This window comes from Bacteroides sp. B1-V-101, from assembly GCF_023656585.1.
GTDB classification, from domain to species: Bacteria; Bacteroidota; Bacteroidia; order Bacteroidales; family Bacteroidaceae; genus Bacteroides; species Bacteroides thetaiotaomicron.
In genome coordinates this window covers 1-57,671 of record NZ_JAMOKH010000001.1, presented here as the reverse complement: position 1 = coordinate 57,671, position 57,671 = coordinate 1, and the positions used below count along the sequence as shown (strand labels likewise).

Annotated in this window: 48 protein-coding genes (1 of these 48 running past the window's edge); 12 read left to right on the top strand and 36 right to left on the bottom strand. The window is 42.1% G+C overall.

Going from position 1 to position 57,671, the window contains the following annotated elements:
- A protein-coding gene (locus tag NBH01_RS00240; protein ID WP_032813712.1) for a TolC family protein crosses the window boundary here: on the top strand, positions 1-1,161 show its 3' portion. The gene continues 111 nt to the left of window position 1, outside the view; the window shows 1,161 of its 1,272 coding nt (coding positions 112-1,272); the start codon falls outside the window, past its left edge; it ends in the stop codon at positions 1,159-1,161.
- 115 nt (positions 1,162-1,276) lie between these two features.
- Here NBH01_RS00240 and NBH01_RS00235 read toward each other — a convergent pair whose 3' ends face one another.
- From NBH01_RS00235 to NBH01_RS00220, 4 genes are all read right to left on the bottom strand, one after another.
- On the bottom strand, positions 1,277-2,512 hold the full coding sequence (locus NBH01_RS00235) for a sodium ion-translocating decarboxylase subunit beta (RefSeq protein ID WP_008763355.1): 1,236 nt from the start codon (positions 2,510-2,512) through the stop codon (positions 1,277-1,279).
- Entirely contained in the window at positions 2,512-4,341 is a 1,830-nt protein-coding gene (locus NBH01_RS00230) for a biotin/lipoyl-containing protein (protein WP_008767838.1), read from the bottom strand. Before NBH01_RS00230 ends, NBH01_RS00235 begins: the two co-directional genes overlap by 1 nt.
- A 28-nt stretch (positions 4,342-4,369) precedes the next feature.
- A complete protein-coding gene (locus NBH01_RS00225) occupies positions 4,370-4,630 on the bottom strand; it encodes an OadG family protein (RefSeq protein WP_008767837.1) in 261 nt (86 codons plus the stop codon).
- Positions 4,631-4,863: 233 nt separating this feature from the next.
- On the bottom strand, positions 4,864-5,013 hold the full coding sequence (locus NBH01_RS00220) for a hypothetical protein (protein WP_008763350.1): 150 nt from the start codon (positions 5,011-5,013) through the stop codon (positions 4,864-4,866).
- Positions 5,014-5,166: 153 nt separating this feature from the next.
- Here NBH01_RS00220 and NBH01_RS00215 point away from each other — a divergent pair, with 153 nt between their 5' ends.
- Positions 5,167-5,793, top strand: a complete 627-nt coding sequence (locus NBH01_RS00215) for a BT4734/BF3469 family protein (RefSeq protein WP_072066643.1) — start codon at positions 5,167-5,169, stop codon at positions 5,791-5,793.
- Between the two features lie 66 nt (positions 5,794-5,859).
- Positions 5,860-7,698 (top strand): DUF3987 domain-containing protein, encoded by a 1,839-nt coding sequence (locus NBH01_RS00210; protein WP_225679822.1) that lies wholly within the window; start codon positions 5,860-5,862, stop codon positions 7,696-7,698.
- A gap of 219 nt (positions 7,699-7,917) precedes the next feature.
- Here NBH01_RS00210 and NBH01_RS00205 read toward each other — a convergent pair whose 3' ends face one another.
- Entirely contained in the window at positions 7,918-8,136 is a 219-nt protein-coding gene (locus NBH01_RS00205; RefSeq protein ID WP_008763347.1) for a DUF4248 domain-containing protein, read from the bottom strand.
- Positions 8,137-8,355: 219 nt separating this feature from the next.
- Here NBH01_RS00205 and NBH01_RS00200 point away from each other — a divergent pair, with 219 nt between their 5' ends.
- The 3 genes from NBH01_RS00200 (at position 8,356) to NBH01_RS00190 (ending at position 9,468) form a co-directional block, all read left to right on the top strand.
- Entirely contained in the window at positions 8,356-8,856 is a 501-nt protein-coding gene (locus NBH01_RS00200) for an HU family DNA-binding protein (RefSeq protein WP_234141667.1), read from the top strand.
- An 89-nt stretch (positions 8,857-8,945) separates the two neighbouring features.
- Positions 8,946-9,050: a smalltalk protein gene (locus NBH01_RS00195; RefSeq protein WP_008767884.1), complete on the top strand. Its 105-nt coding sequence runs from the start codon at positions 8,946-8,948 to the stop codon at positions 9,048-9,050.
- Between the two features lie 4 nt (positions 9,051-9,054).
- Positions 9,055-9,468: an N-acetylmuramoyl-L-alanine amidase gene (locus NBH01_RS00190; RefSeq protein ID WP_118337338.1), complete on the top strand. Its 414-nt coding sequence runs from the start codon at positions 9,055-9,057 to the stop codon at positions 9,466-9,468.
- A gap of 74 nt (positions 9,469-9,542) precedes the next feature.
- Here NBH01_RS00190 and NBH01_RS00185 read toward each other — a convergent pair whose 3' ends face one another.
- From NBH01_RS00185 to NBH01_RS00065, 25 genes are all read right to left on the bottom strand, one after another.
- On the bottom strand, positions 9,543-10,169 hold the full coding sequence (locus NBH01_RS00185) for a sugar transferase (RefSeq protein WP_234141666.1): 627 nt from the start codon (positions 10,167-10,169) through the stop codon (positions 9,543-9,545).
- Positions 10,170-10,197: 28 nt separating this feature from the next.
- A complete protein-coding gene (locus NBH01_RS00180; RefSeq protein WP_011107948.1) occupies positions 10,198-11,019 on the bottom strand; it encodes a glycosyltransferase family 2 protein in 822 nt (273 codons plus the stop codon).
- Between the two features lie 138 nt (positions 11,020-11,157).
- Positions 11,158-12,270, bottom strand: coding sequence for an EpsG family protein (locus NBH01_RS00175; protein WP_011107949.1), 1,113 nt, complete (start codon positions 12,268-12,270; stop codon positions 11,158-11,160).
- Between the two features lie 2 nt (positions 12,271-12,272).
- Positions 12,273-13,256, bottom strand: a complete 984-nt coding sequence (locus NBH01_RS00170; protein WP_229084347.1) for a polysialyltransferase family glycosyltransferase — start codon at positions 13,254-13,256, stop codon at positions 12,273-12,275.
- A 38-nt stretch (positions 13,257-13,294) separates the two neighbouring features.
- Positions 13,295-14,473: a glycosyltransferase family 4 protein gene (locus NBH01_RS00165; RefSeq protein ID WP_008767823.1), complete on the bottom strand. Its 1,179-nt coding sequence runs from the start codon at positions 14,471-14,473 to the stop codon at positions 13,295-13,297.
- 12 nt (positions 14,474-14,485) lie between these two features.
- The gene (locus NBH01_RS00160) at positions 14,486-14,980 is read right to left on the bottom strand and encodes a 3-deoxy-D-glycero-D-galacto-nonulopyranosonate 9-phosphatase (RefSeq protein WP_008767822.1); all 495 of its coding nucleotides are present in this window, start codon (positions 14,978-14,980) and stop codon (positions 14,486-14,488) included.
- A gap of 92 nt (positions 14,981-15,072) precedes the next feature.
- Positions 15,073-16,113, bottom strand: a complete 1,041-nt coding sequence (locus NBH01_RS00155; protein WP_008767821.1) for an N-acetylneuraminate synthase family protein — start codon at positions 16,111-16,113, stop codon at positions 15,073-15,075.
- Positions 16,113-16,862, bottom strand: a complete 750-nt coding sequence (locus tag NBH01_RS00150) for a glycosyltransferase family protein (RefSeq protein WP_008767820.1) — start codon at positions 16,860-16,862, stop codon at positions 16,113-16,115. The genes NBH01_RS00155 and NBH01_RS00150 overlap by 1 nt, the downstream gene beginning before the upstream one ends.
- A gap of 8 nt (positions 16,863-16,870) precedes the next feature.
- Positions 16,871-18,130, bottom strand: a complete 1,260-nt coding sequence (locus NBH01_RS00145) for a CDP-glycerol glycerophosphotransferase family protein (protein WP_008767819.1) — start codon at positions 18,128-18,130, stop codon at positions 16,871-16,873.
- A complete protein-coding gene (locus NBH01_RS00140) occupies positions 18,084-19,568 on the bottom strand; it encodes a lipopolysaccharide biosynthesis protein (protein ID WP_008767818.1) in 1,485 nt (494 codons plus the stop codon). The genes NBH01_RS00145 and NBH01_RS00140 overlap by 47 nt, the downstream gene beginning before the upstream one ends.
- A 342-nt stretch (positions 19,569-19,910) precedes the next feature.
- The gene (locus NBH01_RS00135) at positions 19,911-21,032 is read right to left on the bottom strand and encodes a 2-aminoethylphosphonate aminotransferase (RefSeq protein WP_008767816.1); all 1,122 of its coding nucleotides are present in this window, start codon (positions 21,030-21,032) and stop codon (positions 19,911-19,913) included.
- 9 nt (positions 21,033-21,041) lie between these two features.
- Positions 21,042-22,166, bottom strand: coding sequence for a phosphonopyruvate decarboxylase (gene aepY / locus NBH01_RS00130; RefSeq protein WP_008767815.1), 1,125 nt, complete (start codon positions 22,164-22,166; stop codon positions 21,042-21,044).
- A 16-nt stretch (positions 22,167-22,182) separates the two neighbouring features.
- The gene (aepX, locus tag NBH01_RS00125; RefSeq protein WP_008767814.1) at positions 22,183-23,484 is read right to left on the bottom strand and encodes a phosphoenolpyruvate mutase; all 1,302 of its coding nucleotides are present in this window, start codon (positions 23,482-23,484) and stop codon (positions 22,183-22,185) included.
- Between the two features lie 20 nt (positions 23,485-23,504).
- A complete protein-coding gene (locus tag NBH01_RS00120) occupies positions 23,505-24,224 on the bottom strand; it encodes a phosphocholine cytidylyltransferase family protein (RefSeq protein ID WP_008767813.1) in 720 nt (239 codons plus the stop codon).
- A gap of 63 nt (positions 24,225-24,287) precedes the next feature.
- Positions 24,288-25,436: a chain-length determining protein gene (locus NBH01_RS00115; protein WP_118307796.1), complete on the bottom strand. Its 1,149-nt coding sequence runs from the start codon at positions 25,434-25,436 to the stop codon at positions 24,288-24,290.
- A 14-nt stretch (positions 25,437-25,450) separates the two neighbouring features.
- Entirely contained in the window at positions 25,451-27,862 is a 2,412-nt protein-coding gene (locus tag NBH01_RS00110; protein ID WP_250699926.1) for an SLBB domain-containing protein, read from the bottom strand.
- A gap of 15 nt (positions 27,863-27,877) precedes the next feature.
- Positions 27,878-28,246, bottom strand: a complete 369-nt coding sequence (locus tag NBH01_RS00105) for a UpxZ family transcription anti-terminator antagonist (RefSeq protein WP_016267018.1) — start codon at positions 28,244-28,246, stop codon at positions 27,878-27,880.
- A gap of 10 nt (positions 28,247-28,256) precedes the next feature.
- A complete protein-coding gene (locus tag NBH01_RS00100) occupies positions 28,257-28,835 on the bottom strand; it encodes a UpxY family transcription antiterminator (RefSeq protein ID WP_072067381.1) in 579 nt (192 codons plus the stop codon).
- A 336-nt stretch (positions 28,836-29,171) separates the two neighbouring features.
- Positions 29,172-30,122: a tyrosine-type DNA invertase cluster 3b gene (locus NBH01_RS00095; RefSeq protein WP_008763389.1), complete on the bottom strand. Its 951-nt coding sequence runs from the start codon at positions 30,120-30,122 to the stop codon at positions 29,172-29,174.
- 568 nt (positions 30,123-30,690) lie between these two features.
- Complete coding sequence (locus NBH01_RS00090) at positions 30,691-31,542, bottom strand: FecR family protein (RefSeq protein WP_011107954.1); 852 nt, start codon at positions 31,540-31,542, stop codon at positions 30,691-30,693.
- A gap of 9 nt (positions 31,543-31,551) precedes the next feature.
- The gene (locus NBH01_RS00085; protein ID WP_225679234.1) at positions 31,552-32,142 is read right to left on the bottom strand and encodes an RNA polymerase sigma factor; all 591 of its coding nucleotides are present in this window, start codon (positions 32,140-32,142) and stop codon (positions 31,552-31,554) included.
- 76 nt (positions 32,143-32,218) lie between these two features.
- The gene (locus NBH01_RS00080) at positions 32,219-33,793 is read right to left on the bottom strand and encodes a peptide chain release factor 3 (RefSeq protein WP_008763318.1); all 1,575 of its coding nucleotides are present in this window, start codon (positions 33,791-33,793) and stop codon (positions 32,219-32,221) included.
- A 5-nt stretch (positions 33,794-33,798) separates the two neighbouring features.
- The gene (gene rfbD, locus NBH01_RS00075; protein WP_008767804.1) at positions 33,799-34,647 is read right to left on the bottom strand and encodes a dTDP-4-dehydrorhamnose reductase; all 849 of its coding nucleotides are present in this window, start codon (positions 34,645-34,647) and stop codon (positions 33,799-33,801) included.
- A complete protein-coding gene (locus tag NBH01_RS00070; protein WP_008767803.1) occupies positions 34,648-35,193 on the bottom strand; it encodes a DUF4924 family protein in 546 nt (181 codons plus the stop codon).
- Positions 35,194-35,204: 11 nt separating this feature from the next.
- Entirely contained in the window at positions 35,205-35,858 is a 654-nt protein-coding gene (locus tag NBH01_RS00065; RefSeq protein WP_008767802.1) for a LysE family translocator, read from the bottom strand.
- A 129-nt stretch (positions 35,859-35,987) separates the two neighbouring features.
- Between NBH01_RS00065 and purL the strand changes: the two genes are divergently transcribed.
- The 4 genes from purL to NBH01_RS00045 all read left to right on the top strand — a co-directional run bounded on the left by purL (position 35,988) and on the right by NBH01_RS00045 (position 45,138).
- Complete coding sequence (gene purL / locus NBH01_RS00060; protein ID WP_008767801.1) at positions 35,988-39,692, top strand: phosphoribosylformylglycinamidine synthase; 3,705 nt, start codon at positions 35,988-35,990, stop codon at positions 39,690-39,692.
- Positions 39,693-39,963: 271 nt separating this feature from the next.
- Positions 39,964-44,004, top strand: coding sequence for a hybrid sensor histidine kinase/response regulator transcription factor (locus tag NBH01_RS00055; protein ID WP_250699925.1), 4,041 nt, complete (start codon positions 39,964-39,966; stop codon positions 44,002-44,004).
- A complete protein-coding gene (locus NBH01_RS00050; protein ID WP_008763312.1) occupies positions 44,001-44,558 on the top strand; it encodes a chromate transporter in 558 nt (185 codons plus the stop codon). Before NBH01_RS00055 ends, NBH01_RS00050 begins: the two co-directional genes overlap by 4 nt.
- A gap of 31 nt (positions 44,559-44,589) precedes the next feature.
- Positions 44,590-45,138, top strand: coding sequence for a chromate transporter (locus NBH01_RS00045; RefSeq protein WP_008763311.1), 549 nt, complete (start codon positions 44,590-44,592; stop codon positions 45,136-45,138).
- 106 nt (positions 45,139-45,244) lie between these two features.
- On the opposite strand, the gene NBH01_RS00040 is transcribed toward NBH01_RS00045, so the two are convergent.
- Together NBH01_RS00040 and NBH01_RS00035 are read right to left on the bottom strand one after the other, a co-directional pair.
- Positions 45,245-46,753, bottom strand: a complete 1,509-nt coding sequence (locus NBH01_RS00040; RefSeq protein WP_008763310.1) for a glycoside hydrolase family 10-like protein — start codon at positions 46,751-46,753, stop codon at positions 45,245-45,247.
- A gap of 64 nt (positions 46,754-46,817) precedes the next feature.
- Entirely contained in the window at positions 46,818-48,737 is a 1,920-nt protein-coding gene (locus tag NBH01_RS00035) for a sensor histidine kinase (protein ID WP_250699924.1), read from the bottom strand.
- Between the two features lie 196 nt (positions 48,738-48,933).
- Between NBH01_RS00035 and uvrA the strand changes: the two genes are divergently transcribed.
- Positions 48,934-51,705, top strand: a complete 2,772-nt coding sequence (uvrA, locus tag NBH01_RS00030) for an excinuclease ABC subunit UvrA (RefSeq protein WP_211479067.1) — start codon at positions 48,934-48,936, stop codon at positions 51,703-51,705.
- Between the two features lie 86 nt (positions 51,706-51,791).
- Here uvrA and NBH01_RS00025 read toward each other — a convergent pair whose 3' ends face one another.
- The 4 genes from NBH01_RS00025 to NBH01_RS00010 all read right to left on the bottom strand — a co-directional run bounded on the left by NBH01_RS00025 (position 51,792) and on the right by NBH01_RS00010 (position 55,694).
- The gene (locus NBH01_RS00025) at positions 51,792-52,277 is read right to left on the bottom strand and encodes an outer membrane beta-barrel protein (RefSeq protein ID WP_008763307.1); all 486 of its coding nucleotides are present in this window, start codon (positions 52,275-52,277) and stop codon (positions 51,792-51,794) included.
- A 4-nt stretch (positions 52,278-52,281) separates the two neighbouring features.
- Complete coding sequence (locus tag NBH01_RS00020) at positions 52,282-52,512, bottom strand: hypothetical protein (RefSeq protein WP_008763306.1); 231 nt, start codon at positions 52,510-52,512, stop codon at positions 52,282-52,284.
- The gene (locus NBH01_RS00015) at positions 52,509-53,939 is read right to left on the bottom strand and encodes a carbon starvation CstA family protein (protein ID WP_008767795.1); all 1,431 of its coding nucleotides are present in this window, start codon (positions 53,937-53,939) and stop codon (positions 52,509-52,511) included. Before NBH01_RS00015 ends, NBH01_RS00020 begins: the two co-directional genes overlap by 4 nt.
- Before the next feature lie 231 nt (positions 53,940-54,170).
- The gene (locus NBH01_RS00010; RefSeq protein ID WP_195591800.1) at positions 54,171-55,694 is read right to left on the bottom strand and encodes a GDSL-type esterase/lipase family protein; all 1,524 of its coding nucleotides are present in this window, start codon (positions 55,692-55,694) and stop codon (positions 54,171-54,173) included.
- Positions 55,695-55,879: 185 nt separating this feature from the next.
- Here NBH01_RS00010 and NBH01_RS00005 point away from each other — a divergent pair, with 185 nt between their 5' ends.
- Entirely contained in the window at positions 55,880-57,337 is a 1,458-nt protein-coding gene (locus NBH01_RS00005; RefSeq protein ID WP_011107959.1) for a glycoside hydrolase family 10-like protein, read from the top strand.
- The last annotated feature ends 334 nt before the right edge of the window (positions 57,338-57,671 follow it).

Genomic DNA, 57,671 nt, shown 5'->3' with positions numbered 1-57,671 from the left:
CAGATATTGAAACAACAAAAACTAAAGACATTGGCCAGTTCGGAGGCGCGAAAGATAGCCCATACAGGTTTCCTGCCGAAAATCGACGTAAATGCAGACGGTACCCTGAACATGAGCGACCTTAGCGCATGGAACGAACCGGTGGGCGAATACCGCAACCATACCTACCAGGGAGTATTTGTCGTATCACAGCCACTCTACACAGGCGGTGCGCTCAATGCCCAACATCAGATAGCGAAGGCAGACGAAAAGCTGAACCAACTGAACGAGGAACTCACGTTAGACCAGATTCACTATCAAAGTGATGCTGTCTACTGGAATGCCTCCGCTTCAAAAGCCATGCTACAAGCGGCCGACAAATACCAGAGCATTGTCAAACAGCAATATGACATTATTCAGGACCGTTTCGATGACGGAATGATCAGCCGTACAGATCTTCTGATGATTTCCACCCGGCTGAAAGAAGCGGAACTGCAGTATATCAAAGCCCGCCAGAATTATACATTAGCGCTGCAACAACTGAATATTCTGATGGGAGAAGCACCGAATACTCCTGTAGACAGCCTGTACAACATCGGAATGATCTCCGCTCCTGTCCGGATACTGCCTCTGGAAGATGTTTTGCAACGACGTGCCGATTATGCCAGTACGGAAGTAAACATCATGAAGAGCCAGGCACAACGTAAAGCGGCTCTCAGCCAGTTCAATCCCCAATTAAACATGTATTTCAGCGGTGGCTGGGCAACGGCCACACCCAACTTGGGATACGACGTATCTTTTAATCCCATCGTAGGAGTCAATCTGAATATTCCCATTTTCCGCTGGGGAGCCCGTTTCAAGACGAACCGACAGCAGAAGGCATATATCGGAATACAAAAGTTGCAACAGAGTTATATGACGGACAATATCAACGAAGAACTGTCGGCAGCTCTCACCAAACTGACGGAAACAGAATCTCAGGTGAAAACAGCGAAAGAAAACATGAGTCTGGCAAATGAGAATCTGGATCTGGCCACTTTCTCCTACAATGAAGGAAAAGCGAGCATGGTAGATGTACTTTCCGCCCAGTTGTCATGGACGCAAGCACACACCAATCTGATCAATGCTTATCTGGCAGAGAAGATGGCTGTGGCTGAATACAAGAAGGTGACCAGCGAATAGATAAAAACAAAATTAGGCACGGATGACACGGATTTCACGGTTTTAAGAGTTGAGTAACTAAAAACCGTGTTTATCCGCGTAATCCGTGCCTAATCTTTATTGGTTGTTCTTTTTATTATGCAAGGAAGGAGATCAGTACACCTGCAGCTACTGCCGAGCCGATTACCCCTGAGATGTTACTTGCCATACAATACTGCAATACATGATTCTTCGGATCGTATTTCAACGCAATCTCATTCGCCACACGGCTTGCCATCGGAACGGCACTCAGTCCGGTCGCTCCGATCAGCGGATTAATCTTCTTCTTGGAGAATAGATTCACTAACTTCACAAAGAAGATACCACCGGTAATAGAAAGAGCAAATGCAAGGAAACCACCGATGACAATACCGATTGTCGTCCAGTTCAAGAAGGCTTCAGCCGTCATGGTTGCACCTACCGAAAGTCCGAGGAAGATAGTAGCAGCATTCATGATACTGTTGGAAGCAGCGTCGAACAGACGGAAAGTATTGCTTCCGATTTCTTTCACCAGATTACCGAACATCAGCATACCGATCAAAGGTACTGCACTTGGGACGAAGAGAGCTACAATCGTAGTCACTACAATCGGGAAAATAATCTTCAGTACACGCAGATTCTTGATTTCCGTCTTCGAAGGATATTTCTTTTCCTGTTCCTTCATGTTGATGCTCAGTTCTTTCTTAGTACAGAACAGCTTCACTACCAACGGAATGATCACAGGCACCAGTGCCATATAAGAATAAGCGGCAATAGCGATCGGACCCAGCAAATGCGGAGCCAGCTTGATCGTTGTAAAGATGGCTGTCGGTCCGTCCGCACCACCGATAATACCCAGTGAAGCAGCTTCTTGCGGAGTGAATCCCATCAGGATGGCTACCAACAGAACAGTAAAGATACCTAACTGTGCAGCAGCTCCAAAGATGGAAAGATGCAGATTACGCAACATCGGTCCGAAGTCCGTCAACGCACCGACCCCCATAAAGATGATCGGAGGCAGGAAACCGGTCTTGATCAGCATATAATAGATGAAGTTCATAATTCCCAGTTCATGCGCAATGTCATGCAAAGGCATTTCCCAGATATTCTTCATCACACCGTTTATCATCACCATACCATTCTCGTCTGCCTGTATCACTCCCATATCTCCTCCGGGGAAGTTGGCAAGCAACACACCGAAAGCAATCGGAACAAGCAGCAACGGTTCGTACTGTTTCTTGATACCCAGATAAAGCAGGACGAACGCGATGGCATACATTATCAGAAACTGCGGTTCGGCAATGATATTGCTGAACGCAGTCATGTCATATAAGTTCTCAAATATCTCGTTCATTATCCTATCTTCATTAATACATCATCTTCTGAAACAGTGTCTCCCGGATTAGCGCAGATAGCAGTTATCGTACCGCTAAATTCGGCACGGATAGCGTTGTAAGTCTTCATTGCTTCCACATAACAAAGCACATCGCCCTCTTTCACCGCATCGCCAACTTTCAAGGCAGATTCCTGCGCATTCTTCACCAGGAAGAATTTACCTTCCAGCGGAGAAAGAACATCTTTGCCCTCTCCTGCCGGAGCTGCAGCTACAGGTGCAGCAAGCAGTTCGGCATCTCCGTATGCTACCGTCACACGATAAGCCTGTCCGTCCACCTGTACAGTCAGTGTTTTTGGTTTTGCATCTTCTTCCGGCGATTTATCTTTCTCTGCACGACGTTTTGCCACGTCTGCCAGGAAGTCTTCCTTCGCTTTTCCACTCTTGTAAGCCTCATACTGAGCCGGATGCATGGCATATTCGAAGAGTTCTTCGTCGTCCTCTCCCACTTCCCATTTGTTTTCCTTCATCAGCTTGCGATACTTGTCGAGTGAGTCGGGGTAATTGTCCTGCGGATTACCTTCGAAGAATTTACGTCCTTCACGTTCGGCTTTCTCGATGATTTCGGGAGCCAGTGTACCCGGCAGGCGTCCTGCTTTACCTAGCAGCATATCCCAGATATCGTCGGCAATCATTCCCCAGCGTTCCTTGCCTTTCTCCATTGCCATCACATTCATCATGGCAAGGTTCTTCACGTACTGGCTGAACGGAGTTACCAATGGAGGATAACCGACGCGGGGCCATACATACGCCACTTCGTTGAATAGCTTGATCAGCAGCTGATCCTGTGTCATAAACGGCAGGTTATGTTTGGCTTTATACTTGTTGATAGATTCCAGATTCGATTCGAGGTCAGCCATCAGACTACCCATCATACCGCCAGGAAGTCCCGGACCGATCAGCAGCGAGTTCATCAGACGGTTCTTCGGGCTGATATACAAGCCGAGGAAGTCATCCATAAATTCCTGAATCAGCGCACGCACTTTCATGTAGGCTTCCATATTGATTTCCGGTACCTGATATCCGGCATCTTTCAGCATAGCCTGTACGCTGAGAAGATCGGCGTGTCCCGTACCCCATGAAAGCGGTTCCATACCTACGTCAATGTAGTCGCAACCGGCTTCGCATACTTCGAGGATGCTTGCCATGTTGAAACCGGGACCGGCATGACTATGATACTGAATAGGAATTTCAGGATGTGCCGCTTTGATATTGGCCACGATCTTGCCCAATGAAACGGGGCGACCGATACCTGCCATGTCTTTGATGCAAATCTCGTCCGCCCCCAGCTTGATAAGTTCTAACGCCATATTGGTGTAGTACTCTACCGTGTGGATCGGCGAATGGGTGATACAGAGTGAACACTGTGAGATCATGCCTGCCTCTTTGGCATACGTGATGGAAGGAGCGATATTGCGTACGTCGTTCAATCCGCAGAATGTACGGGTGATATCTGTGCCTTGTGCTTTCTTTACTTTGTAGAACAACTTGCGGACGTCTGCCGGAACGGGGCTCATACGGAGTCCGTTCAATGCACGGTCGAGCATGTGTGTCTGTATGCCGGCTTCGTGGAACGGCTTCGTCCATTCGCGCACGGCTCTATTCGGGTTTTCACCAAACAATAAATTCACTTGTTCAAAACCTCCGCCATTTGTTTCTACACGGGCGAAACAGCCCATTTCAATGATGGCAGGAGCTACCTTTACGAGTTGGTCTACACGAGGTACATATTTTCCGGCAGATTGCCACATATCTCGGAAAACCAGACTAAACTTAACTTCTCTTTTCATGTTTTTCTATGATATACTTTTGATAGGTTTATAACTTTTCTACTTTTGTAATCTTTCCTTTTCCTAATGTCACCACATTCACAGCTGCTGTGATAGCCGCCATTATATTACCCGGAATAGGCGCAGGACCTTGTAGCGCTTCCTTCTTCGCAGGAATCACTTCTTCGGGAGCATACTTGTTGACAAGAGTAATCAGTAACTTACCTAAATAAATCACAATCAGCAGAATAACAAATACGGTAGCCATGCCGACCACCATCAGCAGGATCGCTGTTTCGATATTTTCCATATAATAAACTATTAGTAATTCAAGTCGTTTGTCCAAAAAGCGTCCGAAAATACCAAATATTTGTGATAAAACAAATTAAGAGAGGAATAAAAAAGTATAAATCGTAAGATATCAAATATCATCCTGCCCCTTCTTGCACCGAATATAAAGTTTTGCCCACTCATTCACTTTCTCCAAGAACTCTTCTTCGGTGCGAGTCCTATAATAATATTCAAGAATACGCTCATAATGAATCAGATCTTTTTCTTCCCCTTTTTTACCTTTTGGTAAGTAGCAGGCCCCATATGTATCTCTTGACACATTTTTGAAAGATTCACATGTGCTACTTTAAGCACCTTTTCAATAAACTCACCGAGTTTAGGATGCACAATTTTATTTTCCATTTTTCTTATTATTAGTTAAAAACACGTCTTATATATTAAACATTTTCACACTACTTCAGACATATCTGAACTCGACTTATTTTATTTGTCTTACTTTCGCACCATGCTTTGAAAGTCAAAGTCATTTACTAAACGTCCTAATAGAAGTATTCTATGCAAAACTTTTTCAGAATGTCTTATTTCATGCCCCCGATTGCTCCCATCAGGAACGAACAAGGACAAACCGTTACACCCGCCACTCTCACTCCCTTCTGCGAAGTCTCAGTAGAGCAAGTATATCAGATGATCACCTGCAATGAAAATCTCAAAGCACTGACCGAACAGGTGCGCAGCGCCGAAGATATACGAATGGCGAAAACATCCTTGCTGCCATACGTGACTCCGTGCGGCACATTCATCCGCCGGAACAGTAAATTCTTCGCATCTCCTTCCGGACTCGTAGTGGTAGATATAGATAACCTCGACTCCTATCAGAAAGCCGTAGAAATGCGTCGTACACTGTTCGACGATCCTTTCCTCCACCCTGTACTCTCATTTATCAGTCCCAGCAACCGGGGTGTGAAAACATTCGTACCTTACAGCAACCTGTACACAGACGATCAGAGCCGTAATGTAAGAGAGAGTATGAGCTGGGCAATGGAATACGTAGAAATGACCTACGGATCAGAAATGAACAACTCCATCGAATCAGTTCAAAAAGCCGTAGACACCTCCGGCAAAGACATCGTAAGAGCCTGCTTCCTCAGCCATGACCCACAAGCACTATTCAGAGAATATTAAATTATAATCACGAATGATCAAACTTCAATTGTCAATTATCATTTGTCAATTGTCAATTATCAAAAAATGACCGATATTGAATCTTTACGCCTCCTCACCGAAGCAGTCGAAACAGCAGGTGCCGACATTGCACCCACTTACGCTGAGTATGTACAATTAGCATTCGCCATCGCAACGGACTGTGGTGAAGCAGGACGGGAGTTTTTCCATCGCCTGTGCCGGATTTCCGCCAAGTATCAATCCGCCCATGCCGAACGAATGTTTTCCAATGCACTCACGAAACAGCAGGGAGCAATACATCTCGGAACGGCATTTCACCTCGCTGAATCGACAGGAGTAAAAATCTGCAGGGAAGACCGGAAGGAAGTTATGAACAACCGGACGGGTACAGTAGGTACAGAAAGTTCACCGCACAATTTTTCCACACACGCGCATGTATATAATAAAGTAGAAGAAGAAAAGAGTGAATCAGAAGAGCTGCTGGAAGGCAGCGACCCGCATCACCCATTACCCACTTTCACCTTAGAAGACTGGCCGAAGCTACTGCTGCGCATCATAAGCTATGGCACTACCGTCACTCAAAAAGACGTACTCTTGCTCGGAGCATTGACTGCCCTGGGTGCCACCATGGAACGATACGTGAGATGTCATTATGCCGGCAAATACCAATCGCCCTGTATGCAATCCTTCATTGTAGCTCCGGCAGCCTCGGGCAAGGGAGTACTATCACTCATCCGCCTGCTCGTTATGCCTATCCACGATGATATCCGCCAACAAGTTGAAAAAGAGATGAATGTCTACAAAAAGGCAAAAGTCGCCTACGAAATGATGGGCAAAGAGCGTGCCAAAGCGGAAATCCCCGAAATACCTTTAAACAGAATGTTCCTCATCTCCGGCAACAATACCGGTACCGGTATCCTTCAAAATATTATGGATAACAACGGAACAGGCCTCATCTGCGAAACCGAGGCGGATACGATCTCTACCGCCATCGGTTCGGAATACGGTCACTGGAGTGAGACGCTTCGCAGAGCATTCGACCATGACTGGTTAGCATACAACCGACGTACCAATCAGGAGTACCGGGAAAACAAGAAAAGTTACCTCTCTCTCTTGCTTTCGGGGACACCCGCACAGGTGAAACCACTCATTCCTTCAGTAGAGAACGGACTTTTTTCACGCCAGCTGTTCTATTATATGCACGGTATCTATCAATGGATCAATCAGTTTGACGAGAACGAAACGGACTTGGAAGCCATCTTCACCTCCATTGGTCTGGAATGGAAAAAGCTCTTGAACTTACTCAAGGAACATGGTCTCCACACACTCCGGCTCACGGATGAACAGAAACAGGAGTTCAATGATCTCTTTTCCGAACTGTTCACCCGGTCAACGATTGCCAATGGCAGAGAAATGAACAGTTCCATCGCCCGAATGGCTGTCAACATCTGCCGTATCATGTCAGTAGTGGCCATGCTTCGTGCTTTTGAAAATCCTCAGCCGTATCAATACCAGGCATCTTCTCATCCCCTGCTTACACCGGACAAGGAAATCGCCACTGATAATATCAAAGACGGTATCATTACCCGTTGGGATATGACGATCACTCCCGAAGATTTTAAGGCTGTGTTGAACCTTGTGAAACCACTCTATCAGCATGCCACGCATATCTTGTCTTTCCTTCCTCCTTCAGAAGTCAGCCATAGGGCCAATGCCGACCGTGACGCATTCTTTGAGGCACTGGGTATCCAATTTACCCGTGCACAGTTGTTGGAGCAGGCTACGACTATGGGAATCAAGCCCAACACTGCCCTCACCTGGCTGAAACGACTGGTAAAACAGGGACTGATTGTCAATCTTGACGGTAAAGGTACTTACGCGCACGCACGCGTGTGCGTGTGTTAGGGAAGGGCCGGAAAAGTGTACCTACTGTACCTGTTGATAACATCGTCTTTTATCGTTTCTTTATGAAAATCAGAGTATAGCGTTTTGTATTGGCTAAAGCTATGCTTTACGACTTCTAAAGCGGTGCTTTATGGCCTCTAAAGCTTAGCTTTAGCTAATACAAAACGCCCCTCGCAGTCTACAACACTTATTACCTGTTACCTAATACTTATTACCTGCTCATGGTTCTCCCAATGCATCCACAATCACCCTTACCTCCAGCGGAGTGTAAGAACGGTGCTGCGGCTGATAACCTAAATCGGACAGGCGTTCCTGAAGACCGGGACAGCGGACAATCCATTTATTCATTTTGCGGTAAGCGGCAATGCCAGTAAGTTCGGGAGAATAAAGCTGTGCCAGTTCCATACGACCATAAGCACGTATTTTGAATTCTATCATGACAAATAAGTTTCTGTTTTACTGTCACAAAAGTAACAAAATATATTCACATTACCTACGTTTTATCAGGGAATAACAGACTATAACTGACAACAATTGCACATTACCGACTCTCACTGTACACAACCGATTCTTCCGAGTTACAGCATACTATCTTTGTGTCATCGAAAGGGAGAAATCCTCACGAAAGTATGTTTAACTCTTTAAAATTATTATTTTATGATTCGTTACAAAATTTATCAGAACCAACAGAAAAAAGGCTTGAATGCCGGCAAATGGTTCGCCCGGGCGGTAAGCGACGAGACATTCGACCTTGCCAAACTTGCCGAACACATGTCGAAACACAATTCACCGTATTCCAGTGGGGTGATCAAAGGCGTGCTCACTGATATGGTGGACTGCATCAAGGAACTGCTGCTCGACGGCAAAAGTGTGAAAATTGATGATCTAGCCATCTTCGGTGTAGGAATCCGAAGCAAGGCTGCCGAAACGCTGGAAGAGTTCTCGCTGGAGAAGAACATCACAGGTATGCGGCTCAAAGCACGTGCCACTGGAAACTTATCAACGACCAATCTGAAGCTCGACAGCCAATTGAAGCAGCAGGCGGAGTATCAGAAACCGACAACGCCCGGAGGAGGAGGTTCCGGTTCAGACAACACTCCCGATCCAAAACCTAATCCGGACGAAGGAGACGAAGAAGCACCGGACCCGACTGTTTAAGTCATAACCTGAACCCCGCAAAGTCTTTAGCTTATCACGGCTAAAGACTCATTAAAAATCAATATTTTTTTCATTTAAAATCAAAACCTATGAGTAATTCATCATCACGATCCGTATGGAGTTTCATTATCAAAGTAATCATCACTGTCGCTACTGCTGTAGGTGGTTTGATAGGAGTACAAAGCTGTATGTAAACTTATGCGGACCATCACACTGATTATCATTCATTGCAGTGCCACGCCAGAGGGAAAATCCCTCTCGGCGGAGGCTTGCCGACAGGATCATATCCGACATCGGGGATTCCGTGATATTGGTTACCATTTCTACATCACACGTGATGGGGAAATACATCCGGGACGATCACTAGAGAAGGTCGGAGCACATTGCCGGAATCATAACACACATTCCATAGGAATCTGTTACGAAGGAGGACTGGATGCGGAAGGACAAGCGAAAGATACACGTACGCTGGCGCAACGAGGGGCGCTGTTAGCTCTGCTCCGTGAGCTAAAGAAAAAATTTCCAGAAGCGTTGATTATAGGACATCATGATTTAAATCCGATAAAGAAATGTCCGTGTTACCCTTGCGTAGAAGAATACAGGGAATTGTAGGTTAGTATCTATAAGCACTCATTGCATAGCGATGAGTGTTTTTGATTTTTACAAATACATTGCAATTTTCCCTGCTAGAATTTCTTGCCAAAACAAATATTTATAAATGTCTTCACCAAGATCTTAAAATCAAACCACCATGAGCGATGCTGCAAATAAAACAAATCATAGCGAAGACGACGCAACATTTTATCCATCGTATCTGTGTACCCATTATATAACGTAGCATACGAAGTAACACCCGGTCGTATCTGATACAAAAATACGTAACGAGGATCGTGTTCCATTATCTGATCAATGAAATATTTCCGTTCGGGACGAGGACCAATAAAAGCCATCTGCCCGCAGAAGACATTCCAAAGTTGCGGCAATTCATCCAAATGATGTTCACGCAAAAACTTACCCACTTTAGTCAATCGTTTATCTTTCCCACCCTTATATAACGCAGGTCCCATTTTTTCCGCATCCAAACGCATACTGCGGAACTTATAAATATAAAACGGACGGCCGAAACGACCGATACGTTCCTGTTTGAAAATAGCCGGACCACCATCTTCACGTTTCACAGCTATATAACAGATTAAAAATAAAGGAGAAAAAATAATCAGTAATATGCCCGCAATAATGCAATCCCCAATTCGCTTTACATTGCGCTCAAAAGCATTCATTCCGTCGGGAATAAAAGTTGTTTGTTGTTCCATAAATTATTAATTATAGTTTGGTTAAAGACTATTTTCTCAGAGCTTTTTTATACAAGATAGCTCGTAAAGTGTTGGGCATCATCCTAGTAATCACCCGTATAAAGACATTATAGAGATATTCAGAGGAAGTTATGAATCCTAAATTTCTTAGTTGATTTTGAAAACGTAGTTCCGTTGTCACATATTTTAAACCGCCTCTCCGTTTAAACATAGCCGGTGAAAAGCGAAAATATAATAAGCTCTCTTGGATATTGTAAAATTTAGCACCGTTCTGTAGCATACGTATCCACAGATAGTAATCCTCAAAAAGAGGGAAATGCTGATATCCACCTGCTGCTAATACAGCTTGCTTACGAAACATAATTACCGGATGATTTTCCGGATTACGCTTCTTTGCAAATTGACAAATATCATCATGAACCTCAGGTAACTTTCTTGTAGAAATAATATTTGAAGTAGTTTCTTCAAACTCATCGATCCATGCTCCTACTACATCTAATTCCGGATGCTCTTGAAAAACCCTTATTTGTTTCTCAAAACGATCAGGTTTGGCAATATCATCTGTATCCATTCGGGCAACTAGATCGTAGGAGCAATGCTTTAAGCCTTCATTCAGTGCTTTACCAAGTCCTTGATTAACAGGCAAAGAAATCACTTTCAAAATAGGATATTTTTGAGAATACTCTTTGACAATACAATTTAAATCATCTGTCAAAATCCCATCTTTGACTAAAACAACCTCTGCAGGTAAAAGAGTCTGATATAAAATACTATCTAAGCTCTTTTTAAAATAAGAAATACTTTCATTATAATATACAGAAATAAGTACTGAAAATATTAATTTTGACATTTTGATAAATTTACATATGGATACAATATCCAAAGAAACAGATATTGATAAAATTAGGATATATTACTCTCAGAACATCCAATTAGATCACAGAAAAGACAAATTGAATTACACTCATCTACCAAACGTTATAATCCCTTAAATAACAAATGAATACTGGTAAGGAATAAACTGATATTCATACTTTCCACCTAACGGAACTGGTGTATAAAGCGTCTTAGTAAACATCAACATCGCATATACAACAATGCAAGCAAATGCTATTGTTTTATTAACTTTTCCAATAAAGATTTTATGCAAAACGTAAGGTAATATAAATAGTAAAGTCATATTAGTAACGCTCACTAACCGTTCTACAAAAACCGCATATGCATTAAAAAAACAACTCAATATAAAACTATAAAGTAATAAGTTTACAAAAATCTTCAAATGATTAGATATATCATTATAGACGGAACGCATTCCAAAATAAAGAAACAAAAAAAGGAACAAATTAACAATCATCCCTACAGAAAAACCATAAGAAGCATCAACATTCCGTCCATAAAAATCTAGAATATAATAGTTTACAAATTCCCCAAAAACAGGTATTTTAGTACCCAATAACAGTATTTTTTGTGATACTCCCAACATTACAAAAATCAATGATATAAAAATAAGAGTAACAACACTCTTCTGCATATAACATCTATTCAACAAGAAATAAAATGGGAAAAAGGCCAACGCAGCAAGTTGAAAGCCTGCAGCTATCAAAAGAAAAAAAACAAACTTCTTCAAAGAACATTCCTTTATATATGAAAAAGCTAGCCACACAAATGAAGCCATAATCCCGTGGCGAACTATATTTAGCTGGAACTGACAGAAAAACAAACAAAAATATAAAAGAATTGGCAAATAAATATATCCACATCCAATTCGTCTAATAACTATAAATAATACGACAAACGATATCAATGACAATATTATAAAAAAACACGCATAACTTAAACCTAGAGTTTTACATAAACTCCCTAAAATCCAAAAAAGAGGTTCCATGAGAATTCTATATTCTGGATCTAGAAGCGACGGAATCTGCCTGTTGTAAATAATTACATATGTCTCCCAATCAGCCCCTATATTATAACGAAATCCCACCATACATGCTATAAATAGAATCACGCATCTTAATAATACCAAGGACTGTCTAGCGGAAATAAGTTCTACATAACTAAAAAGAAAAAGAATAAAGAAAACAACCCAATAAATCAACATCTTTAAATTTGAATATAACTATTTACAACTAAGGACTCACTATTTTGAGCATATTTTCTAAAAATAATATCATTAAAAGCCAAATTATTACGATTGGAAATAATCTTATTGTTATTACCAAGCAGTGTCGCATAAAACATCAAACTAGACTCTGTCCCAAACACACAAAGATTCTCAACAGATAAAAGGATCTGTTCAAAAGGTTCATCATTTGGAATAAGAGTCCAAGTTTTTCCATGTTGTTCTAACAGACCAACCAAAGTATTCACAACACTAGAAGCCTGATAAGGATGTGCTTTAATAAACACATGCGAATCCGAAATATAATTAAACAACAGATTCATGCTTGCATAGAATTTCTCAGGAGTTGCCAAACGATATTCTACAATTGGACTTAAAACCAAAACAGAAGCACCTGAAGGAATAGATGTGAAAAAAGTCTCTTCCTTAATCCAAGAAACCAAAGAAACATTCTCTCTTAATACATTATATTTATTATTAAGTAAATAATATTTAGGTTGAAACCGACTCTTTTTATAAGGTTTCAAAAACGGATAATTTAATTGTACACGACGACAAAAAATATTATATACCTTAAATAATAATTCTACTAGTAACGGAAATTTATTAGGAGATGCCTTGTAAAGTTGGTCTTTATAATAAGCAAGGCCCTCCTCCATAAAATGATATCCTACACATGAATGATGTGTGATGAGTAATTGAAATATAGGAGTAGTTAATTGGGGAATATATACAGTAAAACTATCAGCAATCAAGCAGGATATATAGCAATCAAAACTTTTAATAATCCTCCTCAAATTTAATATAGTTTTAATTTTCATCGGATAAAACTTATTCATCCAAAATGAAATATCTTCAATTTCTATATCAATATTATTATGATATTTATTAGCATAGTTCCGATCAATCAAATAAACAACATTATGGCAATCTAAATTTTCTTTTGCTATAATAGCTTTTGCCATATAATACGAAGTACTACTATGTATCCAAAAGACATATTTCATATAGCGTTCAAAATATTAGCATAAGATTCAATCATTGAATCAAGCGTAAATTTCTGTTGATATAGTTCATAAGAGAGTTTACCCATTGCACTCCAATTATAAGATTCAATATGACACAAGATATCATATATATCTTCAAGACATGGCGAAATTACAATTCCATTGATCCCGGAAAAAACCATTTCCGGAATACCTGCAATATTAGTAGATATAATAGGAAGTCCTGCTCGCATAGCCTCCAAAATAGAAATAGGGAATCCTTCATCTCTACTAGGTAACATAAAAATATCACTCCTCAACAAATAATTTTCTACTTGATTCGAAACACCTATAAAATCTATATATTTAGAGATTCCTTTCTCAAAACACAACTTTTCTAATTCCCCCCTTAATGTACCATCACCTACAATGGTAAAATGCACTTTCTCTCTTTGAACAGGAGACATCTTCACAAGAGCTTCAACAATCATATCTTGCCCTTTACGTTTTGAAACAGATCCCACACAGCAGATTTCAAGTGGCCCTAGATGTTTTTCCGGACATATATGCATTTCTTTGCTCAAAATGCCATTATAAACAAATCCTACTTTTTCAATAGGAATATCTGGATGTAATTGTACAAAAGTATCTTTAGGATTCTCAGCAACAAACAACACCTTATCCACTTCAGATAAAACCTTCCTTTCAATGTATAATAATATACTATAAAGCCTTGATTTATTAAGCACAGGATAATATTGTCTAAGCATATTAAAAGTATCACCATTATTGTGTAATACCAACACGGTTTTTTGTCTTCTAGATCGATACTTCAAATAGTAATAACATGTAAAAATATCATGTATAAACAAGATTCTCGATTCCTCAAGCCCTTGATCAAAATAATATTTAACAATCTTACGAGCATGCCGCAAATATATTGCATAAATAGAAATGAATGCTAGTATAGAATTTGCATTAGCATTCTTTTTAATAAAGTACCGTAATCCTTTCCGTTGATTTATAGCTGCTATATTTTCAAATGACTTTAACACAATCAAATCCATTGAATAAACCGAAAGCTGAATACCGTATTCTTCAAATTTTGAAGTAGATTCAGCTAAAGTCCTAAGAACAGAACTAGCCCCATTAGGAGCCTTAAGCCATCCACCATGAATTATATCTACCTTTTTCATCTTTTACAACAACTATTGAATCACAGCAATAAAATCTTCCAAATTTATACCAAGAACTTTTTCAACAAATTCTCTAAAAACACCTTCACCACCTCTTTTTTCTAAGAATATAGTAGACAATCTACGAATATAAAATGGAGCACTTGCAGGTACTCCAGCTATACCTACACGCTTAAGTAATTTAGCATCGTTCAAATCATCCCCTATATAGGCCACCTGCTCCAAATTAATCCCTAATTCATTGCATAATTCTTCTGCAGCAGACAATTTATCCACTACTCCTTGAAATAAATAATCAACTTTTAACTTCTCTGCTCTTCGTCGCACTATCTCAGTTTTTTCACCTGTTAAAATACCCACAGGAATACCTTTATTATGTGCCCAAAAAATACCAGCACTATCAGATGTATTGAATTTTTTCCATTCATTACCTGTTTGATCATAAAACATTCCGCCATCAGTCCAAACGCCATCAATATCTGTAAGTATAAGCTTTATCTCTTTCATTTTTTTAGTATTTTACCCTTATTTATTAATCACTACTTAGCTTATAGCAGGCAGTACTCTATACCGTAATACAAGTTGCAGTAGGAATATATCTATTCAATAAAATCAGGATATATTATTTCATTCGCCGATATATCTTGTTTAGCAAAATGACCAATTACATTTTTTTTATCTATCCATTTATAACCATCACCAGGACTCAGTAAATGAATGTCCGACTCTTGAATAATACTACCTGCTGGAATATATTTTCGAGTGGCAATAGAACGTTCAAGTTTTATCTTAGACTTCTCCACCCCTTTTTCTATATAAAGATCTTCAGTACCAAGCCAACACTCTGCTATGCGAATATCTCGAATCATACGATTAACCCCATCTGGACCTAAAGAGCCAAGCTGGTCTGTTCCTTTCATATGCCGATCAATTGTTACATGCTTTTCTATAATTTCCGCTCCCATCGCTACAGCAGCTGTAGCAGCAGAAATACCTATTGTATGATCAGAAAAACCTATCTCAAACTTATTGTAATGCTTCTTCAAATATGTTATTGTACGTAGATTCAAATTATTTGGATGAGTTGGATACTGAGATACACAATGTAGAATAGCTATATTACTATGATATCTCGTTATCACATCTAATGCATTGTCAAGTTCTCTTTGACCAGCCATTCCTGTCGATAATATAATAGGAATATGAGTTTCTGCTAATGCTTCAAGCAATGGTAAGTTAGTCAAATCACGACTAGCAACTTTTAGCCTATCCGGTGTGAACAGTTTAAGCAAAGACAGACATCCTTTGGCACATAACGTCTCGATAAAATCTAATCCTAATGACTTAGCATATTTATAAATCTCAAAATGCGCTTGATCATCAAGCTCAAGAAAAGCACGATGTTCACCATAAGTACGCCCAAAAGAATTAGGATTGTCATATATTTGATTCATTTGAGAAACAGCCAATTCTTCTGATAAATCTCTTTTAGTCATTTTAACAGCATTCATTGGCATGAAATCCATACCAAAAACATCCTCATGTACAGGTCGTGAGATTAATTCAATAATCAACTTAGCCAAGTCAACAGAACCATTATGATTCTGCCCTATTTCACCAATAATATAAGTATTCTTCATTATTTAGAATTTTTTTTTATTTGTTGTTTCATCAGTTGAATGTATTCTGCATGTCTTCGAACATAGTCTACAATCACTTCTATCGATATTTCCACTCTTTTTTCTTGTAAATCCCTATATATTCTCTGTGCTACAGAAAAATCTTCTAACGTATCAATCGTGAGTCGAATATTATGATGTTTTGACACGACTGGAGATCCTGAAATCCATTGAATATTAAAAAGTTCAGGATGACTATATATATAATTAGTAACATGTTCACGATACAATAAATCATCAGTAAATCCTATAACTCGCTTCAGCGCATCAAGCGTTACAAATTCTCCCCAAAAACCGAAATGAGTTTTAATTGATGGAGTACCATCAATATCAAAACTTATATAATCGTTACAAGATTTCATTGCTATTTCGACCAATTGCCTTGCCGCATGTACATCTAAAAATGGATTATCAGAACATATTCGGAATATACCCTGTATATCAAAATATTCAGCAACATCAATGAATCGTTTTAAAACATCATTCTCCTCACCTCTGAAGCACTTTACCCCTAATGCAAGTGCCTTCTTTTCAATAGGTTCATTGATAACAGAATTTGTTGTAGCAATAATTACTGGAATATTCGATATAGCAGAAAGCTTATGAACCATTAAGTCAAGAATCGATTGATTACCATAGAAAGGTTTCAATATTTTTCCAGGCAAACGTGTAGAACCTAAACGTGCCTGCACCACAAATGCATAATTCATTTTATTTATTATATTTCATTTAAAAATATGTCACATATTCTCTTTGTTGAATTATCATCTTGAAATTGATTCATCAATAAAGAAATATGACGTCGATGTTCAGCATGAATATCTTTCCCAGCCAGAAGTCCCATCACAGCATCTATCAATTCATTATAATTGTAAACAATATCACCTGCACAAAAAAATTCTATTGGCTCAAATGAGAAACCTCTTACTCTACGATATTCTTCAATATCGTAGAAATTAAATATGACTGGCTTATTTACCAATAAAAAATCAAAATAGGTAGAAGTATAATCAGTAATCATTCCATCTGAAAATGACAAAAGATCATACAATCCATATTTATATGTTTGTTCAAAAACAAGTATACCTTTGGGTAAATCTTTTTTTAAGACTGTTTTATTCTGCAAAGGATGTAATTTAAGAATTAAAGCCGCATTAAACTTCAATAGTATTTTCGATAACTTCAACAAATCACAATCAACATATCCGAGTATTGAACGCAAATTACCTTCAGTAACAGTCTCATAATCACGAAAAGTTGGAGTATAAACTATATATTTAGTTACATCATATCCCGCAAATTTCGAAATTTCTCTTTTAATAACATTGCAATTATTTTTCGATATCAACAAATCATTTCTGGGAAATCCTAAGACTTTGAATTTATCATATGAGATTCCACAATCTATTGAAATTATTCTAGCACTTAAACAAGAAGTAGCAATAGAGTAATCAAATGAGTTACATGTTGTATTACGAAATTTATCATAAGAATGATCTCCCATATGATAATCATCTTTGAATGGAGTATAATACCCCAAACAAATAATCTGTTGAGAGCGTTTTTTAAATGAAAAATCATAATAAAAAGTAGCTGTAAAACATTTACTTGCTCTACAAAAACAAAAAAAGGCATACAACATATCCTTAAAAGATACTTTATTAAAGAAAAAACGTCCAACACATGCACATAAAAAAGTACACCTAATATTAGGATTTATGCCATAAATATATTCTTGATATTCTGAAATACGAGAAGAATCATAAATTTCAACATATATTTTATAATATTCAGCACTATCTTTTTTTAGCAAATAATTTAACAGAACGAGAACATTATCTGACGAATAATTTATAATATCATATTTATCTGTTCTACAATTAGGATGAGGAATAAAATACAATGATCTACTATCAACTGGCACACAATGGTTAATTATCTTTACTATTACTTGAAAAATCTTTTTTAATATTTTCATCTATGTTTTTAGTTTTAATGATCAATGTTAAAATACAAAAAAAAGAATCTAGCTTAAAAAGAAAAGAAAGTAAAATATAGAAGGACATCCCAGTAATACATCCAATCACAATTTTTACTATATCAGTTTCAAAGAAAGAAATACATATAAAAACGATCCCCCCCATTATGAAAGAGAGTATTAAACTTGGAAATACATCTTTAACTTGCAACTTTAAGGTCAAATCAATAAGAGAATTAGTATAATATGTATTCAAATATGTCGCTATCAGAGAGTAAATAACTCTACCCCAACACATCACCTCAAGCCCAAATGGAATTGACACAAAAAGAATGAATATAGCAATCGTCTTTTTTATTATTTCAAGACGTAACGACAGATCAGATCTTCCTTTAACCCATAATAAATTCAAATTAATTTGGCTCAAATGATCAAACATCCAATCCAAACATAATATCTGTAAAAGAATAACAACCCCAGACCATTTATCTGTTAACAATAGACTAATAATAGGATTAGCCAAAACAAGTAAACCTACCATTAAAGGAAAAATTATATATGAGGATAATCTGATATAATTTCGATATGCGTTTGTTAAACATTTATCATCATCTTGAATGGAACTTAAAATAGGATACGCTACTCTAGAAACTAAAGCATTTAAATTATTGGAAGGAAAAATAGCAAATTGTTCTGCTCTTGTATAGTAACCAAGCTCTACAACAGAAAACTTTTTTCCTATTACAATGGTATACAGATTACGATATACTGTATTGATAAGACTTGAGATCAATAATTTAGATCCGAAATTGAATAATCTTTCAAAAGAACTTTTGGAGAAAGTATGTAAAGGTTTCCAATGAACTAAACAGTAAAACAAAATTGTCAAAATTATACTATTTAAGAGAGTTTGCCAAACTAAAGCCCAAACCCCGCAACCGACATAAGCCATCCATATTCCAATCACGCCTGATATAAAAGCTGCACCTAATGAAATTTTAGATTGAGTTTTAAAGTTTACAGAAATAATTAATTTCGTTCTGTGAATAGCCGATAAAGCATTTATTATCAACGACAATGCTATAAAACGAATTACAAGAACTAAAGTCGGCATATTATAAAAGTCTGCAATCAAAGAAGCCGAAAAAAACAATATACCATAGAATAATACTGCGACAAGAATATTAAAATAAAAGACAGTGGCAAAATCCTCTTCAGTTCTATCTTTTTTCTGGATTAAAGCATTTGTAAAACCGCTATCTATAAATACTTGAGCGACTTGAAGAAAAATAGCTAACATCCCGATCATACCATAATCCGATGGTAGTAACAAACGAGCTAATATTATTTGAATTATAAACTGTACTCCTTGTAAAGAGAAACGTTCTATAGCGCTCCACATTATTCCTGATACAGTTTTCTGCTTTAGATTTTCCATTACTTAAATACAGTATAAAAACAACTACATTTACCGATATCAATTATATTTTTCCAATATTCTCACTAATTGGTTATTATCTTCTTCGCCCCTTACCGCAATTCTAATATGGTCTCTCCCACTAAAAGCAAATTACCCTACACAAACATTATCTCCTATAACTACCGATGCCTTTTTATAAGAATAAAGAACTCCTAATGCATCACCTCAAATTAATATTGCCATATTTGCCTACTAAGCGAAAGCTACGAATAGGCACTCCAGAAATAACACTTTCCGGATGGAAGTGTATACCACGAAGGGAAAAATAAAAATGACGAATCTTCAATAATATTTCTGCAATCATGACATCGGTAATGTGACGTTATAATGATTTAATGCAGCTTTTAGTACTTTAAAGAAGTTCTCAATATCATCTACTTCTATCTCTCCTAAAGCACAGATTCTAAAAGTATCCTCAGTTGATATCTTACCTGGATAAATCGTAAATCCACGCTCATAACAATAATCATGTATTTTCTCAAAATCCCAGTTGGGATCTTCTGGGTATTGAACTGAGACAACCAGTCCTGACTGCCATTCACGCTTTATTACACTTTTAAGACCAATTTCATTTATACCTGAATGAATAGCCTCAAAAACTCTTTTGTGACGGGCAAACTTAGCTTCTTCACCCACTTCAAAATATTCATTTAATGCCTGACGAGTGGCGTAAATAGTTTGTACCGGTGGAGTAAAATGCATTTCACCTGTTCTCTCAAAATTCTCATACTGCAAATAAAGATTACAATAGTAAGAACGCTTGGGATATTTTTTTGAAAACTTAATCTGTTCCTCATTGCCTATAATAAAAGAAAGACCTGTCATCGCTTGAAGTCCTTTTTGAGCAGATGCCATACAAAAATCCACATTATCTTTCTCTATATCAAAAGGAATCATGCCCAAAGAAGAAGTAGTATCGACGACAAATTTAGCCTGATATTTATGAGCTATAGCGCCCATCTCGCGAATAGGGTTCAGAATTCCTGTACCCGTCTCGTGATGAGTAGTATAAACCATAGCTATATCAGGATTTTCTTGCAACACATTTTCCACCACCGATAAATCAGGACGTTCGTAAACGGAAAATTCCAAATTAATATGAGGCAAACCATAATATTGACACACTTCTACAGCACGGGTACTATATGCCCCATTATTCACTATAAGCACCCTTTTGTCTTCAGGAAGAAGAGAATTTAGACATATATCAATATTGATGGTTCCTGAGCCACAAAATAATACAGCGGTATGTTTTTCCAAATTCCCATGAGCAACTCTGACCAAATCGTCCCGAAGTTGTTTCATCATACCTGCGAATTCTTTCTCGCGAGGACAAATATCCGGAACAACTTGTGCCATTTTTACACTGTCAGTAGTAGTGGCAGGCCCAGGATTTAATAATATTTTTCTTTCTATTTTCATCGAATATATTTATTTTAAAAAATCCATAAAATGCTCCTTATTCTCTATAGGAGTAGTCGTGGGACGTCCCAAATTCTCCCGAGAATCTATTTTAACCTTTATTTCCAACAAAACAGGACCACATAACTTTGGAAGCTGCTTCATTGCTTCTTCAATTTCAACTTTTGTACAAACAGTATAAGTATGCTTATATCCGCTCCCCCGGACAATAGCCGGAATATCTAAACTAAATCCTAAAGTAGGCTGTCCTCCTACAGACTCGTGAGCACCATTGTTAAACAAAATATGATAATAGTTTTTAGGAGATAAATCGCCAATGTTACTAATTGCCCCTAAATGCATAATAAATGCTCCATCACCATCCAAGCAATAAACAGGTCTATCTTGCTTTGCTATAGCAATACCCAAAGAGATTGATGAACTATGTCCCATAGAGCCTACCGTGAGAAAATCATGTTCATGACCTTGCTCTTTCATTTCTCGATATTCAAATAACTCACGAGAAAGCTTGCCAGTAGTAGAAACGACCACTGAATTTTCAGGCAGATAATCCACAACTATTTGCAAAGCATCCTCACGAGATAAAGGATAATTACATCCGAACTCTTTTTGAAGTTTATATTTGCCAAAAACATCTTTCCGAATAATTATTGCATGAGGAATATTCTTAGTTTTTGCTGATTGTATGATATCATGGAGCTGAATAAATGCATCATTCTCATTTGAATCAAGAATTATATAAGGAATCCGCATTGCTTTCAACAAATCTAAAGTTACCTCACCCTGTTTTTTATGCTGAGGTTCATCTTTTGTTCCCGGTTCACCACGCCAGCCAATCATCAAAAGCATTGGAAAACTGTATACTTGTTCATCTGCAAGAGACAGCAGAGGATTAACAGTATTACCCAAGCCGGAATTTTGCATATAAACCACAGGAACCTTACCTGATGCCATATAATAACCTGAAGCAATTCCTACAGCCGCACCTTCATTAGCAGCTATGATATGTTTCTCACGTGAAGTATGGTCTGTGATATAGGCACAAATATTTTTTAGTAATGAGTCTGGAACTCCTGTAAAAAAATCAACGTCATGACTCAGAAACGTTTCATAAACTTTTTCTACGCTTAACATAATGATATTCCTCTTTTTATTTAGTACCTGGAATCAGTTCCAATATTTCTTTTATGGGCATACACAGTTCGCGCACCTCTAAAGCACGTTCATTCTCTAATATTATCTTTGCGACATTCATCATAGCAGGATAAGCGGCACGAAGCATATGATTAGCATAAATAATTATATTCACACCCCAATCACACAATTCAGACTCATAAATATGATCATATGTAGTAGGCACAACCACGATAGGTACATGAGCATACTGTTTTCGAAACGCCAAACAAAATTCTTTTATATCTTCACCCGACTTATTTTTGCTATGTATCATAATACCGTCCGCTCCCGCTTGGACATATGCAAAAGCTCTCTCTAAAGCATCACTTACCGGCTTTCCCGCTATAAGGCTCTCAATACGAGCGATAATCATAAAATCATCAGTAATCTGAGATGCCTTTCCTGCTTTGATCTTATTACAGAAACCTTCGATTGTATCTTGAGTTTGAATAACATCTGTACCAAACAATGAATTCTTTTTTAATCCAACTTTATCTTCAATTATTATAGCTGAAATTCCATGACGTTCTAAAGTGCGTACTGTAAATACGAAATGTTCAATTTTACCACCTGTATCTCCATCAAAAATAATAGGTTTAGTAGTACACTCCAGAATATTATTCAAATCTTGCAATCGGGTAGTTAAATCAACCGCCTCAATATCAGGTTTACCTTTACTGGTTGAATCCGTAAGGCTACTAGACCACATTCCGTCAAATACTTCCCTCTTATCCCCTTTTAATATTTCCTGATTTTCAATTATCAAGCCACATAGTCCATCATGAGCTTCCAAAATACGAACTACGGGTTTGGCATTTATCAAACGACGAAGTGATTTTAAACGTACATCAGGGGTTGTACCTATAGCCTTAATATCTTTATCCAAAGAAGATGAATTAATTCCCAAAGTATATGGAATTTCGATAACCTTTCCTCCCTGTTCATTCATCACTTCAAATACGCGCACACGTTCTTCACGTAAAGGCCCGGTTTTCCAGTCGTCACCATGAATTATATAGTCAGGTTTAATGCGTTTGAGATTCTCAACATAGCTCCATTCTTCTTGAGGAACAACTTTACATACGCCTTTAATATTCTGAACTACCTCTTTTCGTTGTTCATAGGTCAGATAAGGAAGGCGTTTATGCTCCGCAATAGCTTTATCTGTAAGAAGACCAATTATAACATCACCGTATTTAGTAGCCTCATTAATAATGCGGATAAGTCCTGGATGCATAATATCCGCAGTCATCCCAATATAAACTGTCTTACTCATAATTTGATATATTATTTTAATTAACAATACGGAACAATATATTTCTCTGCATATTCCAAATCTGATATGTCATCGATTTCATACCATTTCAGCCCTTCTACTTTATGCACATAAACAGGAGATTGAGAACAAGATATTCGTAGTAATTCATACTCATATCCCAAATTGGGTTGTTCATCAACAATACTCGCATAATCAGCACACATTATTTTGTAAAAGGAACCGGATAGTTTATGGATGCCGACCAATTCGCCTTTAGCGTTTAGTTTATTCTTATTGACAGAACATGAAGAAAGGCGAAAATTATCATCATGTTCCACATAATACTGATCTTGAAACTTTGTCACTGGAGTTATTAGCATTGCATCTGCCGCAGGACACTCCAATAAGCTCATTATTGCTTGTTTCTCAAAAATCAAATCTGACTCTAACAATAAAAAATCATCATTGCCCAGAATCTCCCGCGTATTATATAAAGTATACATACTATTTGTTTCAGCATAACGAGGACTAAAACAGGTTTCAAGCATAGGATAGTCTGTCTTCAATTCTTCATAAACTTCTTGTTTATATCCTGTACCGATTACAATTCGCTCAATGTCACATGATAACAAAGTATCAATAGAACGAACTATCATTGGAATACCTCCCACTTTGACGAACCCTTTAGGTATCAATTCTGTATATTGGCCAAAACGGGTTCCCATGCCCGCAGCCATTATCATAGCTGTACGTATCATTCGTTTAATAATATAGTAAGTGAATTTAATTGATGTAAGAATGTTGTAAACGACGTTTTAGCATCATTTATCCTGTTCTATCTCCTTATTTTTCAGTTCTTTTCTCAAGCTAGCCAGCAGACTTTTGCCAAAAAACACCCACACGAGAGTACCAGATACGGACAGGAACACAAATAATAAAATATAAATTTTGAGTCCCATACCTGAAGGTTTCAAAGGTACAACGGCAGGCTCAACTACTGCAAAGACTGGCTTTTCCTCCTGTACTTTGGCTCTGGATACCTGCAACTGATTAGCAACCTGACTATATATCTGATAAGCCAAACTCATGTCGTTCTGTAAACGCTCCTGCTCAGCACGTACACTTTGAAGAACCACATTATCATGGGCGTCTACATAATCCGCATATTTTCTTTGAGCAGCATAATATTCCTGCTGACGTTCTTTAAACAACCGTTCCAAATACGCACAGTCTTCTTTTACTTTTGAAGTTCGATACCCAATAATATATTCCTGTAATTTATGAACGACAGAATCTGCTATAACCGCAGTGATCTGCGGATTTTGTAAGGTGACCGTAATGCTCGTTATGGCGGTTTTCTTATCAATGGATGCACTAATCTTCTTTTTAAGAAAATTAATCTTCTCATTTACTTCTTTCGTCAATTCGATAGTTCCTTGCCGCCCTCCACTGGCAGGAACCGTATCTTCTCCGAATAATGATTTAACTCCTCCTATTACTATGCCCGGAAAACCTATAAGATAATCCCACCAAGGAGATGACTCTTCATCGAGATAAGACCCCAAAGTCATTTTATCATCCTTTTTAGAAACGGAGACTTCCATTTCTAAAAGTTCCAATAAAAAAGGAGTTGAAGAAACAATATCTGCTGAAAGAGAAGCGTTCAAGGCATCTGTGCTTTCCCCTATTAGAGCCCCATCTCCTAAAAACGAGGCAGCAAGTCCGGCTAAACCATTACTCCCCTTCGCATTACCCATTTCAGGAGAAAGGGTAACCTTTACTGTATACTGTTTAGGGATACTTACCGCTACAATTATTCCAATAATAAAACCAATTCCAACGGCTTTGTATAATTTTTTACGAATAGCAATAATCTTGCGAAAGATATCGACCAAATCAATTTCTATCTCATCACTTTCTGTCTTGTGTGGTTCAGAGAGCAAGTTTTTATCCTGTCGTTGTTCTGACATAAAAGTAAATTCTATTATTTCTTTATAAGATTAGCAATAGAAGCAATCATCATACCCAAAGAACTGAAGGAAGTAGCATAACCTAAAATATTAGCTATGTTCCCTTTCTTCTTAGCCTTACCAGGCACAATAATCTCACACCCCGGCTCAATCTGTTTCTTACCACTACCCTTAACCTTCGTCACCTGACCATTCATGTAAACAATGAACTTCTTACTCTTCCTTGCATTATCAGAATAGCCACCGGCCTGATTCAGGTAATAATCCACATCCTTTCCCTTCATATAAGAAACCGTATTGGGGACCATAACAGCACCATTGATAGTTACAGTATTAGTATTCTTAGGTATAAAGACCACATCACCTTCACGTAGGACAAGGTCGGCACTACCCTTAGGATTAGTCAAAGCCTTCTCCAGATCAATGCCTACCGTAAAGGTATCCTCAACACCAATACCCAAAGAGTCAATCATGGCTTCACCCAATTGCCTGCTCATCAGGCGAATCACATCACCCATACGTTTCTTCTCACCGGCACTTGCCACACGGGTCAATTTCGCACCACGGAGATAGGCAAGACTGGTAGGACCACCCGCTTTATTCACCAGATCGGAAAGACGTTCCTCACGGTTGGTCATGGCATAATTTCCTCCAAACAATATTTCACCATCAATGACTACATTCTGTTGCGCCTGATAACCGGGACTGCGACGGACATAAACTTCGTCATAAGGCTGAAGGATAAAACCGGGCTGACCGTCGATGACAAAACCATCCTTTAAAGAGAAGGTATACATCTGACCGATAGTATCATTATCCGCGGTACTACGGGGATTCTTGATTCGTCTCGACACATCAATGCGGACAGTAGAGGCGGCTTCTTTCAAGCCACCGGCCTGGATGATCAGATCCTCAAGTGTCATGTTATCAGCATAGGGATAGGAATCGGGGTGCGCGACTTCACCGTGAACTGTGACATTGCCACGATCTTCCAGATCGTGAATGCTCGGGATGTAGAGAATGTCATTCTTCATCAGGGCAAGGTTCGGGGAAGTACCGTTCATGATAGACTTGATATCTATCTGAACAACTTCACTGGTCAAATCCTCACGCTGGCGATAAAGGACGGCACGATTCAGGAAAGCGTCACCGGTCAGGCCCTGGGCTTCATGGACAAGTTCGCGGATCGTATTCAGTTTACCGCTGAGCTGGTAGATGCCGGGACGATAGACAGCGCCACGGATTTCCAGTTTGTTTGTGAAGCGGTTAAGGATGGCTTCGGCTGTTACAACGTCACCGTTACGCATTGTGTAGATGCTGTAGTCCATATCCTTGACCGTGTTGACCTCATATTCCTCACCATTCTGACGGACAACACGCAATGAACGGGTGTAGGCATCGGCTTCAAAGCCGCCGGCATATTTGATTAAAGTGGCAAGGTTCTCGTCTTTCTTCATTTCGAAACGCATAGGACGTTTTACCTTGCCGCTGATCTTTACCAAGACATCGTAGGCGGGGACGATAACCACGTCACCTTCCTGAAGGCGGATGTCATCCTGTGTGTTGCCTTTCATGATAAATTCGTAAACATCGATGGTGGCGATATTCTTTCCGTTGCGTACCAACTGAACGTTTCGGAGGCTGCCGATATCACTCACGCCGCCTGCACGGTAAAGCGCGTGGAAGACGGTAGAGAAGGAAGAAAGGGCGTAGGTACCCGGCTGCACGACCTCTCCCATCACGTTGATCTGAATAGTACGGATATTACCCAAAGTCAGACGGATGTCGGAAGTAGGGTCGGTAGTATTGTTCAGACCGTTATAGATCTTATTCAGGGCGCCCTTCAGATAGTCGTTGGCGGCGGAGACTGTCATACCGCTAAGGTTGACAGGCCCGATCTTCTGAATATTGATGGTGCCTTCAGGAGAGATCTGCTGGCGGATCGTGTTCTGGCTGGCACCCCAGATATCGATGATGACTTCATCACCGGGACCCAGACGGTAATTGGCAGGAGTGGCAAGGTTGACACTAGGCTCGAACGTCAGGTTGCGGGTATTGAAGATGTTGCGCCCGAAAACCTGATCCTCACGGGCCAAATCTTCCGTAGTCGGATGATCCTCCAGCATGTCGGAAGTATTCTCCTTAGTCTCTTCACGAAGGCGGGACTCGTTGATATCCGTACCCGTGGATTGGGAGGTGTTTACATTGTTCTGCTGCTCATAGAGCTGCTTCACACGCATAGCCTGTTCCTTGGTCACACCTTTACGCGCAAGCTCGGAAGCAAGCTGTTTCTGTTCCTTGCCTTGCCGGATGCCGTCCTTTACATATTCCAGTACCTGTGAGTCACTCATGGACTGGGCCATAAGCGAGCCACTTCCCAGCATAGAACAAAAAAGTAGAATGCTAAAAAGTCGTTGTATTTTCATTGACAAATAAAAAAGTTAGTTGGTTTCACACAGTTCCTGCATACCGTGACAGACCGCAGACAACTGTTGTTTAAGAAGAGAAGGGGGAAGAACATCAAGGAGGGTCAGAGAACGCTGCAAGACAGACCGTTTTCTATCCTCGTCTTCCGGATTGGCGTACATCGACACATTATATCCCTGAAGGATGGCCAAACACAGGGTAGCATCCTGCTCCGGTGTCTTCCCCCGTTGTGAATATAAATCGTTTATCTGTTTGTGGATGGATCGTTGTAAGGCGGAAAGGTCATCCAGATACACGCAGCCTGCACTCCCCCCACCAGGAAGCAGCATGCGTACCAAATTTAATAAACCCTCTATGTTTTCCTGTAAAATAACAGCATCCATATCCCTCACCTTAAACAGCCGCCATAATAGGCTCTACATAACCGACAGGCATATCCACACAGGCACATCCCAGCATATTCAGGCGAACGGCGATCTTACTCTTGCCATCCACATTAACCAGTTCGCCAACAAGACCCGTCAGGGGGCCTTTAATCACGCGGACCTTTTCGCCACGGGCCAAAGGGGCACTGTTCATGCTGATCGATTCTTCAGAATAATCAAGCATGAAACGGAAACGGGCCATCTGCTCGTCAGGAATTACGGCAGGACTACTCTCGCCGCGCATCACCATGTAACGGCTCACAGTAGAAAAACTCAGGACTTCCATGCGTTCCCTAGGGTCAACGTGTACGAAGACCATCATAGGAAGCAAGACGGAGGTGACCAGCTTGCGACGGTCGCTCCATTGGTGGAATTCCTGTTGAACGGGAACGAAATTCTCGATACCCATCTTGTCCAGATGCTCGGAAACCTTCTTTTCATGGTGCATCCGAACCAAAGCAACATACCAGCGTTTTGAGTGTGCTACGCCTTCCCCTGTCCCATTAATAGGCCCAGCATTGAGTGATTTCTTTTTTCTTAAAATCATGTTTTTTTACCCCATGTTTATCCGTTACTTCTTAGGTAACTCACAAACAAAGGACAAGCGAAACAGGGAACTTTTTTCAACGAAAACATCGGAAGAGGACTGGTATTCAGGAAATAAGGCAGAAGTGAAGGTGTTTTTCATAAATTGGAATAAAAAAAAGACATAACACGGATATTGTCATTTTCCGTCTGTTATGCCGACTTTTGATTCATTTTAAGAAATTAATTTCATTTTTGTTTGCGTATTTTCATAAATATGTCCATCTTTGCGCCATGAATCATTCCGTTACCTAAGAAGTAACACACACCAATAAACACTGTATATCAGGATTCTAAATCACACATACAGGCCAGAACCGCACCTCTTAACGTAAGACAAATTCATCCGGTTTACCTCCGTACGCTCTTTCAGCTCAAAGCCTTTCAGATAAATCTGCGTGGTCTTGATCGACTTATGCCCAAGCGACTCGCTGATCATCTCGATAGGGACACCACGGTACTTGGCAGTGGTAGCCCAAGAATGGCGCAGCGTGTAGGAAGTCACGGGGAAGTTGAGACGCAGCCGCTTTGCCAGGGATTTCAGGCAGTAGTTGAATCTCCGGAGAGCGGACTGGTATTCACGGTAAGCTTTCTCATCCTTCCTTTTCTTATCTCCCTGAAGGATGCCGAAAAGGTAGTCGGGACAGCCGGGACGGGGAGACCGCCGGTTACGGAGCTGCTCGAGCATCTCCTGTGCGCTGTCCAGAACCTCAACGCTCATGGGAGTCTTCGTCTTGACACGATTGTAGCGCAGCACGTTGCTATCAAGAGCGGATTTCTCCAAATGGCTCAGATCGGCGAAAGACATCCCGCAGAACTGGAACATCAGAGCGGCGATAGCCTGGGTACGGCGGAGACGGTCAGAATGGGGGTCTTCATAAAGAAGCCTGCGAAGAGCGACGACGGGAAGCGCCTTTTTCTGACGAACGTCCACTCCCGTATAGACCTCATGAAACAGGCGGTGGACATAAGGAGCGCTACCCGCCTCCACACCACGATTGTAGATACTACGAAGCATACGCATATACGTAGAAATTGTATTGGGCTTCAGACCACATGCGTAAAGATGCTGTTCGTAACGGCGAAGGCGGTCACGGGTGACTTGACGGAAGGACACACTATGGACACCACAAAACTTGCTAAAAGAAAGAAGGGCGTTCTGATAGACATGCGCCGTAGAGTAGCGGCCCTCCTCGCGCAAACGGCCGATATAGATATCGGCACAACGACTAAATCCATTTTTATTCATTATTTACATCACTAGTTTTATTACAACCTACAAAGTAAGATGAATAAACACGATATCTTAGTTTTATCTTGTTTGACTATATTAAAATTACTAAAAAGCTGATGCTCACGAATCCGTAACCCCATAAAAAATGTGAGAGAAAACCTTTCAATTTTCTCTCACATTTGGAAAACAATAAAATTAAACTCACTTACTAATTGCCAATTCGTTCGCTATTGCTTTCTTTTAAAACAGCAATTGGCATCATTCTTCGTTCTTTTCAAGAGACTTCTTCTCTTAAGCAATCTAATTCTCTACCTAATTATTAATTTACTCCCCTTAAAATTCTGTCTAGCCATGGACAGTTCATCCACCTGTTATCTATTGTCTGTTTATAAATAGTTCCTTATATTTATAAGAGGAGCTTTCTTTCCTTTTTTACCAAGAAAAATAGAAGAAAAAATAGATTTAATTAAAAAACGCCTTCCAGAGTACTCTGAGAGGCGTTTTTTAATTGCAGAAATATTTCACTTCCTGCTTTATATCAAGGATAATTTCTCTTTTTTACGGTGTGGACTTCTGTTCCCGTCTATTCTAATATGACTTTCTGCCCGCTCAACTGATAATTGATTCCCAAAGAACCAAATACTTTTTTCAATGTTTCGTGCAGATCTCTCGTCAGGATGGTTCCGTTATAGTACAGTTCATTATATTTTTCACACCCTACCACTTCCACATCAAAGATATGCTGAATATCTGCTACTACATTGACCAGCGGATCATCTTCATAACCGAGTACTTCGGGCAGTTCTTCCTTTTCCTGAACAGGACCAATCTTATTCTCATCACAGCGTACACTTTCACCGGCATTCAATGTCTGTTCGCCGATTGGTGTCTCTACCTTCACTGTTCCCTCTTCACAATTGACAGTGATCGTTTTTCCTTCCTGCTCGACCAAGAATTTTGTACCTAACACCGTAACATCTCCGGCTTCCGTTCGTACAGTAAATGTTTTACCCGGAGTCACGTCAAAAAAGGCCGATCCGAGCAGATTCAGTTTACGCCCCCAAAGCCAACTCACTTTATTATAAGACAAAGTTGAGTTTTGCATCAGCTTCACAGAACTGCCATCCGGTAGCTTGTAATCGACAGCTACTGCTTCAGACGTAATCTTCTCTTCCGACAGATAGTAATAACCGCCTATTCCGAAAAGCAGGATAAACAGGGCCGCTACTCTCCAGTAGATACAACTGCTCCTAAGAACAATCAGTTTCTGTCTTCCTGCAGCGTTCGGTCTGCTTGTTAATGCATCCGCACGTTTTTCTTCACGAAATTCTTCTAACTTCCCACCAACTACAGACTTCCGTGCAAACAACTCACCTTTCAGAGGAAGTTTGCCGTCTTCCATATATTGTTCCAGAAGTTCTTTCCTATTCTCCATATCCTCACCTCAATTAAAAATCCATAAATTAGCAGCTACAGTCAACAGGAATGATTTGCTCAATCGCTCTCTCAGTCTGGATATTGCCATGTGGGTAGTATTATAAACAGTACGGGAAGTCAGTCCCATCACTTCGGCTATTTCGTCCGAATTCAGTTTTTTATAATACTTCAAGTATAATACCTCTCTCTGCTGCTTTGTCAAGCCATTTATTTCTTTCTGCAGAACTTCTAACTGCTCTCTTTCAAGTTCGGAACGGACAATCGCTGTTTCTATGTCTATCTCCAAATCGAATCTATATTCGCTTGAGTTAACTTCGTCCAATGATGTGAATACGCCATTAGCAGTTTTCTTCAACTCATTCAGCAGCATGCGTTTCAGCGCCACACACAGGTAAGCGGATATGGACTGAGGCTCGGAATAACTCTGCCTCTTCTCATACAGATAAACGAACAAAGACTGAATGGATTCAGTTACCAGATCATCATCACCGGCAATCTTCATCCCATATCCGTAAAGTAAATCCGAATATTCATTGTAGAGTTGCCGGAATGCTTCTTCATCCCCCTGCTGGATTTTCTCCCAAAATGTTGTATTCATTTCTCCTTCCCTTATTTACAGGTAACATAATTCTTCCCCTTTTACCAATTATTTTTGTTAAATTCCACCAAGCAGACTAAAATTCACTTGTGAAGTGGAATTTAATGTGCTTGAAGTCCATTTGTGCCATCTGAAGCACATAACCTGAATCGGCAAGGAATACGTCACGTCCTTCCCTGTCTTTCGCCATATATTGGTATTTACGTTTCTTGAAAGCTTCCAGCTCAGCAGGATCATCGCTTTCTACCCAACAAGCCTTGTACAAACTTACCGGTTCCCAACGGCAAGAAGCATTATACTCGTTCAGCAGACGATACTGGATAACCTCAAACTGCAACTGTCCGACCGTACCAATAATCTTGCGGCCGTTGAACTGATTGACAAACAACTGTGCCACACCTTCGTCCATCAACTGGTCGATACCCTTTGCCAGCTGTTTCTGCTTCATCGGATCGGCATTTTCGATATACTTGAACATCTCCGGCGAGAAGCTGGGCAAACCGCGGAAATGGAGCAGTTCTCCTTCCGTCAGCGTATCACCGATCTTGAAAGTTCCGTTGTCCGGCAAACCGATGATATCTCCTGCATAGGCTTCGTCAATGGTCGTTTTCCGCTGTGCCATAAACTGGGTGGGCGATGAGAAACGCATGGTCTTGCCATGACGGACGTGCTGATAGGGTGCATTACGTACAAATTTGCCCGAACATATCTTGCAGAATGCTACACACGAACGATGATTCGGGTCGATATTGGCGGTAATCTTAAAGATGAATCCGGTGAATTTCGGTTCGTCCGGTTTCACTTCACGCTCTTCTGCCTGTACAGGACGAGGACTAGGAGCAATCTCCACAAAGCAGTTCAACAATTCCTGTACACCAAAATTATTCAAGGCAGAGCCAAAGAATACAGGTGCGCAATCTCCTGCCAGATAAGATTCCACATCCAGTTCCGGATAAACTCCTTCGATCAGTTCCAGATCGCCACGCAGTTTGTCTGCCAGCGGCTTACCGATCTGCTTATCCAGTTCTTCCGTATGTATGTCGACTTCTACCTTCTCCGTCACCACTTGTTTGGAAGGTTGGTACAAGTCCAGTTTCTTCTCATAAATATTATATACTCCTTTGAAGCGGGCTCCCTGTTCGATAGGCCATGACAGCGGGCGGACCTGAATCATCAGTTCTTCTTCCAGCTCGTCCAGCAAGTCAAACGGGTCCTTACCTTCACGGTCCATTTTATTAACGAAAATGATGACCGGAGTTTTTCTCATACGGCACACTTCCATCAGTTTACGGGTTTGTGTTTCCACACCTTTCGCTCCGTCTACTACAATGATAACGCTGTCTACAGCAGTCAGCGTACGGTATGTGTCTTCGGCAAAGTCCTGGTGACCCGGAGTATCAAGAATATTGATCTTGTAGTCCCGATAGTCAAATTCCATTACGGAAGTTGTCACCGAGATACCACGCTGTTTCTCAATCTCCATCCAGTCGGAAGTAGCCGTTTTCTTGATTTTATTGCTCTTGACCGCACCTGCCACCTGAATCTGACCACCGAAAAGCAATAACTTCTCCGTCAATGATGTCTTACCGGCATCCGGATGCGCAATAATGGCGAATGTTCGCCGTCTCTGTATTTCTGTATTATCTGCCATATTTATTATAAAGTATCGATGCATCTTTTCAGGCTTTCCTCCCAATGAGGTATTTCGATGCCGAACGTTGTTTTTATTTTTGTTTTATCGAGTACGGAATATGCAGGGCGGTTCGCTCTTGTAGGATATTCCGCCGTATGCAGCGGTTTCACTTTGCATGAAGTGATTCCTGCCAAACGATGAATAGCTACCGTAAAGTCATACCAGGAGCAGACTCCTTCGTTGCTGAAATGATAGACTCCACGAACGATGCCTTTATTAATAATAGCAAAGATGGCCTGTGCCAGGTCATTGGCGTAAGTAGGAGTTCCTACCTGATCGAAAATGACTCCCAGACTATCACGCTCTTTGCCCAGACGGATCATCGTCTTCACGAAGTTGTTGCCAAAAGTGGAATAAAGCCATGCGGTACGGATAACGACTGACTTTTCGCAATGATTCAGTACCTCATATTCTCCTTCAAGTTTCGTTGTTCCATATACCGAATTCGGACATGGATCGCATTCTTCTGTATAAGGAATATGAGCGGTGCCGTCAAAAACATAGTCGGTAGACACCTGAATCATCGCCGCACCATTAAACTGCGCTGCACATGCCAGCGTTTTAGGAGCTTCACTGTTCAGCTTGTAAGCCAGTTCCGAATCATCTTCCGCTTTATCTACTGCTGTATATGCCGCACAATTAACAATAAGCTCAATCCGCTTTTCAGCAATATATGCCCAAACAGCGTCCTTATTACAGATGTCCAGCTCCTGCACATCTGTGAAATAATACGTATGTTGCGGATTCTCTTTTGCAAGAACTTGCATTTCATTGCCAAGCTGACCATTGGCACCCGTCACTAAAATTCTCATTTATTCATCAAGTTTTAATTCCCCTTTCAGGTCTTTATCGTAATAGTTTGCCAACATGGAAAGAAAGCTGCTGATAGCTTCTACCGCCTTCATAGTCCCCTCGCTGACAGGCTTTTTCTGCAGACGAAGCAAAAGTAGTCCATAGAGTGCTTCGAAGCAAGTCTCCAGTTCCGGCTCTTCTTTTTTGCCATTCTTATTCCGCAGTTCTACAATAAACGGCAATGCTTTGAAATAAGCGGCACTGTAGAAAGGAAATTTGGGAGAAGAAGTCAACGCATTATGAAGCTCTGTCAGATTGATGATGATGTTCTTGTTAATCTGCAAATGACCTTTTTCACGTACCCCTTCCTCATTCATCATGGTGATCAGGTTGCCGTACCACTCTCGCAGGGCAGGACGCTGATCTTCCGGATAACGGGCGATCACATTCGCCTCGATCTCCTCCAGCTCACCATGATTGGCGCGGATCAGGTCTTCTTCTTGCCACATATATATAAGGTACTCGGCAATGTTTTTCTCTTTAAGCTGTCTGGCTATCTGATTCATAAGTTTTCTTCTTAATAAAGTGACTCTCCCAGCAACGTATAGATTAATCCCGCCACCGACACCAGCATCACAATGCTGCCAATCACACGATTCAGTATCCAGATGCCCCGTAAGTTAAACTTAGTGCGCACTTTATTCACAAAATAAGTGATTCCGAGCCACCACACCAGCGCCCCCGAAGCAATGGCAAGATACCCCGTAATTTCTTCGAACACCACGACACCGGGCTGCACAAAGGCAAAACGGGCAAATAGTCCGATAAACAGGAATATAATCAGAGGATTGGAGAGCGTGACAAAGAATGCGGTAATGAAATTGTGAAAGTAAGAACCTTTATTGGACGATGCCGGACGGATGGATTGTACCGGATTGCTGCGAAAGGTATAGATTCCGAAAAGTAGCAGCATGATGCTGCCCAACAACTGCAGATAAAAAATATTCTTATTAATATAATCGAACACAAAGCTCATACCATAACCTGTCAACAGAGCATAAGCTATGTCGCTTAATGAGGCTCCAAGCCCTGTCACAAATCCATACCAGCGCCCTTTATTCAGCGTCCTCTGAATGCAGAGAACCCCCACCGGTCCGAGAGGTGCGGACACAACAACGCCTATAATAAAGCCTTTCACTATTATATCGAATATTGTTTCAATCTGAATCATGCCGCAAATATCGCACTTTTTTATGAGAAGAGGATAGGATATTAACGTTTTTTCCACACAAGAGTCACTATATACACCAAAATTGCTTATCTTTGCGCCACAGAAAAATCGTAAAATCAAAAAATAAACATGATTCTTTTTTTCAGAACCCCTTCCAAGAGCGTGATTGCCGTAGAGAGCAACCATCAGCTCACCCCGGACGAAAGTAATAAACTCTGCTGGCTTTTTGGAGAAGCCGTGACGGAAAGTGAAGAAAACCTGAAAGGCTGTTTCGTCGGCCCACGCCGCGAAATGATTACCCCTTGGAGTACAAACGCAGTAGAAATCACCCAAAACATGGGACTTGAAGACATTCTCCGCATCGAGGAATATTTTCCGGTAAAAGATGAAAATGCCGACTACGACCCGATGCTGCAACGCATGTACAAAGGACTCGACCAAAACGTATTCACCACCAACCGCCAACCGGAACCTATCGTATCCATCGAAGACCTCGAAGCCTACAACGAGAAAGAAGGCCTCGCACTCTCGAAAGAAGAAATGGACTATCTGAAAAAGGTAGAAAACGATCTGGGACGCAAGTTGACTGACTCCGAAGTTTTCGGTTTCGCACAGATCAACTCCGAACACTGTCGCCACAAAATATTCGGTGGAACATTCATCATCGACGGTGTAGAACAGGAATCGTCTCTGTTCCAGATGATCAAAAAGACCACACAGGAGAATCCGAATAAAATCATCTCTGCTTATAAAGACAACGTAGCCTTCGCCGAAGGTCCGGTAGTTGAACAGTTTGCTCCGGCAGATCACTCAAAACCTGACTTCTTCCAGGTGAAAGACATCAAAAGCGTCATCTCACTGAAAGCAGAAACTCATAACTTCCCGACAACTGTAGAACCGTTCAACGGCGCATCTACCGGTACAGGCGGTGAAATCCGCGACCGTATGGGTGGTGGCAAAGGTTCATGGCCGATCGCAGGTACTGCTGTCTACATGACTTCTTATCCCCGCACGGACGAAGGCCGCGAATGGGAAGATATTCTTCCGGTACGCAAATGGCTGTACCAGACTCCGGAACAGATTCTGATCAAGGCATCCAACGGTGCTTCCGACTTCGGTAACAAGTTCGGCCAACCGCTGATCTGCGGCTCGGTACTGACTTTCGAACACACGGAAAACAACGAAGTTTATGGCTACGACAAAGTTATAATGCTTGCGGGCGGTGTAGGCTACGGCACACAACGCGACTGCCTCAAAGGTACTCCGGAAGCAGGAAACAAAGTAGTCGTCATCGGTGGCGACAATTACCGTATCGGACTGGGTGGCGGTTCCGTATCTTCTGTAGATACCGGTCGTTACAGCAGCGGTATTGAACTGAATGCCGTACAACGTGCCAACGCCGAAATGCAGAAACGTGCCAACAACGTAGTACGCGCACTCTGCGAGGAAGATGTGAATCCGGTCGTTTCTATCCACGACCACGGTTCGGCAGGTCACGTAAACTGTCTGTCGGAATTGGTGGAAGAATGTGGCGGTCTGATCGACATGAGCAAACTTCCGATCGGCGACAAGACATTGTCCGCTAAAGAAATCATCGCCAACGAAAGTCAGGAACGTATGGGACTTCTGATCAAAGAAGAAGCCATCGAACATGTACGTAAGATTGCCGAACGCGAACGCGCTCCGATGTACGTAGTAGGTGAAACAACCGGCGATCACCGCTTCTCTTTCCAGCAGGCAGACGGCGTACGTCCGTTCGACCTGGCCGTTGAGCAGATGTTCGGTTCATCTCCGAAGACTTATATGATCGACAAGACCGTAGAACGTCATTATGAAATGCCGGAATACGAATTGCCGAAATTACATGAATACCTGACCAATGTGCTGCAACTCGAAGCCGTAGCTTGTAAGGACTGGCTGACAAATAAGGTAGACCGCTCCGTAACGGGTAAAGTAGCCCGCCAGCAATGCCAGGGCGAACTTCAGTTGCCGTTGAGCGACTGTGGTGTCGTAGCACTCGACTATCGTGGTGAAAAAGGTATCGCCACTTCTATCGGTCACGCTCCGCAAGCCGCACTGGCTGATCCGGCTGCCGGCTCTATCCTTTCGGTATCCGAAGCACTGACAAACCTTGTCTGGGCTCCGATGGCAGAAGGCATGGACAGCATTTCCCTGTCTGCCAACTGGATGTGGCCGTGCCGCTCACAGGAAGGTGAAGACGCCCGTCTTTACACTGCCGTGAAAGCATTGAGCGACTTCTGCTGCGCTCTGCAAATCAATGTTCCTACCGGAAAGGACTCTTTGTCCATGACACAGAAATATCCGAACGGCGAGAAAGTGATTTCTCCGGGAACAGTGATCGTATCTGCCGGTGGCGAAGTATCCGACGTGAAGAAAGTCGTATCTCCGGTATTGGTGAACAACGAAAAGACAACACTCTATCATATCGATTTCAGCTTCGACGAACTGAAACTCGGAGGTTCCGCTTTTGCACAGTCTCTGGGTAAAGTTGGCGACGACGTACCCTGCGTACAGGATGCCGAATACTTCCGCGATGCTTTCCTTGCCGTACAGGAACTGGTGAACAAGGGACTGATCCTGGCAGGACACGATATTTCAGCAGGTGGTCTGATCACTACATTACTGGAAATGTGCTTCGCCAACGTTGAAGGCGGTATGGAAATCAGCCTCGACAAGATGAAGGAACAAGATATCATCAAGATTCTGTTTGCAGAAAATCCGGGTATCGTGATCCAGATCAGCGACAAGCATAAAGAAGAAGTGAAAAAGATTCTGGAAGATGCAGGCGTAGGATTCGTGAAACTGGGTAAACCGACCGACGAACGTCATATCCTGGTATCGAAGGGCGACGCTACTTATCAGTTCGGTGTTGACTATATGCGTGACGTATGGTATTCTTCTTCTTACCTGCTCGACCGCAAACAGTCTATGAACGGCTGCGCAAAGAAACGTTTCGAAAACTATAAGATGCAACCGGTTGAATTCGCTTTCATGCCCGGATTCAAAGGTAAACTCTCTCAGTATGGTATCACTCCGGACCGTCGTACTCCGAGCGGTGTCCGCGCTGCCATCATCCGCGAGAAAGGAACGAACGGCGAACGCGAAATGGCTTACTCACTCTATCTTGCCGGCTTCGACGTGAAAGACGTGACGATGACCGACCTGATCAGCGGACGCGAAACACTGGAAGATGTAAACATGATTGTTTACTGCGGTGGATTCTCCAACTCCGACGTACTCGGTTCGGCCAAAGGATGGGCAGGAGGTTTCTTGTTCAACCCTAAAGCCAAAGAGGCACTTGACAAGTTCTACGCACGTGAAGATACGCTTTCACTGGGTATCTGCAACGGTTGCCAGTTGATGATGGAACTGGGACTTATCAATCCGGAACACGAAAAGAAAGGCAAGATGCTGCACAACGACTCACATAAATTCGAATCGACTTATGTAGGCTTGACAATCCCGACCAACCGCAGTGTAATGTTCGGCTCATTGAGCGGCAGCAAACTGGGTATCTGGGTGGCTCACGGAGAAGGTAAATTCTCTCTGCCTTACGATGAAGACCAATACAACGTAGTGGCAAAATACAGCTACGATGAATACCCCGGCAACCCGAACGGTTCCGATTATTCTATCGCAGGTCTTGCCAGCGCCGACGGCCGCCATCTGGCAATGATGCCTCACCTCGAACGTGCTATCTTCCCGTGGCAGAATGGCTGCTATCCTGCTGACCGTAAGAACAGCGATCAGATTACTCCATGGATAGAAGCATTTGTCAATGCCCGCAAATGGGTAGAAGAGAAGACTAAATAAGATATCTTTCTATCATTGAAACGGAGGCTGTTATTTGTTATAAAGTAACAGCCTCTTGTTTTAACTCCTTTTCCATACCCAAAGTCTGCATATTACAACTTAATTTCCCTAAATAAACAGGATATACAAATAGCTGCGAAAGCTCCTGTATACTTCACTTTGAGAGCACCGTTATCTTAACCTAAAATTTTGTAGTGTCGAAAAATCTTCTTAATTTTGTCAAACTTTCCCCCTCACTAAAGATTCAATAACCCATAAAAGTCCTATTTGTATGAAAAAATGGCTTTTTTTATTATTATTGTTTCCTCTGACCTGTGTCGCCCAGACCTATCAGTATCTAGGAGTGGAAGACGGGTTAAGCAACCGGAGAGTGTACTACATTCAAAAAGACAATGTTGGATATATGTGGTTCCTTACGCACGAGGGAATCGACCGGTACAACGGCAAAGAGTTTAAACGGTATAAATTAATGGACGGCGACAAAGAACTCAACTCGCTGTTAAATCTGAATTGGTTATATATCGATCCGGAAGGAACGCTATGGGAAATCGGTAAGAAAGGCAAGATTTTCCGGTATAACCGTATTCATGACACTTTCGAACTCGTCTACAAGTTGCCGATAGAAGACTTTAAGGATTTACCGGCTCCCATTACTTTCAGCTGGATCGATCATAACAATCATATCTGGCTGTGCAACGAAGAAACGATCTTCCTTTACAACACCCGGACGGAAGAGGTTACTCATGTTAAAAACTGCCTCAGCGAAGCTATAAACGACATCGAACAAATCGACGAATCCCACTATTTTATCGGGACGGAGATGGGTATTCATCATGCCCAACTGAAAAACAACACACTGCAACTTCTCCCCTGCGACAAGCTAGACAACGTCAATATTCAAGTTAACGATTTACACTTCGACCCCAAAATCCGCAAACTGTTCATCGGTGCCTTCGAACGGGGCGTCATGGTTTACGACATGAACACAAAAACCATCACACAACCGGAAGTCAGCCTGAAAGACGTAAGTATATCACGCATCAAACCACTGAATGCCAAAGAACTGCTGATTGCTACCGATGGCGGAGGTATCTATAAGATGAATGTCGATACGTACCAGACCGCACCTTTTATCGTAGCAGACTACAACAGCTACAATGGCATGAACGGCAACAGCATTAACGACATCTACATAGACGACGAAGAACGGATATGGATGGCAAACTATCCGATAGGAATTACCATTCAGAACAATCGTTATCCGAGTTATAAATGGATCAAACATTCTGTCGGTAATAAGCAGTCGCTGATTAACGACCAGGTGAACTCTATCATAGAAGACAGCGAGGGAGACTTATGGTATGGCACCAACAACGGAATTAGCCTGCAGGACTCAAAAACCGGAAAATGGCGCTCGTTTCTGAGCACCTTTGAGAATGTACAGAACAGCAAAAACCATATATTTACAACCTTATGTGAAGTATCTCCCGGCATTATTTGGGCAGGCGGATATTTCTCGGGACTTTATCAGATAGATAAACGCACGTCGAAAACAACTTATTTTACACCCGCTTCGTATGCTCATGAAAGTATACGTCCGGATAAATACATACGTGACATACGCAAAGACTCACGCGGTTATGTATGGAGCGGAGGATATTATAACCTGAAGCGAATCAACGTACAAACCAAAGACATACGGCTCTACCACGGACTGCATTCCGTTACCGCCATCATCGAAAAGGATGACAAAAGTATGTGGATAGGTACGGCAACAGGCCTGTTTCTTCTGGATATAGAATCCGGGAAATATGAACGCATCCAACTGCCGGTAGAATCTACCTATGTCTACTCCCTGTATCAGACCAAACAAGGCTCACTGTATATAGGTACCAGCGGATCGGGAGTACTGATTTATGATCCCCAGACAAAGTTGTTTACCCATTATTATACAGGAAACTGTGCCATGATATCCAACAATATCTACACGATATTATCGGATGAAGACAATGAAATTCTATTAAGTACGGAGAACGGACTCACCAGCTTCTATCCCAAACAAAAAACCTTCTACAACTGGACAAAGGAAATGGGACTGATGACTACGCACTTCAATGCGTTGTCCGGTACCCTGCGCAGAAATAACAATTTTATCTTCGGTAGCTCGGACGGTGCCATAGAGTTCAATAAAGACATGAAGCTCCCCAGGACGTACTCTTCCAAGATGATCTTCAGTGATTTCAAGCTGTTTTATCAGACGGTATATCCGGGAGACAAGAATTCACCACTGGAAAAAGATATCAACGAAACCAAAGAATTAAGACTAAAATATAATCAGAATATCTTTTCACTGATGGTTTCTTCCATCAACTATGATTATCCTTCCAATGTTCTTTATTCATGGAAGCTGGAAGAATTTTACGAAGAGTGGAGCAAACCCGGCAATGAAAGTACAATCCGTTATACCAACCTCGCTCCGGGAAAATATGTATTGCGTGTGCGTGCCATCTCCAACGAAGACCAACGGGTGATGCTTGAAGAAAGAAGCATTGATATTATCATTGCCCAGCCTTTCTGGCTCACTCCCTGGGCAATGATATTGTATGCAATCCTGATTTCCCTCATTGCTGTTATCATCCTGCGGGTTCTTATTCTGAAAAAACAGCGGAAGGTTTCCGATGAAAAAATACACTTCTTCATCAATACGGCACACGATATACGCACCCCGTTGACATTGATTAAAGCTCCTCTGGAAGATTTGCGCGAAAAAGAAGCTCTGAGCAAGGAAGGCATAGCCAACATGAACACTGCCATACGCAATGTAAATGCCTTGTTGCGTCTGACAACGAATCTTATCAACTTTGAGAGAGCAGATGTTTATTCTTCGGAATTATACATTTCGGAGCATGAGCTAAACACGTTCATGACAGAAATATTCAATGCATTTCAGCCTTATGCCAATATCAAGCATATCAACTTTACGTACGAAAGCAATTTCCGGTATATGAATGTATGGTTTGACAAGGAAAAGATGGAATCTATTCTGAAGAATATAATATCGAACGCATTAAAATACACGCCGGAAAATGGTAATGTGCAGATTTTCGTATCAGAGAACAATGATTCGTGGAGCGTGGAAGTGAAGGATACCGGAATCGGTATTCCAGCCAGCGAGCAAAAGAAACTGTTCAAGCTTCATTTCCGTGGCAGCAATGCCATCAATTCGAAAGTGACGGGAAGCGGTATCGGTTTGATGCTGGTATGGAAACTTGTCCGGTTACACAAGGGCAAAATCAACCTGTCGAGCGTGGAGAATCAGGGATCGGTGATTAAGATATCTTTCCCAAAAGACAGCAAACGCTTCCATAAAGCACACCTTGCCACACCAAGCAAACGCCGGCAAGAGATAACAAGTACAACCAATGTGCCTGCCAGCATCTATGAGAATGTGCATAAGGAACAGAATCCGAATCATCAGCGAATCCTAATCGTAGAAGATAATGATGAACTGCGCAACTATCTGTCACAGACACTGGCAGAAGAATATACGGTACAGAACTGCTGCAACGGCAAAGAAGCACTGACCATCATTCCGGAATACAAACCGGAACTGGTTATCTCGGACATTATGATGCCGGAAATGAGAGGGGATGAATTGTGTGACGCCATCAAAAATAATATCGAGACGTCGCATATTCCTGTTATCCTGCTAACAGCTCTTAATAATGAAAAAGACATATTGTCCGGCCTTCAGATTGGTGCTGACGAGTATATTGTCAAGCCATTTAATATTGGAATATTAAAAGCTACCGTCTCCAATCTGTTGATCAACCGCGCCCTTTTGCGAAGCAAATACGGGAGTCTGGATATGGACGATGAGGATGATCATGAAGACGAATGCATCAACTGCTCGCAGGATATCGACTGGAAGTTTATCGCCAATGTACGGAAGAATATAGAAGATAATATAGACAATCCGGCTCTTACAGTAGATGTGCTTTGCAATCTGATGGGAATGAGCCGTACCAGCTTCTACAACAAACTCAGGGCATTGACCGATCAGGCTCCGGGCGATTACATCCGCCTGATCCGCCTGAAACGTTCGGTGAAGTTGCTGAAAGAAGGTACACACAGTATAACAGAAATAGCAGAAATGACAGGATTTAGTGATGCGAAGTACTTCCGTGAAGTATTCAAGAAGCACTTCAACGTAAGCCCCAGCCAATATGGAAAAGAAGGCAAGCCCCACAAGGAGGGCAAGGCTGGAAAAGAAAACAAGTCCGATAAGGAAGGAGGAGAAAAAGAAGAATGAACATTTACCTCGAATCATTTGGAATCTTTTTTAAAATAGGCGCTTTCACCATTGGCGGAGGCTATGCAATGGTTCCACTTATTGAGAATGAAATCGTAACCAAACGAAAATGGATCGCACAGGAAGACTTTATCGACCTGCTGGCTATCTCTCAGTCCGCTCCGGGTATTCTGGCAGTGAATATCTCTATCTTTATAGGATATAAGCTGCGTGGCATTCGGGGAAGTATTGTCACAGCACTGGGGACTATACTCCCCTCATTTATTATCATTCTGGCCATCGCGCTCTTTTTCCATTCTTTCAAGGACAATCCGATTGTGGAACGCATATTTAAAGGAATACGACCCGCCGTGGTGGCATTGATCGCCGCACCGACTTTCACCATGGGACGGTCGGCCAAAATCAACCGGTACAACTTATGGATCCCCGTCGTATCGGCATTATTGATCTGGCTATTGGGCTTCTCCCCGATATGGATTATCATTGCTGCCGGTGTAGGAGGTTTCCTATGGGGAAAATTTAAAAAAGTGGAGAGTGAACACCCAAGGCTATGATTCAAGATTCATAATTCTAAATTAAAAAGAGATGATTTATCTTCAGTTATTTTATACGTTCTTTAAAATCGGACTTTTCGGTTTTGGCGGAGGTTACGCCATGCTTTCGATGATACAAGGTGAAGTAGTAACCCGTTATGGGTGGGTGACTTCGCAAGAATTCACAGACATTGTTGCCATCAGTCAGATGACTCCGGGGCCTATCGGTATCAATGCGGCTACTTATGTCGGTTTTACGTCCACAGGAAGTGTATGGGGATCGATTGTTGCCACATTCGCTGTTGTTTTCCCCTCTTTCATACTGATGCTGACAATCAGCAAATTCTTTCTGAAATATCAGAAACATCCGGTAGTGGAATCTATTTTTGCAGGATTGCGTCCGGCAGTTGTCGGATTATTAGCTTCCGCCGCACTGGTATTGATGAATGTGGAAAACTTCGGCTCACCTACAGAAGACACCTACACATTTGTCATCAGCATCATTATCTTCCTGATAGCCTTTATCGGCACCAGAAAATACAAGGCAAATCCGATATTAATGATTATCGCCTGCGGGATTGCAGGACTACTGCTTTATTAAAATAAAGTAATAAGAGGCTAACTAAAAAGTCAGTAGTATCTTAAAATCTCCTCCTTCGAGAAGGAGGAGTACCCGCAGGGGGAGGTGGTAGGTGAACATGCAGTCCTTACAGCTTGACCTTCTTACTTACCGATTTTGACTCATTATGAATACGGTCTAAAGCCGTCACCACATAGCGGTATTTGGTCTTACCCGTTTCATACGGCAGTTTGTAGAACGGATTTCGGGTGATAGCTACGATATGTGACGGATCATCAAGATTCACCTTTTCTTTGGAACCGAAACGGTATACTACGTACTGAATGGCTTTGTCCATTTCAGTCTCCGCTTTCGGAGCAGTCCAGAAAAGTATATAGCCATCTTCTGTCCATACCTTTTTCATCTTGCGTACTTTACCCGGAGCTTTATCATCCATAAAGTCGAATACCGGAATCAAAGCCGGATATTTATGATACTCCTGTACCAAGGCATCCCGATATTTTCCAGCGTTCTCGACTACGGCTGCCGCATACCATTGGCAACTTCCGCCGATAGTCTGATAAGAACGCTGCAAAGCCATCTTTCGTGGAAGCTGGTTGATAGAAGGATTCTTCGGATCGGCATGCTGAATGGTATTCATGACTGCCTGACCGATAAACAACGGACGGTTTTCCGAATGCTTCGCCCACCAGTCAACCAGTGTTTCGTAATCGGCTGCCTTGTGTCCTATCTCCCAATAAATCTGAGGAATGTTATAATCAATCCATCCTTCACGTGCCCAAAGCAATACGTCGGCATAAAGATCATCATAGTTCTGCAAACCATTTGTGTTGCTGCCCAACGGATCTGTTTTCTGATTGCGGTAAATACCGAACGGGCTGATTCCGAACTTCACCCACGGCTTGATGCCCCGTATTGTTTCATGAAGTTTCTTGATCAGGATATTCACGTTGCCACGACGCCAGTCCGCCTTATTGCTGAAACCGCCTCCGTAACGGGCAAAGCTCGCATTGTCCGGGAAATCGACTCCCTTGATCGGATAAGGATAGAAATAATCGTCCATGTGGATAGCATCTACATCGTAACGGGATACAATATCGGAAACAATCTTGCAGATATGCTCACGGCTTTCGGGAAGTGCCGGATCAAAATAGATCTGATCGCCATAAGTGACAAACCATTCCGGATGTTCATGATAAATATGTGTCGGTGCCAATTGATTCTTCAATGAAGTCTTCACACGGTAGGGATTGATCCATGCATGGAATTCCATATTCCGTTTATGGCATTCTTCGATCATGAATTGCATCGGATCCCACATCGGAGAAGGCATTTGCCCTTGTGTTCCTGTCAGGAAACGACTCCACGGTTCGTGTTGTGAAGCATACAATGCATCCGCTTCGGGACGCACTTGAAAGATGATCGCATTAATACCCGCTCCCTGAAGAGAGTTCAGCTGACCAACCAGTGTCTGTTTCAGCTTCTCTGTCGGTATGCCACGGAACTGTCCGTTGACAGCCTGTATCCATGCAGCACGAAACTCACGTTTAGGATATGCATTGCCCGACGGCGCCTGCGCTCTTACTCCTGCCGCCAGAAGCAGAACTAATAAGAAAAGATAGTTTTTCAGATTCATAATGTTCTTGAGTCATAAAATAATGTGGTGCAAAGATAATAGATGCAGATACTATCTCCAACTATTATTGAGGCCATTCGACAACAAATCTTGCACCACCCGCGTAGCTAGTGTCCAGATAGACATTTCCATCCACTAATTCCATGATCTGACGGATAATAGACAATCCTAGTCCGGTGCCCTGAGTGAAGGCATCGATCTTCGCGAACCGTTCGAAAATGGAGTCCCGGTAGTTTTCATCGATTCCGGGACCGGAATCTTCGATAATAAAACGTACCAGACGATTCGGTTTGTCTTCTGCATAACTGAGACGTATAAAGCCGGATTCCGTGAATTTATTGGCATTGTTCAGCAAACCGAGCAGCACACGCTTCATCCAAATTTCAACCGTACACACATCGACCGGAGTGGAAGAAGGCATATATTGCAACTTGATTCCTTCTTTCAGATTCTGACGAATCAATCCCAAACATTCCTGACAACACGCATCTACACTCACTGGCTTCTTCGGTATATCATCCGTCTGAGAGTCCATGTCGGCTATATCAATCACATTATTTACCAAATCAAGCAGATATGCGTTGCTGCTCTCCATCTGACGGGCATATTCTTCCATCTCTTCCTGTGTCAGCCCACCGGCAGCCATCAAGGATGAAAAACCGATAATCGAATTGAGCGGAGTACGGATTTCATGTGTAATATGCTGGATAAAAGAGCTTTTCATGTGGCTAGCCTTGATGACTGCCTTATTTGCCGCATCCAGTTTCCGGTTCAACGACAAAGAACGCATATAGTAAAACGTGATAACAATCAACAATATCAACACCAGGCATCCGACAATCACGGAAGTTATAAAGAGATTGCGGTTGACCTCCGCCCGCAATTCCAGCTTATCGTGCTCCAACTTATCCACTTCGAACTGCACGGTATATTTGCTTAATTGCTCGTCCAGTTCTGCCGAACGAATGGAATCATTAATATGTGCATAAGATTTATAAACCTCGCAGGCATCTTCAAAGCGTCCCATCTGCTCCATAAACTGTGCTTTCAACAGGTGATTGGCAGGATAACAGCTCCCCACCGAATGATGATAATCCATCAATGAGTCCAGATAGTTGAGTGCCATCTGATTGTCATTCAACGTCCGCGCACAAAGAATTTTATATCCCAACCATCCTTCACGGGGAAAAGCATTCATATTTTCGTGATAAAACTTATCCGCTTCTGCAATAAACGGCTGCGCCTCCTTCTTCCCTTTCAATGCCAGCATAGCAATCACTTGAAACTGATAATAACGCATGGTAAGCTCCGGTCGGACAGGGATATCCTTACGCTTCATTTTCTCAATCAGTCCCGGCATACGGTTCAAGTATTCCATCGCATTGGCATACTCCCCTCTAGCCAGATAAGTCTGGATGATATTCAGTGACACCACATAGGCATCTTCATAAAAACCCGCATCGCTAAATTTTTTCAGTGCGGAAGAATAGTATTCAAGACAGAGCTTGACGTTGTTGCTGAACACCCGATGATTATATCCGATACACATCTCGCTGCAAGCCATTCCGAAAGCACTTTTGGCCGCATCCGCATCCTTCTGAAGAAGTCCAGTCTCACGCATGGCCTCATCCTGCAAACCTTTCTCGGTAAGCAACTGAATATACTGGCGCCACTGCGTATAGCGATTATTGATATTACCACGCTTCAGACACCAGTCCATATATTCATATGCAACCACTTTCAGGCTATCCGTATTTCTCAACCGGTAATAATGGGAAGCAATCTGAGAATAAGCATCGTCGATTTTAGCAGTATCATTCTGCTGCCTTGCCAATCGCATATATTCCTGATAGAAAGGTATAAAATCTTTCTGACCTATTTTATTTGAGACACTGTCGAAAAGGGCTTCCAACTGTTTTTCTTTGTTTGTGCTACTAAAGGCTAAAGTAGATGCAAAACACAGAATGAATAAGCTAATAACCATCCGGATGTTTTTCACGATTCAAATCAATTTGTTATTATTTTGAAATGTTTGTTTAAATTCCGGACCAAGATACGCCAATTATCCCGAAGCAATTTCTTTTTATTACCAATTATAACATATCTTAACCCGACCAAAAACCTTTCTTCTATCAATAAAATCGCTAACTTTGCCGACTATCATAAAAAAGGAGTATTTTATGTCAGAAAACAAACATATTTCGATCAAAGGAGCGCGGGTTAACAACCTGAAAAACATCGATGTAGATATTCCACGCAACAAACTTGTCGTGATCACCGGACTATCCGGTTCGGGGAAATCGTCGCTCGCTTTTGATACTCTCTATGCAGAAGGACAACGTCGTTATGTCGAGAGCCTTAGCAGCTACGCACGCCAGTTTCTGGGACGAATGAGCAAACCCGAATGTGATTTTATTAAAGGAATCCCACCGGCAATCGCCATCGAACAGAAAGTGAACAGCCGCAATCCGAGATCTACCGTAGGAACTTCCACCGAGATTTATGAATATCTGCGCTTGCTTTATGCGCGGGTGGGACGGACATATAGCCCCGTCAGCGGAGAAGAAGTCAAGAAGCATTCGACGGAGGATATCGTCAACTGTATGCTTTCGCATCCGGAGGGGACCAGATATACCGTATTGACCCCTATCCGCCTGCGCGAAGACCGTACCCTGCAGCAACAACTGGAGATAGACCTGAAACAAGGCTTCAACCGGGTAGAAGTGAACGGTGAAATGAAGCGTATCGATGAATACAAGCCAGTGGCAGGCGACGAAGTTTATCTGCTGGTAGACCGTATGGCAGTGGCAAACACGAAAGATGCCATCAGCCGACTGACGGACTCTGCCGAAACTGCCATGTATGAAGGGGACGGTACGTGTATGCTACGTTTTTATCTGCCGGACGGCACCACCAGGCTATATAATTTCAGTACGAAATTCGAAGCGGACGGCATCACTTTTGAGGAGCCGAACGATCAGATGTTCTCGTTCAACTCTCCTATCGGTGCCTGCCCCGTATGCGAGGGCTTCGGCAAGGTGATCGGCATTGACGAGCATCTGGTAGTGCCCAACCGCTCGCTATCCGTGTATGAAGGGGCCATCGTCTGCTGGCGTGGCGAGAAGATGGGAGAATGGAAAGATGAACTGATTCATAATGCGGATAAGTTCGATTTCCCGATTTTCACTCCTTACTATGAGCTGACAGACGAGCAACGTCGCACACTCTGGGAAGGAAACCAATACTTCCATGGCATCAACGATTTCTTCAAGATGCTGGAAGAGAATCAATATAAGATACAGTACAGGGTAATGCTGGCACGCTACCGGGGAAAAACAATCTGTCCGAAATGTCACGGTACACGTTTGAAACCGGAGGCAGGATATGTGCGGGTAGACGGAAAGAGCATTTCCGAACTGGTAGATTTACCCATCACGGAACTAAAAGAGTTCTTCGACCATCTGAACCTCAACGAACACGATAGCAATGTAGCCCGCAGAATTCTGATTGAAATCAACAGCCGCATCCGCTTTCTGATAGATGTAGGATTGGGATATCTGACTTTAAACCGGCTCAGCAACTCGCTGTCGGGTGGAGAAAGCCAGCGTATCAACCTGGCAACGTCATTAGGAAGCAGCCTCGTCGGCAGTCTCTATATTCTGGATGAGCCGAGTATCGGTTTGCACAGCCGTGACACCGACCGTCTGATCCGCGTATTGCGTCAATTGCAGGAACTCGGCAATACGGTGGTAGTGGTAGAGCACGATGAAGAAATAATCCGTGCCGCCGATTACATCATTGATATCGGTCCAAATGCCGGCCGCCTGGGAGGAGAAGTCGTTTATCAGGGCGATATGAAAGACCTGAAAAAAGGCAGCAATAGTCATACGGTACGTTATCTGTTGGGAGAAGAGGAGATTCCCGTTCCCGAACATCGTCGGCCGTGGAACAATTATATCGAACTGACAGGTGCCCGCGAAAACAATCTGAAAGGAGTGAATGTAAAGTTCCCTCTCAATGTGATGACAGTAGTCACGGGTGTTTCCGGTTCCGGTAAGAGTACGTTAGTGCGGGATATCTTCTATCGGGCACTAAAGCGCGAACTGGATGAATGCAGCGACCGCCCGGGAGAGTTCTCTTCTATCGGTGGAAGCCTACGTGACTTGAGAAATATCGAATTTGTCGATCAAAACCCAATAGGCAAATCGTCCCGTTCCAATCCGGTGACTTACATCAAGGCTTATGATGAAATCCGGAAGCTATGGGCGGAACAGCCTCTGGCAAAACAAATGGGATACACAGCCGGACATTTCAGTTTTAACAGCGAAGGCGGACGATGCGAGGAATGTAAAGGCGAAGGAACCATCACCGTAGAAATGCAGTTTATGGCAGACTTGGTGCTGGAATGCGAATCCTGTCACGGTAAACGTTTTAAAGCAGATACACTGGAAGTGAAATTCCAGGATAAGAACATCTATGATGTACTGGAAATGACAGTAAACCAAGCCGTCGAATTCTTCACCGAACATGGTCAGAAGAAAATTGTAAAAAGACTGCTTCCACTACAGGATGTCGGACTGGGATATATCAAATTAGGCCAGTCCTCTTCTACCCTATCCGGTGGCGAAAACCAACGTGTGAAGCTGGCATTCTACCTGAGTCAGGAGAAAGCCGACCCGACCCTGTTTATTTTTGACGAACCAACCACCGGACTGCACTTCCACGACATCCGCAAGCTGTTGGATGCCTTCGACGCACTCATCCGACGGGGACACAGCATTGTCATCATCGAACATAATATGGACGTTATCAAATGTGCCGATTATGTAATCGACCTCGGACCGGAAGGCGGAGACAAAGGCGGAAATATCGTAGCGGTAGGTACCCCGGAAGAAGTAGCCACTTGCGGAGCAAGCTATACGGGGCAGTTTCTGAAAGAAAAGCTTGCTTAATGAATAATGGATAATTGAAAATGGATAATGGCTATGCAGTAAACAGCGCAGCTCATTATCCATTTTCAATTATCCATTATCCATTGTTAAAAGTAGAATCCGAATCCGACCTTAACGCCGAAACGTGACATGTCGCTATCGTTGAAGCGCCATTTGTAATATACGGCGGGTTCGATGGTTACGGTGCGGGAAAGGAAGTAAGCGTATCCGGCTTCGATGCCTAGCCCCCAGTCAGTCTGGTGATGTCCTCCGCTCCAACGGAAGCGGTTCCAGTCGAGACCTCCGCCCAGATAAACACCGGTGGAATTAAAGTAGAAACGCATTCCTGTCCCTAATGTGTATTCGTCTACGGGTTTTGACCAATCAGCACCGACATTAACCATCAATGCGATACCGTCGGCAAGGAATGTACCGGCTTGCGCACCAATACCAAACTTCGCCTTATCGTTTTTACTATACGAAAAATCCAATCCCGTTACAGAAGGATTAAGAATCATTTTTCCTTTCTCAAATTGTGCCTGGGCAGCTATTGATACCACCAGCAGACAAATAGCTAAAGCTAATTTCTTCATAAATTTACTTTTTTAAGTGAATAGATTGTTCGTCTTTTTTACGGCGTTCACGCATTTGTTCCTTCTTCCGGAGCACGAGCCAAAGCAAGAGTACGATGACGTAAGAACCTACCACCGTAAGAATCTTCTCCGTCTGGCCGACTTCCGTGTTGCGAGGTAACAAATAGGCTGCCGTTACTGATACATAAATAAGGAATGCGATAGCAACTCCTGTCGATTTTTTTATTTTCTTCATTCTGATAGTTTTCTAGTTTTTTGTTTTCCCAGCCAGATAAAGAACCAGGCAATAGCTACCACTACGCATCCTATACCGATGCAGTAGGAAACTATATGCGAGAGTCCCAGCCCTTCGGGAGCAATACATATATAAGTAGAACAAACACTCGTCATAAATAAGGCGGGGATCAGCGTAATCCAATAAGGCTTTTTGGCTACCACAAGGTAGACTGTGATAGCCCAGAGGGTGAACACCGCCAATGTCTGGTTGGCCCAGGCAAAGTAACGCCAGATCATGTTAAATCCGTCCGCGTCACGCAAGCTATAAAGAAGCAGACCGATAGCTACTGCGAACATCGGAATACAAATGTATAAACGACGGCGCATACTTTTTTGTTCCAGTCCCAGAAAGTCCGCCACAATCAGACGGGCGGAACGGAAAGCGGTATCTCCCGAAGTAATGGGAGCCGCAATTACTCCAAGAATGGCGAGCACTCCACCGATAGCTCCCAGCCAGTCTTTAGTGATAGCGTCTACTATCACGGAAGCATTACTTTCTTCCATTCCATTTTCATGGAAGAAATAAGTAGCGGCTGCCGCCCATATCAAAGCAACGATGCCTTCGGTAATCATTGCACCATAGAAAACCGGACGTCCATGACGTTCTGAAGTCATGCAGCGGGCCATTAAAGGACTCTGCGTGGCATGGAAACCGGATATGGCACCACAGGCGATACTCACAAACATAATCGGGAAGATCGGCAGTTCACTGGCATCCGGATTGGTATTCTGCAAGCCGTCCCATAGTTCGGGCAAAACAGGGTGATTGACATAAAGCATTACCAGGATACCGACTGCCATAAACAGCAAGGCTACTGCAAACAACGGATATATTTTACCGATGATCTTATCGACCGGAAGCAGGGTAGCCAGAATATAATATAGGAAGACCACGACAATCCAAAAAGTAGCGTCCAGACTTTCCGGAGTCAGCTTGGCCAATAGTCCGGCAGGTCCGGCTACGAAGACGGAACCGACGAGAATCATCAGAAGAACAGTAAATCCACGCATTATCTGTTTGGTAGTCAGTCCCAGATAACGGCCTATGATTTCGGGAAGACTCTCTCCCCCATGACGTAAAGAAAGCATTCCGGCAAAGTAATCATGAACAGCGCCTGCAAAAATACTTCCCAATACAATCCATAAATAAGAAGAAGTACCGAACTTCGCTCCCATAATCGCACCGAATATCGGACCCAGTCCGGCGATATTAAGGAATTGAATCATGAATATTTTCCAAGTAGGCAACGGAATATAGTCTACTCCGTCGGCTTTGGTAAGAGCCGGTGTTTTACGGTCGTCCGGACCAAAGACGCGCTCCATCAGGCGTCCATACGTGAAATAGCCTGCTATCAACGCCAGCAGGCACAGGGTAAATGTAATCATGGCGTGTTGTTTTTTAACTGTCGCAAATGTAACATAATCTCACGAAACAGCCCAACAATACCGACACTTTTGCTAACTTTGCAGGGATTTAAAACAAAAAATAAAGAATATGCACCGAACTATTTTCATTCTTTCACTTTTGTTTCTTGTTCTTCCGGCAAAGGTTCAGATACAACCTCCTTTCTTTTCAATGCTAATATAGATAATCCAATATATACACCAAGGTCTGAATTACTGCTTCTTCATTTCATCAGCTGTCACGATTTTCCATTTATCCAAGTCTTCAATTTGGCCGCTTCTATTGCCTACCACCTCTGTGCTGTTGGCAGAAGACAAACCAATTCTTGCTTCAGGAGACAGCCCCAATGAATAATAGCCTTCATCATCCGTAGGTGTCAGGAACAATGCATATTTAGGATCATGCACTCGCCAGTCATCACCCGGCTTACCCACAATCACTTTATCTCCATTATTCATTACATGAAGGTTGGTCGCTATATTTCTGACACGGAGGATATGATACGTCAAATTCTCGATACAAAACAACTGGGACTTCTTTTCCGAATCATATTTTGCGGCAGAAATCACTTTCGAATCCGGATTACAATCCAGTACCATACCGGTTGCCTTGTTTACCAAATAGACCTGAGATACCTTATCGGTTACATAAGGCATATATTTTTCCTTGATAGTTACTGATTTCAGTTTGGCATCCTGTCCTCTCCATTGTACAGTCACTTTATGTTTGCCTTTTATCCGACGGTCGAAAAGAGCAGATTGTGTAGTGAAATTCTTAGAGTCGGCACCCGAAACATCAACCGAGGCAAAAGGAATTGTTTCAGTATCCAGATAGAAATCCAAGTATCCCGATTTCTTTTTATTCAATTGCACGTCAACCTCTACTTTCTCATACGTAGGCAATGAGCCAAAATGTACATCGAATGACAATCTCGTACCGTTCTTCGCTTTTTCAATAGCACCATTCTTCATCTTCGCCTTCGAACCCGAAAGAGAAATATCCGAAGCAGCCACTGTTATCCCACCGGGGTTCATAACGAATTCACCCGTTATCGCCTTATACACTTCCTTCGCTATAATATAATGCCCTCTATGGTCGGGATGCACCCAATCGTTGCCACCCGGCATAAATTCCGGATGTCCCTTCAAGGGATTATACAGATCTACACAGACCAGATTAAGTTCCTCCGCAATCTCTCTTACGGCAGGCTGAATATAATTCTTTGCTACATTGTCATCAAATGAACCAAGAAATCCCCCATCGCCATAATACATCGGCGGAGGCGTACAAATATAAATATCCGGTTTAGTCGAAAGAGCCTGGAATTTAGCGATCAACTTCTTATAGTCTGCTTTAAAAGTCTCTTTACCATATTTTTCGAAATTCTTCTTGTTGGCATCATTTGCACCAAACTTAATAATGACAATATTAGGTTTATACTCAAGTGCCGCTGCGCATTGCTCAGAATTAATGTAAGCGAATTGATATTCATTAGGATTTTCGGGAGTAGTCGCATCTTCTCTTAATTTTATAAATACCCCGGAAGAGCCTTTACCAAATTTGGTAACTTCATAATCATCACCGAGCATTTCAGCCAGAGGCATCGCGTAATAACCATAATCATTCGTTCCCCCGGTGATACTGTTTCCAACAGTAGCAACTCTAATCTTTCCCGTCTGGGCAGTCAGACTCGCCGCAAACAAAAGACAGAGCGACACAGATAGTAGCTTTTTCATTGTTTATTATCTTGTTATATTAATATTTTATATTTCGTACCTTATTAAAAGACGGCTAAGAATGCAGATACCACTAAAAGAGAATCAGTAATTTTCTGTCAAATAGCATTAAATAAAAAAGGAATAATCAATTTACGGACATTTTTGCTAGCTTTGCAGAGATTTAGCATCTAAAAGGGAATAATATGCACCGAACTATTTTCATTCTTTCACTTTTGTTTCTTATCCTTCCGGCTAAGGCGCAACCCAAGCACGAAGTTCGTGCAGCATGGATTACGGCTGTATATGGTCTGGACTGGCCCCGTACACGGGCCACGACTCCTCAGGGCATCCGCAAGCAAAAGGAAGAATTGGTGGATATCCTTGATAAACTGAAAGCTGCCAACTTCAATACTGTCCTGTTTCAGACCCGTACACGCGGAGATGTGCTGTATCCTTCTTCCATCGAACCGTTCAATTCTATCCTGACCGGAAAAGTCGGAGGAAATCCGGGATATGATCCGTTGGCTTTTGCGATTGGGGAATGCCACAAGCGGGGGATGGAATGTCATGCGTGGATGGTGACTATTCCGCTAGGCAACAAAAAGCACGTCGCTTCTCTCGGCAAACAATCTGTCACCAAGCGAGTGAAAGATATATGCGTGCCTTATAAAAATGAATATTTCCTTAATCCGGGGCATCCTGCTACGAAAGAGTATCTCATGAGACTCGTTCGTGAAGTGGTGGAGCGCTATGATATAGACGGAGTGCATTTCGACTACCTGCGCTATCCGGAGAATGCTCCTCTATTCCCCGACAAATACGATTTCCGCCGTTACAGCAAAGGACGTACTTTGGATCAATGGCGACGGGATAACATTTCCGAAATCGTCCGGTACATATATAAAGGTGTGAAAGCAATGAAGCCGTGGGTAAAGGTAAGTACTTGCCCTGTAGGAAAATACAGAGATACTTCCCGCTATTCTTCCCGTGGTTGGAATGCGTTCTATACCGTTTATCAAGACCCGCAAGGATGGCTCGGAGAAGGTATTCAGGATCAGATATATCCCATGATGTATTTTCAGGGAAACAGTTTCTATCCTTTCGCGCTCGACTGGCAGGAACAGAGCAACGGACGACAGGTTATTCCGGGGCTGGGCATCTATTTCCTCCATCCCGACGAAGGGAAGTGGACACGCGACGAAGTGGATCGTCAGATTAATTTCATCCGTAATCAGAAAATGGCAGGAGAAGGGCATTACCGTGTCAAGTATCTGATGGACAATACTCAGGGAATTTATGACGAACTGATTGAGAACTTCTATGCCTATCCGGCATTACAGCCCCCGATGACATGGTTGGATAACGTTCCGCCGTCTGCCCCCTCAGCACTCAAAGTTACGTCCATCGACAACGGATATACCGAATTGAACTGGCAACCAGCGACGGATAATGACCAACGGAATAAACCGATGTACGTGATTTATGCTTCCAATGAATATCCGGTAGATACAAAGAAAGCGGAAAATATTGTCGCACAAAGTATTCGTGAAACAAGTTACATTTATGCACCCATCCAGCCTTGGAATGCCAAGAAGTATTTTGCAGTAACGGCTATCGACCGTTGCGGGAATGAGAGTGCACCCATAAATGGAGATAAGTAGGCATTTCAGACAGTATTACCACAATATGACTTTTCCGATGTTCACCAATTCCAATTTAGCAGTATCTTCAAAGAGTTTCCATTGCTTGAAACCAGAGTTTCATCGGTGTGAAACTGTAGTTTCATCGGTGAGAAACTAGAGTTTCATACGCTTGAAACTTTAGTTCCAAACGCTCGAAACTATCTGAAACTACTGTTGATTTGATTGACTTAATGTACTTCCCTAATAATGGTTGACTTGTTTATCTCTAATAGCTGCTATGTGTTGACTAGAAATATTACTAACCCTGGCAGCTGTTTACTTTATTATTTATTATTCCTGCCTCCGGTTTACT

Coding starts and splice junctions, on each gene's coding strand:
- NBH01_RS00235 (WP_008763355.1), bottom strand. CDS start 2,512: ATGAACGAGATATTTGAGAACTTATATGACATGACTGCGTTCAGCAAT.
- NBH01_RS00230 (WP_008767838.1), bottom strand. CDS start 4,341: ATGAAAAGAGAAGTTAAGTTTAGTCTGGTTTTCCGAGATATGTGGCAA.
- NBH01_RS00225 (WP_008767837.1), bottom strand. CDS start 4,630: ATGGAAAATATCGAAACAGCGATCCTGCTGATGGTGGTCGGCATGGCT.
- NBH01_RS00220 (WP_008763350.1), bottom strand. CDS start 5,013: ATGGAAAATAAAATTGTGCATCCTAAACTCGGTGAGTTTATTGAAAAG.
- NBH01_RS00215 (WP_072066643.1), top strand. CDS start 5,167: ATGCAAAACTTTTTCAGAATGTCTTATTTCATGCCCCCGATTGCTCCC.
- NBH01_RS00210 (WP_225679822.1), top strand. CDS start 5,860: ATGACCGATATTGAATCTTTACGCCTCCTCACCGAAGCAGTCGAAACA.
- NBH01_RS00205 (WP_008763347.1), bottom strand. CDS start 8,136: ATGATAGAATTCAAAATACGTGCTTATGGTCGTATGGAACTGGCACAG.
- NBH01_RS00200 (WP_234141667.1), top strand. CDS start 8,356: ATGATTCGTTACAAAATTTATCAGAACCAACAGAAAAAAGGCTTGAAT.
- NBH01_RS00195 (WP_008767884.1), top strand. CDS start 8,946: ATGAGTAATTCATCATCACGATCCGTATGGAGTTTCATTATCAAAGTA.
- NBH01_RS00190 (WP_118337338.1), top strand. CDS start 9,055: ATGCGGACCATCACACTGATTATCATTCATTGCAGTGCCACGCCAGAG.
- NBH01_RS00185 (WP_234141666.1), bottom strand. CDS start 10,169: ATGGAACAACAAACAACTTTTATTCCCGACGGAATGAATGCTTTTGAG.
- NBH01_RS00180 (WP_011107948.1), bottom strand. CDS start 11,019: ATGTCAAAATTAATATTTTCAGTACTTATTTCTGTATATTATAATGAA.
- NBH01_RS00175 (WP_011107949.1), bottom strand. CDS start 12,270: ATGTTGATTTATTGGGTTGTTTTCTTTATTCTTTTTCTTTTTAGTTAT.
- NBH01_RS00170 (WP_229084347.1), bottom strand. CDS start 13,256: ATGGCAAAAGCTATTATAGCAAAAGAAAATTTAGATTGCCATAATGTT.
- NBH01_RS00165 (WP_008767823.1), bottom strand. CDS start 14,473: ATGAAAAAGGTAGATATAATTCATGGTGGATGGCTTAAGGCTCCTAAT.
- NBH01_RS00160 (WP_008767822.1), bottom strand. CDS start 14,980: ATGAAAGAGATAAAGCTTATACTTACAGATATTGATGGCGTTTGGACT.
- NBH01_RS00155 (WP_008767821.1), bottom strand. CDS start 16,113: ATGAAGAATACTTATATTATTGGTGAAATAGGGCAGAATCATAATGGT.
- NBH01_RS00150 (WP_008767820.1), bottom strand. CDS start 16,862: ATGAATTATGCATTTGTGGTGCAGGCACGTTTAGGTTCTACACGTTTG.
- NBH01_RS00145 (WP_008767819.1), bottom strand. CDS start 18,130: ATGAAAATATTAAAAAAGATTTTTCAAGTAATAGTAAAGATAATTAAC.
- NBH01_RS00140 (WP_008767818.1), bottom strand. CDS start 19,568: ATGGAAAATCTAAAGCAGAAAACTGTATCAGGAATAATGTGGAGCGCT.
- NBH01_RS00135 (WP_008767816.1), bottom strand. CDS start 21,032: ATGAAAATAGAAAGAAAAATATTATTAAATCCTGGGCCTGCCACTACT.
- aepY (WP_008767815.1), bottom strand. CDS start 22,166: ATGTTAAGCGTAGAAAAAGTTTATGAAACGTTTCTGAGTCATGACGTT.
- aepX (WP_008767814.1), bottom strand. CDS start 23,484: ATGAGTAAGACAGTTTATATTGGGATGACTGCGGATATTATGCATCCA.
- NBH01_RS00120 (WP_008767813.1), bottom strand. CDS start 24,224: ATGATACGTACAGCTATGATAATGGCTGCGGGCATGGGAACCCGTTTT.
- NBH01_RS00115 (WP_118307796.1), bottom strand. CDS start 25,436: ATGTCAGAACAACGACAGGATAAAAACTTGCTCTCTGAACCACACAAG.
- NBH01_RS00110 (WP_250699926.1), bottom strand. CDS start 27,862: ATGAAAATACAACGACTTTTTAGCATTCTACTTTTTTGTTCTATGCTG.
- NBH01_RS00105 (WP_016267018.1), bottom strand. CDS start 28,246: ATGGATGCTGTTATTTTACAGGAAAACATAGAGGGTTTATTAAATTTG.
- NBH01_RS00100 (WP_072067381.1), bottom strand. CDS start 28,835: ATGATTTTAAGAAAAAAGAAATCACTCAATGCTGGGCCTATTAATGGG.
- NBH01_RS00095 (WP_008763389.1), bottom strand. CDS start 30,122: ATGAATAAAAATGGATTTAGTCGTTGTGCCGATATCTATATCGGCCGT.
- NBH01_RS00090 (WP_011107954.1), bottom strand. CDS start 31,542: ATGGAGAATAGGAAAGAACTTCTGGAACAATATATGGAAGACGGCAAA.
- NBH01_RS00085 (WP_225679234.1), bottom strand. CDS start 32,142: ATGAATACAACATTTTGGGAGAAAATCCAGCAGGGGGATGAAGAAGCA.
- NBH01_RS00080 (WP_008763318.1), bottom strand. CDS start 33,793: ATGGCAGATAATACAGAAATACAGAGACGGCGAACATTCGCCATTATT.
- rfbD (WP_008767804.1), bottom strand. CDS start 34,647: ATGAGAATTTTAGTGACGGGTGCCAATGGTCAGCTTGGCAATGAAATG.
- NBH01_RS00070 (WP_008767803.1), bottom strand. CDS start 35,193: ATGAATCAGATAGCCAGACAGCTTAAAGAGAAAAACATTGCCGAGTAC.
- NBH01_RS00065 (WP_008767802.1), bottom strand. CDS start 35,858: ATGATTCAGATTGAAACAATATTCGATATAATAGTGAAAGGCTTTATT.
- purL (WP_008767801.1), top strand. CDS start 35,988: ATGATTCTTTTTTTCAGAACCCCTTCCAAGAGCGTGATTGCCGTAGAG.
- NBH01_RS00055 (WP_250699925.1), top strand. CDS start 39,964: ATGAAAAAATGGCTTTTTTTATTATTATTGTTTCCTCTGACCTGTGTC.
- NBH01_RS00050 (WP_008763312.1), top strand. CDS start 44,001: ATGAACATTTACCTCGAATCATTTGGAATCTTTTTTAAAATAGGCGCT.
- NBH01_RS00045 (WP_008763311.1), top strand. CDS start 44,590: ATGATTTATCTTCAGTTATTTTATACGTTCTTTAAAATCGGACTTTTC.
- NBH01_RS00040 (WP_008763310.1), bottom strand. CDS start 46,753: ATGAATCTGAAAAACTATCTTTTCTTATTAGTTCTGCTTCTGGCGGCA.
- NBH01_RS00035 (WP_250699924.1), bottom strand. CDS start 48,737: ATGGTTATTAGCTTATTCATTCTGTGTTTTGCATCTACTTTAGCCTTT.
- uvrA (WP_211479067.1), top strand. CDS start 48,934: ATGTCAGAAAACAAACATATTTCGATCAAAGGAGCGCGGGTTAACAAC.
- NBH01_RS00025 (WP_008763307.1), bottom strand. CDS start 52,277: ATGAAGAAATTAGCTTTAGCTATTTGTCTGCTGGTGGTATCAATAGCT.
- NBH01_RS00020 (WP_008763306.1), bottom strand. CDS start 52,512: ATGAAGAAAATAAAAAAATCGACAGGAGTTGCTATCGCATTCCTTATT.
- NBH01_RS00015 (WP_008767795.1), bottom strand. CDS start 53,939: ATGATTACATTTACCCTGTGCCTGCTGGCGTTGATAGCAGGCTATTTC.
- NBH01_RS00010 (WP_195591800.1), bottom strand. CDS start 55,694: ATGAAAAAGCTACTATCTGTGTCGCTCTGTCTTTTGTTTGCGGCGAGT.
- NBH01_RS00005 (WP_011107959.1), top strand. CDS start 55,880: ATGCACCGAACTATTTTCATTCTTTCACTTTTGTTTCTTATCCTTCCG.